The organism is Furfurilactobacillus milii (genome assembly GCF_009864005.1).
Lineage (GTDB): Bacteria > Bacillota > Bacilli > Lactobacillales > Lactobacillaceae > Furfurilactobacillus > Furfurilactobacillus rossiae_B.
In genome coordinates this window covers 57,672-115,342 of the sequence record NZ_WEZQ01000014.1, presented here as the reverse complement: position 1 = coordinate 115,342, position 57,671 = coordinate 57,672, and the positions used below count along the sequence as shown (strand labels likewise).

The window sequence follows — 57,671 nt, the reverse complement described above, 5'->3', positions numbered from 1 at the left end:
CAGCTTGGCGGTTAATCTTCATCAACAGGGAATCCTCCCGATTAGCTGAAAATATCCGATCTGCGTCCTGTAAGTAATCGTAAACGGCCTCAACTGCAACCGGATTACGTTTGAATAAGGTCAGTGAAACCACCGTGCCAAACATCTCAAACTGAGAAACGTACTTTTTTGTGGTCACATTGTTCGACACCGCAATACCTCCTGACTCACACTGACTGATCGATGATAAAGTACGGACCGACCAACAATCACTTATTTGGTCGGCCCATCTATCTCGCTATTTGTATTTCTAGTTCAACTTCAAATCTTCTAGTTCTTGTCGTAAATTCTGTAGCGGAATCTGCCCTGGTGCTGAAGCGGCACCAACTGTTGCAAACGTTAATGCAGAGCCAAAAGTTTCACCCGCAATCCGAGAAATTTTGCCCAAATCACCCATCGACATTGTAATCAGTGGCTGATTTACAGACGCTGCGGTTTTAGCAGTGGCCGTTAATAAGGTCAGGACATCAGTAGCGTTATGAGGCATTACTGCCATCTTGGCAACATCAGCGCCGAGCTCAACCATGCCTGTTAAACGTGACTGAATTTCATCAGTAGCTGGTGTTTTGTCAAAGTCATGATTGCTCATAATGATGACTACATTTTCTTCATGAGCAGCGCCAACTAATCCTTTCACGACTGTTTCATCATGAAAACGTTCAACATCTAGTGCATCGGTAAAATGCCCTTGAAGGACAGTCTCGCAAACCTTGAAATAACCATCATCGGCTAATGCCAGTTCGCCGCCTTCACCTTTGGTTCTAAAGGTCGTTAACAACGCAATGTCACCAAGAATTTGACGTAGTTGCTGCCCTGTTTGGGTTAACTGCTCTGCATCCAGTACACCATCAAAATAATCAATTCGCCATTCCACAACATCTGGTTTAACCGTGACAATCTTTTGGGCCTGTTCACCGATTTCATCCGCGGTTTCACCGGTAATCGGTACCGCAATTTTCGGTCGACCAACACCAAGAGTGATGTTTCTGAGTTTAACTGTTGCTTGATTGATCAAGATGTTTCACCTCTCTAAAATTGCTTTCGATTAAAAATCATATTTAAATAAACTTGTACTTCAAGTTTCGAACCATCACTAAGGCAATTAACAACACACCAATCAAAGTCACGGCAATATCAAGTTTGAATACCCACAACACACTAGCGGCCGTATTGTTGATCACAAAACTCGAAACAAATGGACCAACGAAATAAGTCAACGCCGCCATGAAACTGTAGTAACCCGTAACTTTTCCTTTTTCTCGTGGGAAATACTGTGACAGGATGGTCAATCCCAGTTGCCAAATGCCGCCGGCCGCAAAGAATCCAATAACAATACTCGTTATCTGTGCTAGCCACAAACTTGGCATCAGTGTCATCCACCCCAAGAAAATCAATGAAATGCCTGAATAAGTCAGGACTAGATACATTGGTTTAATTTTTGTCACAATAACGGAGGTCACAAACACCGAAATCAAGGAGGCAATCGCATACCAAGAAACCAAACCTTTTGCAGTTGCCGCGCTGACCTTCAAAACGGAGATACCAAAGTTTGGCACATACTGCGTAAACACATAAAACGTAAAGGAAATCGTAAAACCAAGAACAACCAAAGCAGTCCCATCAATGAGAACGCTAGGCTTTGATTTAGCAACTTTTTGCCTGTCCAATGCTGTGTCAACCGATGTCTGTTTCGATTCTGGTTTGCTTTCATTTTGTGGACCGAACTGACTGCGCATGATAATGATGGCATCGACGACCATGATAACGGTCATGCCAATCAAGGCTACCTTTGAATCGGGGATAGCGGCCACAATAAACGGTAAAGCAAACTGGGCAAGTGACATTGCGGCCTTAACAAGCGAATTCATACTAGCTGCACGATTTGTAAAGGCATCCGACAATGCCGGATAACTCGAAGCATCACTGAAGGAATCGGTGGCACCCATAAATAGCGCAAAGATTGAGGCCCACACAACATCTCGACTCAATACCAATCCCAAAAAGAAAATAATCGTCGTAGCAATACCGACAAGCATCGTCAGCTTTCGACCAAAACGATCTGATACATAACCTGCAAAAAGAATCGTTAACAACCGGCCAATCCCAATCATCGAAATAACGGTTGAGATTCCCTTTAAGTTGGTATTCCAAAGTTGCTGAAAGCTATTACTATACTGAGAAATAATAATCGTTGCCATTCCAATGATGGCGTAGTTGAGGTATATTCCCGTTGCCAACGGAACGTATTTCTTTGTCATTTTTTCACAGCCATTTCTTTATTTTGCTCGAACTTTAAAAGGACTATTTGCTAGTAACATCGTCATCGTTGAACAAAAGGTCACGAATATAATCAACTGGCATATCTTCACCCGTCCACAATTTAAAGGCCTCAGCACCTTGTTCAAGCATCATGCCTAAGCCGTTAAAGACATGTTTGACGCCAGCTTGTTCGGCCACTTTCATCAGTTTTGTTGTTCGTGGCGCATAAACGGTATCAAACACAATCATGTCCTGTCGGAACCAGCTAGGATCGCTCACTAAGGTTTCATCCTCTAAAGGCTTCATGCCAACACCCGTGGAATCACAATAGATTGCTGATTCAGAAATTTGCTGTTTGAAGTCATCCTGGTCAGCTAACGTGTGTAACGTCGCATGACAATTTGTCTTTTCATTAATAATGTCAACATTATGCTTAGCATTCTTTTGGTAAGCACTATCCAAATCAAAAATAGCAATTTCTTTTACGCCATCTAAAGCTGCTTGAATGGCGATGGCAGTACCAGCGCCACCAGCACCAGCCAATGTCATCTTTTCGCCGCGAATATCCAAGCCTTCATCAGCTAATGATTTCATGAACCCTGTCCCATCGGTTGTGTAACCCGTTAAAGTCCCATGATCATTTACAATCGTGTTAACGGCCCCAACCATTTCGGCAGCCGGATCCAATTTATCAAGTAATGGAATGACCTTTTGCTTATTTGGCATTGAAATATTTGATCCACGCATATCCAGTGTTCGAATAGACTCGATTGCACTTGGTAAAGTATCATTGCCAACTTCAAAGGCCAGGTATGCATAGTTCAATCCTAATTTTGCGAATGCGTTATTGTGCATCGTTGGCGACATTGAGTGTCGGATCGGATAAGCCATCAAACCAATTAAAATTGTGTGTCCATCAATACGTTCAGTCATTTTAAGTCACTCCTATTTTCTTATTCCTAATTTTGTGTAATTTTGTTAATTAATTCACTTTTTATGTTAGCGGTTACAAAGATACAAATAAATAACGCTGACTTGTTCAATCAATAGAATTCTTCTATCATTCAATCAGAGGTGATTTTATGAATTTGCGCCACTTAGTTTTCTTTCAAGAATTAGCTAAAACACAGCATATGGCACTTGCCGCCGAACATCTTGGCATTTCACAACCGTCTCTGAGTTACGCCATCAATGGGTTAGAAAAGGAACTTCGCGTCCCATTGTTCGAGCATGAAGGTCGTAACATTAAACTCACTCGATTTGGCAAATCGTACTTAACATACGTTAACGCCGGCCTTGCCAAACTAACCCAGGGAGAAGAACTCGTTCAGCAACTGATGGACGCTAACACAGGCCATATTGAACTTGGCTTCACATATACACTTGGACAAGGTCTTGTGCCATCAGTCATGAGTGCCTTTCAGAAAGCCACTAATAATACCAAAATTTCTTTTGCACTCACGCAGGGTAACTCATTTCAATTACTGAAGGCACTCCGCGATGATTCACTGGATCTTGTGCTGGCCTCCCGTGTCCAAAAACTGGGTGACGTTGATACCAGTAAAGAATTTCTTTTCACACCACTTGTGAAACAGGAGATTGTCTTAGCAGTTCCCGCAAATCATCCATTAGCACATAAGAAAAACGTTTTCGTTAGTGATATTGCTAAATACCCTCTCATCAGCTATTCAAAGACAAGTGGATTAAGACCGCTGATTGATAAAATTCTTGAACGTTCTGGTATCAGCCCACAAATCCGATACGAAGTTGAAGAAGATTACACAGTGGTCTCATTCGTAGAGCATAATTTTGGAATCGCCTTGGTACCAAATTTGCCACAGCTTAAACAAGAACACGTTAAGTTGCTACATCTCACTGATAATTATGTCGCTCACCAATTGTATTTAGTTACTAAAATTAATCAGTTTATGGCACCGTCAGTCACGCGATTCCGGGATTTTTTGATACAATACTGTGCTTTCGATATCAACGGCTACGAATAGCCAGTTAGTGAATTAATCAGTCTCTCTAATAGCTGTCATATTCAAGTATGAATCTCCCCCTTTTCTTTTGTTTCCTCGTATCATCAAACCAAGTGAATAATTCCTTGAGGGAGGTTAAATTATGAGCGAACAAAAACAACCAGCCATTACTGCTGTTGTGACTGTTTATAATCTTGGTAATTATCTGGATCCCTGTTTGGCCAGTTTAGCGCGCCAAACATTAAGCGATTTCGAAGTCATTATGGTTGATGACCATTCAACAGATGGTTCAAATAGTGTGATCGAAAAATGGGCGCAAAAGGATTCTCGCTTCATTGCCGCACATTTGCCAGAGCACAGCGGTGTGTCGGCTGCCCGCAACTACGGCATTGACCATGCGAGCGCACCCGTGATCTGCTTTGTGGATGGTGATGACCTTTGTGAACCAAACTATCTACAAACTTTCGTGGATGGTATGAGTCAACCCGGTGTTGACCTTGTAACTGTTGGCTATCGTTGGGGTGGCTATGCTCGTGGAGCCGTTTCCGGTATCACCGGATGGCACGAAATTAGTCAAGATGACATGTTATCCGAAGCGACAGAACACGGTACCCAAATTGGTGGCTACACTTGGAATAAGGCATTCCGAGTTAGTGTTATCAATCGTTTGATGCTGCGTTTTGACACCCATTTAAAACTGGCTGAGGATTTGCTGTTTACCGCGGATTACGAAGCTGGTGCACAGCGTTTTCTATTTAATCCAACACTCGTCTACAACAAAGTAAGTCGGCCTGGTAGCACCATCCACACTGCATCAATGGCTATGCGCCGCGGCGAGATGGAAGTCGACGCGCACATTGATCAGTTGCGAGAAAACCTGAATGCAGGATGACGATGACTGCCCACTGTCTTATAATTGTGGAGTAATCACATCCAAAGGAAGTTTGTCGCATGCAGTTAACCGCAAATTCAATGACGCCAGCTGGCTATCACCAAATCGAACAGGAAATCACCCGTTTGGAGCTCGACCGTCCCAACCGCATCAAACAGTTGCAGGAAGCCCGCGCTCTAGGTGACTTATCAGAGAACGCCGAGTACAGCGCCGCTAAACGTGATTTACGTCATCTAGAAAGCCGTTTGCGTTATCTGAACAAGTTGCTACAATACGCCGAGGTTGTCACACCAGAAACGCCAGATCAGGTCGAGGTTGGCAAACATGTCGATGTGCAATTCGATGACGAAAACGATACTGACGCCTACCAAATTGTTGGTAAGTTTGAAGCAGATTTGGACGCTAACAAAATTTCGTTCGACTCGCCATTAGGACACGCCATGATCGATCATAAGGTCGGCGACACCGTCACGGTTAACGCACCAAACGGGGATTATCAGGTTACAATCAGGAAAATTAAGGGTTAACGCCCATTTAGGTTGTAAAAAAGCCAACGCAATTTCTCGCGTTGGCTTTTTCATTATTTAAAATAACATTTCAACTATTAGAATCGTGCCCGACCCAAAGCATGTTGAGCAGCTAAGTTCAACAAACTCCATTGACGGTCAAAACCAGGCTGGAAGAAGAAGTCAGCGGTGGCTAAATCTTCCAACGTCAGTTTGTGGGCAACAGCTAAAGCAATCACGTTGCCTTGAGCAGTGATGTCGTACTTGGATAGAACAGCGCCACCAAGGATTTGGTGCGTCAGTGGATCAAACGTCAAACTCGTGTAAACGTCTGTGTTGCCAGCACTTTCTGGCACATAGGCTAGCCGTAAAGTGTCCTTGTAAGCACTGGTTGCAACTGGCACATCAACTTTAGCAGCCGTGGTGGTGTTCAAACCAGCAGCGGCAAAGTGATAATCAAACACGCTTAATGCAGACGCACCAACGACTCCCTTGAATGGGACAGCAGGTGTATCTTCAAAGATGTGATCAACCACGTACTGAGCTTCACGGCGAGCGGTGGTTGCTAACGCGATTGGCATTGGCTTGCCGGCTGGAATAGACAATGGCAGGATCGCATCCCCCATGGCATAGACATCAGGTAAGTTCGTTTGTAAGTATGGGTTAACATCAATAAAGCCACGGTCCGTTAAGTTAACTGTGCCTGACAGCCAAGCCGTATTTGGTTTAACCCCTGCCGCACAAATAACGAGGTCAGCTGGATAAGTCTTGTCAGCTGTCTTTACACCAGTCACAGACTTGTCTCCTTCAAACGACTTAATCGACTGAGACAAGGCCAATTCAACACCCTTGCTGGTCAGCTCTTTAGTGACCACATCAGTCAAATTTTCGTTGAGATAGTTGCCTAATGGGCGGTCAATCATGTCCATTAAAGTGACGTGCTTGCCAGCATTAGTAAAGACTTCGGCAGCTTCGATCCCAATGTATCCAGCACCGATGACGGCAACGTTCTTAATGCTGTCATCCGTAGTGGCCGCCTTGATCTTGCTAGCCCAGTCGTAACCGCGCATTGCGTAGATACCATCTAAATCGTGACCTGGAACTGGCAAGACCGTTGGCGTTACACCGGAGCTCAAAATCAGTTTGTCATAAGTGACTTGCTCAGTCTGACCAGACTTAACATCCTTCACGCTGACTTCTTTCTTGTCAGCATTGATGGCTGTAACTTCGTGATTATTGAAGACGTGGCCACCCTTGCTGGTAATGTCTTCTGGTTTAAAGTTACGGACATCTTCTTGAGCAGTTACCTTGTCCTCCAAGAATAATTCCATCCCACATGACATGAATGAGACAAAATCACCTGCTTCATAAATCGTGACATCCACGTCGCGATACTTATCCAACAGTTCAATTGCTGATTCGTGACCACCGTGTGATGCACCGACAATAACGATTTTTGTTTTACTCATAAATAGTTAACCTCCATCGTATGTTTTAGAATCATTCTAATTCTCCTAACACACATACTGTAAAACTTACGCGTTTTTGTTGCAAGACCCACTCACAAATTCAAACACGCAAAAAGCCGATAACATCAGTGCTATCGGCCAATTTAAATTTTTTACAACTTATTTTTTCTTAATTCAGGCAAACGGATTAAAGAATCATCCTCAAGCCCATGACAACTAACAATAAACCCATCATTGGCTGCAAAACCAGGTTTAGCACCCGTTTATTTAACCGGTTAATAATGATTGGGGCTAAAGCTGCACCAATTATTGCCCCAATCATGAGGCCGAAACCAATGGACCAATCCACGTGACCACTAGACATGTGAAAGAGCAGCCCAATCAGCGTCGTACCGACTAACACGTATGAAGAGGTTGCGGCGGCATGCACGGTATCCAAGCCCATTAGTAATAAGCCAGCTAAGATTGGACCACCACCACTTAACCCGGCGACACCAACCATTAGACCACTTAAGATACCGAATGCGATTGCTTGAATCCGTTTGGTACCACCGTTGGCCGTTTTATTACGGTGTGGCAAGTACTGACGCGCAATAATCTGGACACCGAGCAACACCAAGATAATCGCGATCACCCAAGTATAAATTTTGGTCGGTATAAACGGTGATAACAAAGAGCCAACAATGGTCGCAGGCAACGCCGCCAGTAACATTCGATTACCGACTTTAGCTTCTACATTCCCCGTGCGATAATGACTGTAGGCGCCGACACACAGCGATGGAAATGCCGTAAATAGTGAGGTTGCGGCCGCTACAGCAGCTGGCAAGTGAAAGACTCCCGTTAATACGCCTAAATAAATGGCCGCACCACCGCCACCCATCGAAATCACCAGCGTACCAATAATAAAACCAGTAATAATTAACTCAATCCACAACATGCCTTATCCTTCTCTCTAAACCAACATCAATCAGTCTCGCTTTTTTTATCGGTCGAAGCTTTGATATATAGCAAATTTTGAAACGCCATTTCCGTAATGTTCTCGTCGTTCACATGCGCCATCAGATCAGCCAAGGAAAAACCTTGTTGCAATCCCAAAGGTTGAGCGAACCCATAAACAGTCAATTGATAGTGATGTGTGCCTGATTTTTGTCGTGGACCGGCGTAGTGCTGCTCCAACCACGTGTGTTGAGCACGCAATTTCCACCACGGTGCCCGTAAATCCTGAATGACAGAGTGCAAACTGTTTTCACCCTGAGGCACGTTCGTGTGGCGACTAAAATCTGCCGGCACAATTAAGGACTGGCCTTCAACAGGCGCATCAGCGACCAGCCAGTGTGTCCACGGAAACCCAAACATAGGCACCGTATCGTAGTCAATCAACTTCCAGGCCACCACCTTGGTAACACTACTTATGTCAAGAATCTCAAACGGAAATGATTGCGGGGTCACCCCCTTCAATCTTTTCCGAAGCAATCGCATTGCCACCATACTGATCAGGAATTATCCTAGCTGAAAACGGAAATCTTAATTTCACTATTCAAAACTCACATTTCTTTTTATTTTACACTTTGTAAGTATAATTTACATGTTGTAAAATGTAAATATAAACAAACCACTTTCTGTGAAGGAGTCATTAACTCATGGTTCAAAAACGCGATTTATCTGTTGAAAAAATCATTCAAACGGCCACAGACCTAATTAACGCTGACGGCGCTGACGCCGCTACGTTTGGCAACATCGCCAAGGTGCTTAACTGTCGAACGCAGGCGCTTTACTTCTATTTCAAGAACCATAACGACCTGTTGCTCGGTGTCGCAACGGACTTTTTCGCAACCCTTAATCAAGAAGTCCAAACGGCCTGCTTCGATTTAAATGGTCGCGAGGCACTGATCAAAATGGCCACCACCATCCGTAACTATGGCCGTCAAAACTTGGATCTATCACTAGCGGTGATGAGAACATCTGGACTGCCCGACCACTTGTCAGCCTTCAACGAGACACGTCATTTATCCGAAATGATGCAGCAGTACATTGGCGATTTTGTCAGCGATCCCGTACAACAGCTATCCATCTCCCGTGGTGTCCGGGCCATGATTATCGGTGAAGTCGTCAGCGAAAGTGTCGGCTGGTTTACGAACCCTGCTATCGATCGCGATGACAGTTTTGTCGACAATCTGATGCGACTGTTCGATGAATCACAAAAGTAGCTATCTGTGTGGCCCCGGCAAATGCCACATCGTACCCGTTACGCTGACTTGAAACGCCGTTCCGTGGGACCGGTCTCAGCCCCAAGCCCCAGGGTCTTCAACCTCGACTTTGAACCCATAAACCAGGTTTCAAAGCTCGTCCTACAACACTAAATGGCTAAAACCACGCCATTAAGTGTTGTTATCACCGAACTCTGTTTCAAGTCAGCTCCACTGCTTTAAAAAATATCCTTTCATTCACTAAACTCTTGGGATGAAAGGATATTTTTGTAAAATTTACTGCTAGATTAGCTGGAGGGCGTCAACAGTGATACCGAGCCGTGAAGGTGGTGTTAATTCGAATGATTTTCACGAATTTACAGCACGGACGGACACAGCGACTCGCGGCTCACGAGGGTCTGTGGCGAGGTGAAAGACCGTGAACTTCGGGCTTGAACCGGTCCCACGGCGAGTGTGTCACTGTTGACAACCGCAAGCGACATTTCACCACTCACAGGCACCAATAAGGTTTTACTCTTTATCCATTATATTTCGAAACGATATTGCTTTAATGATAGTAAGCTGACATGATATACTTTTCTCACTAAAACTAACTTAATTCAGAAGGAGTCTTCATTTAATGTCACAGAACCCAAATACCGCACCTGATGCACCTGACCCCAAACCTAGTCCTGTTTATGTACAAACGGAAACCGAGGTTTTGGATCACTACCATAGCGATCTCGAAACAGGGTTAACAGCCGAAACTGCAGCCGACCGACTGGCCAAAAACGGGCCAAATGAACTGACAGCTCATGTCACGCCAAAATGGTTGATATTCTTGCGTCAGTTTAACAACGTAATCATCTACATTCTGCTATTTGCGGCTGCTTTTACCCTTTTCATTCGTCACTATTCCGACGCCGTCGTTATCGGTTTGGTAGTCATCATTAATGCCTTGATTGGCTACTTTCAGGAAGTCAACGCCAGCAACGCGCTTGATAAAATCAAGTCGATGTTGTCTACCGAAGCCACGGTTATTCGGGACAGTGCACGGACAGACGTGCCGGCCACCGAGCTAGTAACCGGGGATATTGTCTATCTGGAAGCCGGTGACAATGTCCCTGCCGACATGCGAATTCTCGATTCTGATAACCTGCGGATTCAAGAATCGGCTTTGACCGGTGAACCAGATTCTGTGCTCAAGAATTTTGACCCACTGAAAGACAGTAAAACACCGCTAGCTGAACGTGAAAACATGGCCTACGCCAGTACTGCCGTAACCAACGGGAGTGCTACTGGTATCGTCACGGCAACCGGTCACGATACTGAACTTGGTCAAATTGCCGATGATGTAACGGATGTCAAACAAACCAAAACGCCGTTGATGAAAGAACTCGACCGGTTGGGGACCTGGATTTCCTACTTCATCATCGCCGTTGCCATTGCACTGTTTATCTTTGGTTGGGTGCGCCACTTATATGCGTTACCAACCCTCGCACTAGCAATCATCACCATGATTGTGGGTTCCCTGCCTGAAGGATTGCCGGCTTCAACTTCTGTCATCCTCGCAATGGGTGTGAATACGATGGCGCGCAACAAGGCAATCGTTAAAACATTGCCATCTGTGGAAACGCTAGGCGCTGTCGACATTATCGCCACGGATAAAACCGGGACGCTAACGAAGAACGAAATGACGGCTCAGGATATCATTACTAAGGATCATCAGTATCAAGTTACGGGGACTGGCTATCAACCTAAAGGTCAGATCATAGCAAATGGTCAACCAGTTAACGTTCAAGATGACCCAATCTTGAAAGAACTGTTAATTAGTGGTTTCGAAGCCAACGACACCATGTTACAAGAAGAAGATGGCCAGTGGATCCTGAATGGTGAACCCACTGATGGTGCCTTTCTCACGCTGTACCACAAAGGCTGTGGGATGGACGAACCTGCGTTTGAGGAGTTGGATCGCATTCCGTTTGACTCCGACTATCGTTACATCGCGCGCCTCAGTGTCCGTGAAGATGGTCAACATGAAGTGTTCGTAAAGGGTGCTCCTGACAAATTGTATGAAATGGCGCAGGCAGCTGACCCGACTTTTAATGTCGATCACTGGAACGACGTCATTCACGACTTAACTACTCAAGGCAAACGTGTTGTGGCAGTGGGCCGTAAACTCGTGGGCAAAGACGTTAGCGAAGTCACACACGAAACATTGCGCGATGGTGTCGACTTTCTCGGAATCGTCGGGATTATTGACCCACCACGTGAGGAAGTTATTGATGCGTTAAAAGAAATGCGAACCGCCGGAGTCAAAGTTAAGATGATCACCGGTGACCATCCTGACACAGCAACTGCCATTGGCCGTCAACTTGGTTTGGCGGATAACATTCAAACCATCACGGGTGCAGAGTTAGACGACATGTCACCTGACGAACTACGTGCCAACATCAATCGATACGATGTGTTTGCGCGGACGACGCCAAGCAACAAACTGGCCATCATCAAAGCCTACCAAGAAAACGGGAAGATTACGGCGATGACCGGTGACGGTGTTAACGATGCGCCTGCTTTAAAACGCGCTGATATCGGGGTAGCTATGGGTATCAAGGGGACCGATGTGGCCAAGGATGCGGCCGACATGATTTTAGTCGACGATAACTTTACGACGATGACAAAGGCCATTCGTGAAGGCCGGCGACTGTACGACAACATCAAGAAGACCATCGCCTTCCTGTTGCCAACCAGTTTTGCTGAAGGTTTAATTGTCGCATTCAGTATTTTGATGCAACAAAAATTGCCATTGGTTCCAACACAATTGCTCTGGATCAACATGGTCTCGGCCGTCACAATTCAGTTTGCGTTCATTTTCGAACCGGCTGAACAAGGCATTATGCAGCGGCGACCACGGAAAACTGGTTCAACCCTGATGAACAAACATGACGTGTTCCAAATGGCCTATGTGTCCGTCTTAATAGCGGCTATGGGACTGTGGGCGTTTGACTGGCTCACCAATAATGGCGTCAGCCAAGTCATTGCCAGCACAATTACCGTTAACGTCATTGTGTTAGGTAAGGTGTTCTACCTGTTCAACATTCGCAGTCCGCATCTAGCCTTCTCAAAGAACTTCTGGACAAACAAAATGGCGTTTGTCGTCATTGCCGCACTAATGTTGCTGCAACTCGCGCAAGCGTACATTCCGTTTATGCAGGACATCTTCAAGACTGGTCCAATGAGTTGGAGTCAATGGGGATTGGCAATTGTCGCCGGGTTTGTTACGTTAGTCGTTACTGAAGCCGATAAGATTATTCGGATGCAGTGGCACAAACGTAAACAACCGCGCATGAACTAATAACACTTAATTTACAAAAGAAGCAGTACCGTCAAGTTTGTTGACAGTACTGCTTTTCGTTTGCCATGCGAGTAAACTATTAGGTGGCAGACAAGAACAAAGAAAATAAGGAATGAATCATGAAAAAGAAACGTTTCAAACTAAAGCAACGCAAGCTCGTTACCGTCTTGGCAACCATTGCAGTGTTAGTGTTCGGTTACCTTTTTTCGACTAATAACACCGAGGTCAAGGCCTTTACCCATGGCCCGCGCCAAGTCACCACAATGCGCCGTCATTACCGTCACTGGACCAGACAAGCTGAAAACTGGTTCAGTAGTAATTCAGGTAGCACACAAACAACGCCCACTACCGCCGATGTACCCCGTGACGCGACTGACAGTCAGTTACTGGCACTACAATTCGCCGCGAACAAGTATCCAGAAAACTACGTCAGTTTGGGCAAATCAACCCTAACCAGTTTACAAATTCATGATGCCTTAGAGCACAACCATGAACAAGCCTGGTACACGATTGACTCGCCGGATACGCTGGGCCGCAGTCAAGCTGGCCAAGCGTTAGTCACTTACGACAGTGTCAGTGCCACGGCCGCCATGAAGCGACCTTCCTTTGCTGAAAGCGCCAATCCGACAGGCTACGAAGGCAATAATCGCATTGCCCAGTTAAACGGTTATCGCGGTTACTTCTACAACCGTTCTCACACGTTAGCTTGGTCGTTAGTTGGTAATCTTGGCGGGCCTGACAGCAGTAGCAATGCCATCATGCAGCGCAACAACTTAACGACTGGCACTCGTGCTCAAAACGTTGGTACAAACGGACGTAGCCAAAGCACTGCCGGTGGGATGGCTTACGCCGAAACCGCAATCCGTGACTTTGTCAGAGAACGGCCAAACATCCCCGTCTATTACGTTGTCACCCCTCTGTACCAAGGCAACGAACTTGTTCCCCGCGGCACTCATGTTCAGGCGGTTAGCACGACGGATGACGGCCAAGCCTTGAACATTAACGTTTACGTATTTAACGCTCAGAATGGCGCCACCATCAACTATGCCGATGGCAGTTGGACACAAAATTAATCTTCTACTATGCATACTTCATACCGCTTCACTGACCTGAAACGCCGTTCCCTGGGACCGGTCTCAACCCGCACAAACCGCAGTTTTCGCCCTCGATTCTGAGCCACAGCCCGTCTCAGAAGTCGTCCCGTAACACTACGCGGCCAAATTCTCGCCGCCAAGTGTTACCGACACGGAACTCTGTTTCATGTCAGTTCCGCTCATATTACACATGACAAAACAGCTAGTCTGTTCCACCCATATAATTAAAAAACATAGTTCAATGCAAACCGAGACTATGTAGTAAAATTGCGACTATCCAAGCTGAAGGGCGTCAACAGTGATACCGAGCCGTGAAGGTAACGTTAATTCGGTGGTTTTCCGAATTTAGGTTACGGACGGTCGTGAAGACTCGATTTTGGAGGCTTCACGGCGAGGTGAAAGACCGTGAACTTCGGGCTTGATCCGGTCCCACGGCGAGCGTGTCACTGTTGACAACCGCAGGCGACATCAAAACCAAAAAACGACCTACACAGGGTTAATGATTTAAACCTTGTGTAGGTCGTTTTCTATAGTCGCATCAAAGATGTAGCAATCGTACGCTTAATTGATTTTCCGTTTCGGGTTCAGAATCCCCATCGGATCAAGCAACGACTTGATTTGGTGTTGAACCATGTCAACATCATCGCCGAGTTCTTCGTTGACCCACTGGTTCTTCAACATACCAACCGCGTGTTCACCAGAAATCGTCCCACCGAGTGCCAAGGCTTTGCGGAACATCAGTTGCAGTGCCTTGATAACATTCTCCGGCACCTCCGTTTGCTCCTTAGGCCAAACGATACTTGGGTGAACGTTACCATCACCAGCATGACCGGCGGTAAAGATTTGCACGTGAAGTTGATCGGCTACTTCGCTGACGTAATCCATCATTGGCGCCAATTTAGACATTGGCACGGCCATATCTTCCATAACGTGATTGTGTCCGGCAAAGACCGCTGGCAACATGTCTTGCCGCAACTTTTCGATGGCCTTCATCTCGGCATCGTCGGAAGTGACATGAATGTGTTGTGCGCCATGATCGTTCAACACTTTTTCAGTAACCTTTAACGCTTCATCACCACCGACGTCCAAACGAAGAATCAGCATCGCACCACTATTGTCAGCGTAATGCGTCCCCTCATACTTATCCAAAGCCGCAACAGTATTAGCATCCAAAGCTTCCAACATTGCCGGATAGACACCGGATGCCCGCACTTCCGTCACTGCCTCTGACAGTTTGGTCATGTTATCGAAGAAAGCCAACCCCATCACCGCGTGACCAAGCGGAATTGGGAATAACTTCACCGTGATTTCGGTGATGATGCCCAGCGTACCTTCCGAGCCAACGAATAGGTGCGTCAGGTCATAGCCAAACGCCTGTTTAAATGTCCGCCCGCCTAACTTGAGTTCACGGCCGTCAGCTAAGACAACCTTCAAACCCAAAACAGAATCACGGGTGGCACCATATTTAACAGTGCTCATCCCACCAGCGTTAGTTGACGCATTGCCACCAATTGCTGAAATGGGCCGTGAACCTGGATCAGGTGCATAAAACATGCCAACTTTATTAGCTTCATCGTTCAACGTTTGGTTGATCACTCCTGGTTGAACAACCGCCACTGAATCCTCACGACTAATGTCTAAAATCTTATTCATGCGAATCGTTGATAACATGATGGCACCAGCTTCTGCGTCAGAACCGGAAACCGTGCTCGTCGCGGTCGTTTGTGGAATGACCGGAATATGAAAGCGGCGGGCTACGCTCAAAACACCTTTCACATCATCGGTATCACCCACCTCAACGTAGGCTAATAAGTCGCCATCCGCATCACCGATGCCATTAGGGTCATTCTTGTGTTTGGCCAAACTATCTGCGTCCGTGTACACGTCAGCGTGTGGTGTTGCCTTTTTTAAAGCATCCAAAATTTCATCTTGTGAATATGCACTGAATACTGCCATCTAAGTCGCTTCCTTACAAATTGTTAGTTACTTACACCGATTACCATAAATTTCTTCATCTCAAATGGCAAACATTTATGTTTATCGGTTTGTTAGCAGCATAAACGTGTACAATCAAGCTAAAACTATTCTTACCGAGGAATATTCATGGATAAGCTCAAAACGCGGCTTGATGCATTCAGTGATGCTATCATCGCCATTATTATCACCATCATGGTACTTGATCTACACGGCGTCGTAACAGATTCGCCGTCTGCCTATTTATCATTAGCAAAAGAAATCGGCATCTACTTTATCAGTTTCTTCTACGTCGCTAACATGTGGTACTCGCACGCCACAGCGTTTGATGAAATTGATTCGATGACCTATCGCATTCTGATTATGGACTTTGTGTTTCTCGCGGTGCTGTCATTGATGCCACTGTTCACTAGCATGATGGCCACTAATACGACCCGAGTAACCGTGATGGCTTACGGCGTCTTATCCGCAGTTGTCAGCGTCCTTTTCCGTTTTCTCACCCAGTCGATCATTCATTTTGAATACACCAACAAGTCGGACATGGCTCAGGTCTACATCAAAATATTCGGCTTTAATAATCGAATTCAAATGGCCATCAGTATTGCAGCCATCATTCTCGCCTACTTCAAACCCACATGGGCCATCATTTTCTTCCTCGCCTACCCAATCTGGAACTTTCTGAGCAGTAGCAGCGATCGTCAGGAAATGTACGACGTTGAGCAACTAACGCCGGATCAGCGCAAAGACTTCCTTGATTTCTCCACGGCTGACCGTAAAGCTTTCCGAGAACAGCAAGAAAAAATCACAGCTATGTTGAAAGCAAACGCAGAGAATCCAATAGCAGTCGACAATGCTGACGTAGCTTTGCAAACACCGGTCGATGAAGCTGACGTTGATAGCCTCATCGACCAGCCTGTTTCAACGCAAGCACCCGTCCGAACACCTGCCGCAACGTCTGCACAGGCCAAGGCAACCAATGTTAAACCGTCGCCTTCACCCCGTGCACCGAAAACACCGCGTTCAAATTCCCGTCGTCGCAACTACTGGCAACAGTGGCTAGACCAAAGCGATGATCCCCAATTGCAGGACCAACTTCGGCAAGGCGGTCGCTTAACCCAAATTCAAAAGCAACAATGGGAATCTTGGTTTAAAGAACAGCGGAAAAAGGATCCACGTTTGCAGCGTCAAACGCAGCAAGCGCGAAAACAGGCTCAAAAAGACGCCCAGCGACAAGCCCGCAAACAAAAGTAATGTTGACTGAGCATTGCATTACTAAACGGTTATAAAACCGAGTACCTGCTACAACTATTTTCAGTGCAAACAACCTTTATGGGAAATGTTCCCATAAAGGTTGTTTGTGTTTGAACACCGCTGCACGCGCGTTCTATCTTATCTATTCTGTAACCACTGCACCTGAACGTTTACGCCAATCCAATCGCTTTAATCCTTCTAGGATAGCGGTTGGAATAAGCGCGGCAACAAGACTGATCAGCCATTGTACAGGCGTTAAGCTCGTCAATCCAAAGGCACCTTGCAAAGCAGGTATGAGCGCAATCAAAACGATAATGGCCGCGGCTGTCCCTAATGCGAGGTTAAGTGACCGGTTCGCCTTGATTGATGCCCATGTCATCGGTTCACGCCGTTTGATTGGGTAAATATCAATCATTGACCCCAATGCCAAGACGAGAAACAACATTGTGGAACCAACGACGGCTTTGTTACCTGTTAGGCCAAAGCGACCCAATGCGTAAATACCTAGCGTAAGCACAGTATAGATACCGGCCCGCCACGCCATCCGTTTGCCAAGTCCGTTTGCAAAAATACTCTGCTCATTTGGAATCGGTGGTCGTTTCATTGCCGATCTTTCACCAGGTTCACGGGCCAGGTAGAAACCAGGAATCCCGTCGGCCAACACGTTGATTAGCAGCAATTGTTCTGCAATCAGCGGCGCACCCCAACCCATTAACACGCTGCCGATCATTAAGAAGATTTGAGCGAAGTTAACGCCGACTAAGAATTCGACAGCCTTAAGAATGTTTTGGTAAATCGTCCGCCCAGAATCGACGGCATCAATAATCGTGGCAAAGTTATCATCAGTCAGGATGACATCGGCGGCGCCTTTCGCTACTTCGGTTCCTGTGATACCCATTGCCACACCAACATCTGCAGCCTTTAATGCGGGCGCATCGTTGACCCCATCACCGGTCATTGCCACGATTTTGCCATGACTCTGCCAAGCGTTCACAATCCGAATTTTGTCTTCAGGTGACACCCGGGCAAACACGCTTACCTGTTCAACCTTGTCAGCTAGTTCTTCATCACTCCAAGCGTTCAACTCACGGCCAGAAATGGCTAGGTCACCATCGCGGTAAATCCCAATTTGCTCAGCAATCGCTCTGGCAGTTTCCTTGTGATCACCCGTGATCATCACTGGCTTGATGCCTGCATCACGCGCCTGCTGAACGGCCGGTGCAGCCTCTGGTCGTGGTGGGTCAATCAGGCCGATAATCCCCGCAAAGGTTAGGTCTCCTTCTAACTTCTCCCAGTCACGCCCTGGATCACTGTCAAAGACACGGTATCCAACGGCCAGCACCCGCAGTGCGTCATGTGCAAACGCATCATGTACGTCATCCAAACGTCGGCGTTCTGTCTGGGAAAGTTTAACCGGTAAACGATCTACAGCCCCTTTGACAATCAGCAAAAACTTGCCATCCGTCAGCTCATGGAGCGTTGCCATAGACTTCACATCCGATGAAAACGGCCGTTCTGCCACACGTGGCGCTTCTTGTTCAAATTTATTTCTCGACAAACTGTGCTGCTGCATTAATCGAACGATGGCCAGTTCGGTCGCATCACCAGTGGTCTGTTCACCATCATCCGTGGCGACAATGGTGGCATTCGTAGCCAGACCAAAATAGCGTAATAGTCGCGTTGCGGATGCATCGAGCTCCCCGTTGTGACTAATATCAGCCGGTTGCTCACCAGGCACCCACAGCCGCGTAATCGTCATCTGGTTCTGCGTTAAGGTCCCCGTCTTATCCGAAGCGATCACATCAATGCTACCGATTGTTTCAACAGCACTGATTTGACGAATAATCGCATGCCGTTTGGCCATTTTCTGGACACCGACAGCCAAACTGATGGTTACAATCACCGGCAACGTTTCCGGAACTGCCGCTACAGCTAGGGAGACACCCATCATCAGATTGTCAGCAACGCTACCCAACCGCTGTGTCATGCTCAGCATAAAGATCAGCACTCCACCAGCAATGGCAACACCAGTTAGGGTTAGCGCTAAACGTGACAACCGTTTTTGCAACAACGTCTGCTTTGGTTTGGTCTTATTCAACAAACCAGCAATTTCACCAAGCTCCGTCGCCATCCCAATGGCCGTGACAATCATCGTCCCTGATCCGCGGGTAACCGAAGTACCAGCAAATACCCGGTTAACTTGATCGCCGATTGATTCGACATCCTTACCGTTGCCGGTCAGTGACTTTTCAACCGCTTCGCTTTCACCCGTTAAAATGGCTTCATCCACAGCTAGTGCTGTCACGCTTTCCAGCAGTCCATCAGCTGGTACCCGGTCACCGGCGTTAAGAAGCACAACATCGCCAACAACAATGTCAGCCGCCGCAATCTCCTGAACGGTGCCATCGCGACGCACCTTAGCTGTCGGCACGCTCATCTGTTTCAGTGCTGCCAACGCTTTTTCTGCGCTTTGCTCTTGATATAGCCCAATCGCAACGTTTAAGATGACGATCGCCCCGATAACGATCGGCTTAGTCCAACCGCCATCGAGGGCAATTGCCATATAGGTGGAGATCCCAACAGCAACCAGCAAGATAATGGCTGTAATTTCTGTTAACTGTTGAAGTAGCTTCCGCCAAACACTCGGTGGCTTTTGTTCCTGTAATTCATTCTTACCGTCTAGTGCTTGACGGTCCTTAACTTCTTTGGCGCTTAATCCCTGATGGATAAAGTCACGCCGTTCTTCTTTAGTGTGTGCAATCTGGTTCATCGCCTCAGTCCTTTCTCATTCTAACTTCGGTGGAATCGATCGCTACATAACCGCTGTCATGCACGACTCGTTGCAATAATTTTAACAAACGCAAATGAAGACTCGCAAAGTTAACGCCTATAAAAACCATAAAAAAATTGCGACTCGTTGATTGCCGTTTGGCGGTTTCCACCACTACAACGGTATCAAACTGAGTCACAATCATATCTCACATTAATTTATAAACTAAAACTCAATGATAATCAGGATTCTTTCACGACAACCCAGCTGATTAGCGTCAACACCAGTATGATAGCGCCGGCACCGAACACCATCCACCAACGCTGAGGATCGAAAAACAGTCCAACGATGACGAGACCAAAAAAGACCAACGTTATCCAATCACTGATAGGAAACAATGGCATCGCAAATAATTGACTGGGCTGCTTCGTTTGTCGACGATAACGTAAGTGACACACGATCAGTGCCATCCATACAACGATAAAGTTAATCGTCGACATACTGGCCACTAACGTAAAGACGGTTCCTGGTAGTAAGTAATTTAACAGTACAGTCAGCAACAGGATAAAAGCTGAAACGAGCATCGCTGGTCTAGGTACGTTAAACCGGTTAACCTTTTTGAGTCGTTTCGGTGCACCACCCATGTTAGCTAGGACAAATAACGTCCGACTCGTACTAAATAAGGCACTGTTGGCCGCTGACAAAGCCGCAGTCAATACCACAAAGTTGATCACACCAGCGGCCGCTTTAATTCCTAAGCCGTTAAATACTTGTACGAATGGACTGCTGTGAACTGGCAACTGTTGCCATGGATAAATGATCATCATCGCAAACAACGCGCCAACGTAAAACAAAATCATCCGAATTGGCAAACTGTTGATAGCCCGTGGCAATTCTGTCTGTGGATTGGCTGTTTCACCTGCAGTCAGCCCCAGCATTTCAATCCCAGTAAAGGCAAAAATGACCAGTGTAAATGAAGTCAAGAAGCCCGACCAGCCAGTGGCGAAGAAACCACCATGCTGCCACAATCGTGCTAAATTAGCCGTATGCCCATTAACGTTTACTTGCGTTGCCAGCAAAACAACCCCAACGGCAATTAACGCCACAATGGTGACCACTTTGATCATCGCAAACCAGTATTCCAATTCACCAAACGCGCCAACAGACATCAGGTTGACTAAAACGAGGAGGCCAATAATTATCAGTGGTGGTAGCCACTGGGGCAAGCCCGGCCACCAGTATTTTAAGTAAATACCAGTTGCCGTTAAATCGGCCATGGCCAGACTCAGCCAACACAACCAGTAAATCCAGCCAATGACAAAGCCTGCGCGTTTGCCCAAATACGTTTGAATAAAGTCTAAAAAAGAGGTTTTCTTCAAATCAGACAGCAACAGCTCACCCAGAGCACGCATCATCAAATAACAAAAGAAGCCACCAATGGCATAAGCTAAAATGATGGCCGGTCCAGCTTGGTGAATTGCGCTACCAGAGCCTAAGAATAGGCCAGTACCAATCGTGCCGCCCAGCGCAATCATTTGAATGTGACGGTGTGTTAGCTTACGAGCAAGTTGTTTGGGCGGTGTCTGTGCCATGAGGTTTCCTTTCTGATCCATTCATTTTGTGTAAAAAAGAGATGCAATTTACTCTACGCTAACTCGTTTTCGGACGCAACCCATCAAAAAAACACCAACAGTAATTGACACTTGGTACCCCAATTACTGTCAGTGCTTTCAGTTAAGAAGAACGATTACTTTTTAGACCGTTTTTGAAACATGTAGAATCCTGTAAACGTTACTAACAAGGCAAGAACACCAATAGTAACTAGTGCTTCTGTACGTTGACCCACGAACGGTAAATCACCTGAATCCTTTTTAGCTGATGATTTAGTTGCTGGTTCGCCGGGATCAATCTGCGCCATTGCGGGTTGATTACCTGCCAGCGCTTGACCGGAATCATGTGTGGCAGTCGCTTCTTCAGCAGAAGGTGTTGACTGTTCAGCGCTAGTTTCCTCACTCACCATCCCCGATCGTTGAACTTCTCCAAGCACATCGGTTACTGGATAGTTTTGTGATTGACCGTTAGTTAACTGGTTATCAGTGTTTGTATTACCGGTCGTTGTTTGTTGCTGATTATTCGAGTTTTCTTTTCCAGTGTCAGCATTCTGATTACCTGTTGTCGATGATTCTGAAGTTGTTGTCCCTGTTCCATCGCTGTTGACGCTTGAGCTATCGGAGTTACTTGTGTTGCCGTTGCCACCGCCAGTGTTGGAACCGCTATTGACGTCATTACCATTTGATTCAGTATCAGAACTATCCGTGTTAGAACTACTATTGCCTGATTCTGAACTACCAGAACTGGATTCATCTCCTGGATTGGATGGTTCTGTCGGATCTGATGGTTCCGGTGTCGGTTCCGGATCTGGCTTAGGATCAGGTACGGGTGATGGCTCCGGATCTGTTGGATCAGGGTCCGGTTCACCTGGTGTTGGATCTGTTGGATTAGCCTGGTAAAGATAAATTACCATACCGCCACCTTCTGGAATGTCACCATTAGCAGCTAGACCAGCGGCATCTACCCTAACAAAGCTATATCCGTCAAAGTCACGTTGGTTTGTTTGATACGGTTTACCCACTTCTTGACCTTCTGGATATGTTGCAACCGCATTGCCGAGCAAGTCGCCATCTTCCGTTTTGTATTCGACCTTCACATTTGGCAAATTGTCATCAGCGTCACCATAAACGAAAGTCACCTGCTTGTCGTTTTCTTCTAACGTACCAGTGGCGGGCGCACTGTCCTCAGTCATAAATAGGTAGGTCAGTGGCCGAAAATCACGTGGACTGGCTTCATACCGTTCACCAACCGCCTGACCGTTTGGATAATCTGCTTCGTGACTATCCAGTTTCTCGCCGTCAACCGTCTGATGAGTCACGTGAACACGTCCACATTTTGCTGGGTCATCTTCTTTCGAATAAACATACGTCACTGTGCCACCCTCAGCGGTCAGATAACTACTCACTGGCAGGCCATCGCTGGATACTTCTTTAAAACTGTATCCCTCAAACGTATATTTAATCGTTTGGTAGCGCCCACCAACAACCTGTTCATCTAAATACTCGGCCTCTTCGGAATCCTTTAACTCCTTAGGCTCAGCATCATCGGTGACATAACGAACCATCACTTTGCCGGCAGGTTCGGGGATTGGTTCGACTTCCTTGTAGATGTAGTAAACGTCACCGTCGTCGGCCGTCAATGTACCATTAGCCGCTAAGCCTTTTCCCTCATCGACTTTCACGAATTCGTACCCATCAAAGTCGCGCTTTTCAGTCGTGTACTGTTTCCCCACATGTTGACCATCCGGATAACTGGCCATTGTACTACCTAATGACTGACCATCTTCCGTTTGGTAATGAACGGTAACTTTGCCGGCAGGTTCGGGGGTTGGTTCGACTACCTTGTAGATGTAGTAAACGTCACCGCCGTCAGCGGTCAATGTACCAGTCGCTGCTAGGCCCTTTTCTTCATCCACTTTCACGAATTCGTACCCATCAAACGCTTTTTGCTTCGTTGTGTACTGTTTCCCCACATGTTGACCGTCTGGATAATCGGCATCCGCACTACCTAATGTCTTGCCATCTTCTGTTTGGTAATGAACTTTCACTTCCCCAGCAGGTTCGGGATCTGGTTTGACTTCCTTGTAAATGTAGTAAACGTCACCATCATCAGGTGTTAATGTACCAGTAGCCGCCAAACCCTTTTCTTCATCCACTTTCACGAATTCGTACCCATCAAACGCTTTTTGCTTCGTCGTGTATTGTTTGCCGACATGTTGACCGTCTGGATAATCGGCATCCGCATTGCCTAACAATTTACCATCTTCCGTTTGGTAGTGAACCTTCACTTCCCCAGCAGACTCTGGTTCTGGCTCATAGTAATAGGTCACAGCGCCACCTTTGTTATCCAAAATTCCTTCAGGCTTCAATCCATTTTCGTCGATACCAACATACTTGAAACCAGGAAACTTACCAATTTCCGATGTATATCGTTGACCGACAAACAAGCCATCTGGAAATGTCGCCATTTCTTCTTTCAATAAATTGCCTGTGCTCTTATCAACGTGGTTAACCGTAACTGGCATCGCAGTTTCTGGCGCATTCTTATCGCGATAAATATAAGTCACGATACCCTCGTCTTTCTCCAAGAAACCTGTTGGCGCCCAGCCGCCTTCATCTACTTTAACGAAGACGTACCCGTCAAATGTTCCCTGCTGGGTAAAATATTGATTACCAACAATTGGCGGCAAGGGATTGCCGCTTGAATCTTTTCCGTACGTGGCATTTTCAGTTTTCAGAATTTTGCCATCTTCCGTTTTATGAATCACTTTCACACCGGCCGAGTCCAACTGAGTCGATTCATAAACGTAAATGACGGTGCCACCAGTTCCGCTATATATTCCAGCGGCGGGCAGACTGTCTTTACCCATTTCTTTAAATCTGTAACCGGCAATGTCTTTTTGTTCTGTTTTGTACTCTTGTCCATCTGGCCCTGACATGCTTTCAGGATCAGCAATATCGTGATAACCATCCTTATCTTCACGAACATAGCGCACGTTGATACCAGACCAAGACTCATACTTAAAATTATCAAATTTATACTGATGTTTGTTTTTCGAACCCCCAGTGGAAGCGCTGACGGCCATCGCCATCTGTTGATACTGCTCGCCCTTAGGAATCGTGTATGTCCAATACTTTGCACCTTCAGCCGCATCATACTGAACCGTTAACAAACGTGTTTTCCCATCATAAGAAATTTTAAAAGGTCTAAACTTACCATCGATATTCTTTGGGCCATCAAACTTCTGTACCGTATCCGTATCAATCGTGGCCCAGCCCTTTTCACCATCCGTTGTCACAAACGCCCCGTACGGATTGACGTTCGGGTCAGCTTCCCACCCTAACTGATAATTGGGATATGCGCCATTAGGATCTGGGGCTGAATAGCTATTATGGAATGTATCTAGCTGGAAACCAATGGCATTTTGTAACCCACCAATACCCATGTTGGCGCCGCGATACCCAACTGCTTTTGTATCCCCGGGGTGGAAAGCAAACCCAATACCGTCAGCGCCTGTAGTCTTTGAATCACTACCGAGGTTAACCGACCCAGTCAATTCAAAGCTCTTATCAAGATCGATTCGATCTTTTAACGTAAAATTACCTGCCTGTTCCTTCACATCTTCCGTAAGCGTCACAATTCCCGTATCACTCTTCTCGTCATACTTGTATGTTGCTGACCCATTGAGGTGAAACCGTTCCAAGAAATCCTTCGCTGAAACATTGATTATCCCTTCATTACGTTCAGTTTGTTGTTTCGTCTTCGTTTCTGCTTTTACAGACGATGGTGGGCTCCACGCCAGTCCACCAAGTGTTCCAAACATAATCAGTGTGGCAGAAAAGCCATGCACCATTTTAGCCAACCATTTTGAATGCATACCAATTTCCATCATCATTTCGTCGCCTCCATCTATTGCTTTCACCAATGTTCTTATCGTAATCATAAGAATAATTAGTTACCCTAACAATTGATGTGACTCGTGAAAGATGCTGATATTGCAACACTTCAGGAAGTCTCCACAATTAAGTTTTGAACAATATACCCCGTGTATCATTATTGAAACTGGGATTTAATGATCCATTTTGTTCAAAAAATAACAATTTATTTTTTTGCGTTTTAGTTCGCATTTTATCATCGAATTTTAATCTTCCGTGATTGTGCTAAACTATTCTTTATACGAAATCGGAAAGAAGTTTATTATGCCCCTAGATAAAGACGGTGTTCCCCAGATTTACCAGCTTCGCCGGCTCGCCGTGGCTCTCACAATGGTCGGTGGTTTTATCGACGCTTATACATTTGAACAGCGCGGTGGATCACTGGCAGCTATGCAGACTGGTAACATCATTTTTCTGAGTGTCGACGTTGCCAAACGAAATCTGCCTAGCCTCATGACCAAGGTGGCAGCCATCCTCTTTTTCTCACTGGGCGTGCTGGCTGTCAGTTTATTTAAGCATCACCACAGCACACACTACTGGCGCCTCCCCACCCTCTTACTGGAAATGGTAGTTTGTATCATCGTTGGGTTCGAACCACGGAGCGTGTCTGATATTTTTGCGGTACCACCGTTAGCAATGGTCATGGCCATGCAAACGACGGCCTTTAATGCCATTGAAGGTCACGGCTACAACAGCGTTTATTCCACCGGTAACCTTAAAATGGCAATGATTGCGATTGGTGAGTTTCATTTCCATCACAACCGCAGCCAACTGATTAGCGCAATGCTGTACCTAGAGTTGGTTTTTGCGTTTGCGGCGGGCGCCATCATCTCGGCACTCTTGCAACTTTCCTTCAATGTTCACGCGATTTGGTTTGCTGCAGTTGGCATCCTATTGGTCATCATCGGTTACTCCATTGCGATTCATCAAAAGAACATTCAGTTCAGCGATTAATTGCTCTTCATAAAAAGTTTTATAAATTCGTTCTAGCGAGACCTTCCGAGACTGTGATATAAACGAAGTAACGTTTAATTGCACCTTAAGGAGGTCTTTTTTTGCAACAACGAACGCTCAATAGTCGTTTGATCCTTGCCATTTTCGCCACTGGTCTAATGTCATTTGCCGGTGTGGTGGTCGAGACGGCCATGAATATTACTTTTCCCGTATTGATGCGGCAATTTCACATCAGTACGGGAACGGTTCAGTGGTTAACCACTGGCTACCTGCTCATTGTTGCGACGTTTGTCCCGATTTCGTCTTTCCTCAAACGACGATTCAAAACGCGGACACTCTTTTTAACTGCCAACCTGCTGTTTATTGCTGGCCTGGTTGTGGATACGTTTGCCCCGACATTTGGCGCGCTTCTTCTAGGACGACTAATTCAGGGTGTTGCAACTGGGATTGCACTGCCGTTGATGTTTAACATCATTTTGGAGCAGGCACCAATGGACAAAATCGGTCTGCTTATGGGTATCGGCACCTTAGTCACCGCGGTTGCACCTGCATTAGGACCAACATATGGTGGCCTGATTGTCAGCAACCTCAACTGGCGGGACATTTTCATGTTCCTCGTCCCGTTGTTGCTACTCTCGCTGATTACCGGGTTACTGACCATTCGGCAAGTCAATAAAACAGAAAAGGTCCGTTTTGACGTTCTCAGTTGGGGACTAGTCGCGCTGACCTTCATCAGCTTTATCCTTGGTCTCAGCAATATGGCCCACGTGACGACCCAACCATGGCCTGTTATTTTAGGCATCGTCATTGGTTGTTTGGCCCTCGCAGCGTTCATTTGGCGTTCCAAACGGATTGACCAGCCACTGATTAAGTTGACAGTTTTTAGTCAACCTGTTTTCAATTGGCACCTTTTAGCATTCTTTCTCGTTCAAATCAGCGCACTGGGATTATCCTTTCTCCTGCCAAACTTCTTGCAACTCGTAAACGGTAAAAGTGCCTTAATTGCCGGGTTGGTTGTCCTGCCTGGGGCTGCGCTAGGAGCGTTATTTGCGCCCCTAGGTGGCACGATTCTCGACCATTTCGGTCCAACACGGCCAATTTTGGCCGGTGCTTTCTGTCAGTTAGTCGCGTTGGGCGGCATGATGTTTGGCACAAGCTCTCTGACTCCTGGCATCATTTTAAGTTGGTATCTGCTTTATATGTTTGGTACCGGCCTAGCATTCGGCAACATCATGACAACCGGCCTAAAATCTCTGTCAGACCAACAACAAAGTGATGGTAACGCTATTTACAACACCGTTCAGCAATTCGCCGGCGCCGTCGGAACGGCCATTGTGTCTGCGGTAGTCGCGCTGACACAGGCTGGTAGCACCCACTCCTTTACATTCCGCACTCAGTTAGGTACGCATCGTGGTTTTATTGTGCTGGCGGTACTCTTGCTGATTAACTTCTTTGTATTGGTTCACGGTCTGCGGTTAAATCACAAAAAACTTTAGAAATTCGTTTGCATTACAGTTACTCGAAGGCTCTATACTGACGTCACTTAGTCGAAATAACTGAGTTTGGGAGGTATTAACGATGCAAAATGTTTTAATTTTAGGGGCTAATGGCACGATTGGCCGCCAAGTCACTAAACGTTTATTAAACGAGACGGATGCCCACTTAACCTTGTTCTTGAGGAATGCATCACGCCTGACAATTACTGATCCTGCCCGTGAAACGGTTATCGAAGGCGATGCAACTGACGCCGTTGCGGTAAATCGGGCCATGGTTAATCAAGACATTGTCTTTGAAACCCTTGGTGGTGACACGGAACATGAGCAGCAGGCACAAGTCATCACTGCTGCTATGGAAAAAGCGCACGTCTCGAGATTACTATGGATTACTTGCATCGGTATCGAGAACGAACTAACCGGTGCTTTTAAAGAATGGGAGAATCAGGCCGTTGGTGATTTAATGTCCGTATCCGTTCGTGCGGCAGACGTGATCAAAAATTCAACTTTGAATTATACGTTGATTCGTTGTGCCTGGATGACCAATGACGCAACCATTGACTATGACACCTCAGCCAGTGGCACTACAGTTACAAACACCATTGTTTCGCGCGCCAGCGTCAGCGATTATGTCATTAAGCTAATCACCGATTCCACCCGTGATAACCGTGCCAGCATTGCTGTCTTCCAGCCAAACACTGAAGCAGATTCACCGGCTGGCTACTGATGTTTAATCTTTTTTGGGGGAACACTCCCGGAACAACATGGAAAATTCATAGAACGCTCACGATGGTCGATCCAATTTCCGTAAACGAATAATTACAACCAACTCGACTACTTGTATAAAGAGGCAGAGAATTAAAAAAGGCAACCACTTTGGTTGCCTTTTTTGTCTATCTAGAAATAGCCGACATTGCCCTTACGTGGTCTTATAAGTCAGTTAATTCATGAATGTCCGCAGTAGCCTTCCTTTTCTCTTCGAATTCATTGCGCGTTTGCGGATCAATCATACGAGAATTCGGAAGAAAATGGATATCTTCGGTTCCCTCTTTAATCGCAGTTTTGTAATACCACTTTTTATACTGTAAAAACTCCAATTGTGTCTGCATTTTTTCGATCTTACGTGACAGTTTTTCTTCTTCATCATCTAGATAATCATAACGTTCTTGAAGTGTTTGATCGCCCTGCATACACAGCGAAATAAATTGCGCGATATCCTTCACAGGAACACCACTTTTTTTCAAACAGTCAATTACTTCGATAAAGTTCAAATCCTCAGGCTTAAACTTTCGACGACCAGCCTTATCTCGCTGAACGAAGGGTAAAAGTCCATTTCTATCGTAAAAACGAATTGCAGAAGTGTTAATCCCCATAATGTTAGCAATGTCTCCAATAGAATACATAATTTCTCCCTTTGTTTAAATTGTCTCTTGACTTAAACATTAGTTTAAGTCGTATGGTTATCTCTGTCAAAATAAATAACAAACAAAGGAGATTTAGTTATGGCAACAAAAACATGGTTTATCACAGGAACTTCTACAGGATTTGGTCGTTCATTGGCAACCTTTCTGGCCAAACAGGCAAACGTTAATTTAGTGGCAAGTGCCCGTCATACCGAACAATTGGGGTATCTCGATGAATTTGATCACGGTCAAATTCTTAAGCAAACGCTAGACGTTACTAACCAAAAGCAGATTAAAGCAGCAGTATCCGCTACTATGAACAGGTTTGGCATGATTGATGTACTAGTTAATAATGCAGGCTTAGGATACTTTGGTACCTTTGAAGAAAGTAACCGTGAACAAGTAAAATACATGTTTGACGTCAATGTTTGGGGATTAGTAGATATGACCCGCTCAGTATTGCCAATCATGCGCGACCAAAAGTTCGGTGCAATTGTCAACTTTTCCTCAATCGGTGGTCTATTTTCATTTCCAACGTTGTCATTTTACCATGGTACTAAGTACGCTGTTGAGGGGATGACGGAGTCCTTATCGAAAGAAGTTGCAGACCTCAACATAAAGACCATGCTAATTGAACCTAGTGGCTTTAGAACTGATTGGGCAGGCCGCTCTTCAAACAAAGTTGTGCCCCAAATCGACGATTATAAACAGTTTGCTGATTTTATTGAAGGTAATGCTGAGGGCGCTCATCACGAGGCTGGCGATCCAGATAAAGCTGCCGAAATTATTTTCGATCAAGTAACCAATAATTTCGACAAGTTACCTTTACGGTTGCCACTTGGTAAATATTCCAGTGAAACAGTTATCGAAAAATATCGACAAACACTAGCTGATTTCCGGCAATTACATGATTTGTCCGCCTCAGCTGATGTTCCGGAAAAGCAATAGCTCATGCGAGCAGTGTTTGCCTCTAAAGACGGTTTTTTCAATCGTAGTGTAGCTTCACCAGTAATTAGATCAAATGATGTCAAAGTGACCGTTGATGCAACTTCAATAAATCCTCATGACATCAAAGCAATGGCACAATTGAGTGATAACCATGAAGTGGTTTACGGTTACGATGTTGTCGGTCATATCTCAGCTATTGGTAATGCTGTCAAACATTTCAATATTGGTCAGCGGGTGATATATTCCGGTACTGATAAAAGACAGGGATCCTTTGCCGAGGAACAAGTAGTTGACGAGAAACTTATCGCAAAAGTCGACGACCGCTTTTCTGATATTCAATTGGCCGGTGTCCCTCTAGTTGGACTAACTGCATATGAGTTGCTATTTGAACAAATGAATTTTATTGCCAGTAAAAATGCAAATACTGGCAAAAAATTATTGGTTATCAATGGTGCGGGTGGTGTCGGCTCGATTTTGACACAATTAGCCCATTGGTCGGGCCTAATTGTATTTGCGACCGCCAGTCCGAATCACTTTCAGGAACTCTTAAGAAACAAGGTGGACACTGTAGTGGATTATCATAAAACCCTTGGGACGCAGTTGAATACATTTGTTGATGGTACGGCAATCCTAAGCAATTTGGATGATTATTTTGATGATGCAGTCCAGCTAACGTTGCCACATGGAGTTATTGGCACAACCGTCTCTTCAAAAGAAGGCTTACAGTTTTCAAAACTGTTTGAAAAATCGCTTACCCTAAGCAGTGAAATGGTCTTCACTAAAGCAAATACTCATTTTAGAGATGAAACGCAAGGTCAGATATTAAAGTTTTTGATTAATCTAATGAAGCTTGGTGAAATCAACCCAGTAATTTCCAAAGTCATTTCCGGTGGCATCACGGCAAAAAACTTGAGCTATGCCGCAAATATTCTGAGTACTGAACACACTGTTGGGAAAATCGTTATTTTAAATGGTTCATCCAACTAACCGAAAGTGAACATATCTCGGATATCGCCCTTTATCTGAAAGTCGTTGAATTTCTATTAGCGTGATTTACGCTATTTTAAGATTTCGTTAACCACTAAAAAACACCTAGCAAAAAAAAGTCAGTGATGAAATGCACATTGACGTTTACCCCGAAAGTTGAAACAACTTTCGGGGTATTTTTATGACTAAAATTAGTATTGATACGAAAATCACTGCAGTAGAAGAATACTTAACGGGAACTCGATCTAAGACCAGTGTCGGTAAAAAGTATCATATTGCCCACATGTTATTCCGTACTCTGGTTGCGATTTATAATCAACACGGACGACAAGGACTTCTTCAACCACCAGAAGTAACTGGTAAATTTCGCGTCGCTCTTGTACAGTGGAAACAACAAAATTACGCCTCTATCACTGAAACTTGTGCGCATTTTAGATTCGCTTCTATTGAGGCTGTGGTGCGCTGGGAGCGACTATACAATCTGTATGGCACTCAGGCTTTGATGGAAATGCGACCGGGAGTGAAACCACATCGCAAAGGAATCCGATCAGAAACGCATCAAGCGCCTCGAACAAGAGAATTTATCCTTGCGGATACGCTTAGACGCCTTAAAAAAACTACAAGCCTTGAGAGAGCATCCAACCAAGAACTCGCACAAGTCATCACCGAACTCAGGGCGAAATATCGATTAGTTGACTTAATTAAGGCGCTGCCAATTTCAATGTCTGTCTTCCAATATTGGCAAGCGAGGTTTAGGCGCCCGGATAAGTCTGCCGACCTAAAACGAATGATTACGACGATCTTCAATGAGCATCATGGTAATTATGGGGTTCCACGCATATCCGTGATTGTAAGAAAGCAGTGTGTAGCACAAGGATTGCCTAGTCCTAACCACAAACGCATTCAACGCTTGATGCGTGAGTTAGGACTCAACAGTAGTCGTTACCGCCAGCGCACCCGAAAGTATGATTCGTCTAAAGGTCCTCGTGGTAAAGTCGCTAAAAACCATTTACATCGTCGAAATATGACCGACCGCCTTCACCAAAAGTTGGTCGCCGATGTCACGGAACTTAAAGCCAACAATGGCGATAAAGTTTATTTAGAAGTCATTAAAGACCTGTGCAGCAAGCGAATTTTAACCTGGTCGATCAGTGCCCATCCGGATTTGAAGTTCTCTCTAGCGCCCTTAAAAGCGTTGATGAAGCAATTACCACAAACTGGCTATCAAATCACCCTACACACTGATCAAGGTTGGCAATACCAACATCGATCATGGAGAAAACTACTTAAACAAATGCATCTTCGTCAAAGCATGTCACGGAGAGCGACTTGTTTAGATAACGCAGCCTGTGAGACTGTCTTTGACAAACTGAAGGTTGAAATTGGTAGTTTAAAACAATACGAAAACACCTTAGAGCTAACAGAAGCGATTAATACCTGGATCAATTACTACAATCAAACACGAATCCAAATAAAATTAGGCGGTCAATCACCGCTCGATTTCGAACGACAATTAACTGCCTAATAAATAAAACTATTTAGTTCCAACTTTTAGGGTAAACGTCACATCATTACGACTTTTTTTGGCGGGTGTTTTTAAACTAGTTAACAAGATTTCAAACTAGCCTTGTGTTGCATTGTGAAAATGTGATGGTGCAGTATCGGGCATGTTATTCAACTTGTCCATGTCCTCATCTTGAATCGTAAAGTCGAGTTCTTTATTCGCCTCAATGTGGGCGGCACTCGTTGCCTTAGGCAGTGGCAGCAACCCGTTTTGGATGCAGAACCGTAAAGCTAGTTGGGCGACGCTAACGCCGTACTTTTTAGCCATTGCGGCGACATCCTCATTGTTCAGCAAACCACCAGTTGCTAATGGTGAGTATGCTTCAACCAGAATATTATTTTCCTTAGCAAAGTCGACAATCTTTGGCTCTGTGAAACCAACGTAGTACTGAATTTGGTCGACCATCGGCGCAATTTCAGCATCCTGCATCACGTTTTGCAAGTCGTGTACATTGAAGTTTGAAACACCAATGGCCTTTACCCGGCCGCTCTTGTAGATTTCCTGCATAGCGCGCCAAACATCAACGTTTTCTTTATCGTGGTTAGTGCCAATTTGTGACCATGGCCACGGTGCGTGAACCAAGTACAAATCTAAATAATCGATATCTAAAGCTTTAAATGTTGCATCAAAATCCGCTAATGTACCGTCGTATGTCTTCGTCTCGCCGGGCAATTTTGATGTGACAAAAATGTCCTTGCGATCGATGCCTGAATCGCGAATGGCTTGACCAACACTCGCTTCGTTTGCGTATGCCTTCGCTGTATCAACGTGCCGATAGCCAACCTTAAGGGCGTTTGCGACAGAATTGTAGGCAACGTCACCAGCAGGAATCTGCCATGTGCCAAAGCCGACTTTAGGAATCTCAATGCCGTTACTTAACTTATAAGTATCTGTAACTGTTGCCATTTTCATACCTCCATTTAATAAAAGGCAGTTAACAACCACCGTGACTATATACTAGCGCTTTCCACCCACTCGAATGCAAGCCTAACCCATCTAAACAGACAAATTTTCTGTTCATTCGTTGCATTTTTTCATATACTGACAGTGTTAATGTTCACGGTAATGACGCACTCTAAACGAGGTAATCACATGCTAACTGTAGCAAACTTAACAAAACGATTCTGCCCAAAACAAGGTGTTGAGGACGAATCATTTACCATTCAAGAAGGCGAAATCATGGGCCTGATCGGTCAAAACGGCGCTGGCAAAACCACCACGTTTCGGGTGATTTTAAACCTTCTACAACCTGATAGAGGCACCGTTTTATGGCAAGGTCATCCCCTGACAAAAGCCGACTACAATACGGTTGGCTTCTTGCCCGAGGAACGTGGCCTCTACACCCGTATGTCCATCCAGGACCAAGTAGTCTACTTTGCCGCCCTTCGTGGGCAAAAACCCGCTGTTACACGAAAAGCTCTCCCACAGTGGATGGCGCGCTTTAATGTTAAGGGCAAACTGACAGATAAAATCAGGGACCTATCCAAGGGGAATCAACAAAAGGTTCAGTTAATTGCCACATTAATCCATCAACCGAAACTCATTATCCTTGATGAACCATTTAGCGGTCTCGATCCTGTTAATGCCCAACTACTCGAAGACAGCATCATCGAAATGAAGCAAAATGGCGCCAGCATCATCTTCTCCTCTCATGACATGGCAAACGTGGAACGCATCAGTGATCATCTACTGATGCTAAGAAACGGTGAAACCGTCCTTAGTGGCACACCAGATGAGATTCGGTCACAGTTCGGCAACACCCGTGTCCGTTTGCGCTCACCGTTGGACCGAGCAACATTAGTCGCCTTTCCTGGTGTCAATGACGTTCAGCAACGTGGTAATGCCTACGAACTAACGCTAGACAATGAAGCCGTGGGTCACGACTTATTCAAAGCCGCTACCAGTAAAGGTTACATTCCGGAATTTTCGCAAGAGCCGCCGTCGTTAGATGAAATCTTCAGAATCGAGGTGGCCAATCATGAATAAGTTTATGGTCGTCACCCGCCAAGTTATTCGCAAGAACATCAAGTCGCCCGCCTATCTATTTTCACTATTCTTTCCAGTATTAATCATTGCAGCCATCGCGTTGTTTGCGTTTATCACTAATAAAACCAATCAGACGCCAACCATTGCCATCACCAGCAATAACGTGGCTTTGCGTAATGCATTGGTGGAATCACCCACACATGGCGATTACCGTGTCAACAAGGCCATTTCCACTGAACGAGTTGCTGAGAAACGATTGAGTCACGAAAAGATCGACGGCTACCTTAATGTCACCACGACTGGTCAAACGGTTAGCGCTGTTTATCGACAACGGACCAATGGCAATTCGCTAGACAGTGACACGCTTAAAAATAACCTGAATACATTAAAACTGCGGCAGGCCGCCCAGCAGCTCGGACTGACTGCCAAACAATTACAACAACTGTTTGCCCCCGCTTCGTATAAAACCCAAAATGTCGCTTATCAAAATGGAGTCGTTCGCCGTCAAAAATCCAACCAACAAGGGGCTAACCTAGTCGTCGCCTTTGTCGTTACCTTTTTGATCTACATGTTTATCGCAATGTACACTAGTATGATTGCTCAGGAAACTGCCACTGAAAAAGGCTCTCACATTATGGAAATATTGGTCAGCAGTGTCAGTCCGGTGACGCAATTTTTCGGTAAGGTGACTGGTATGCTGGCGCTGATCGTCCTGCAAGTCATCATTACCGGAATTGCCGGTTTGATTGGGATGCAATACTTCAACCACAACATCAGCTTCTTAGGTAACTTTTCCTTTAGCCAAATTCAACCGGGGATGGTGAGTGTGCTAGTGGCCTACTTTGTTCTCGGTGTCATGTTGTACACCGTCATTGCCGCAATGTTAGGCTCCATGGTCACACGCCAAGAGGAAGTCAGCCAAGCGCTGTCACCGTTAACGACGGTGGGGATGCTGGCTTACGTTGCTTCCTTCATCGCGGTGAATAGTAATAGCCTACTCATTCGAATCGGTTCTTATGTCCCATTTCTCTCTCAAAGTCTGATGCCCGTTCGTTACGCAGTCGGTAACGCCGCACTTTCAGAAGTTTGGGTGAGTGTGGCAATTTGGGCCACTTAGTATAGCTGGACGACTTCGAAGACGTGATTTTCGGCTTCGAATCGAGGTGGAAGACTGCGGTTTTTGCAGGCTAAGACCGGTCCCATGAAACGGCCGTCCCCACTCCGCGGAACGTCGAGCATAACCCTTATTGAGGGTTTTCACCATCGGAATAATAAACTGGTGCGGATGTCGAAATCGTTTGTTGTTGAAGCCACGTTTTGATTTGAACGCCCAGGTCATCGCCCATCGGCACCGCTGCGTCAATTTGAGATTGTGAAATATGATCCACGTGAATACCAGAGGTAATCGTGCAACTACCCGGTAAAACCGTTTGTATTACCTTAGCGACTTGTTCTCCAACAACATTATCCTTGTGGAACCGACCGTCATGACTGGGAAACTTAACTGTTTGCAGCTCCGTAGTGGCCGTCAATGTTGTGACATCACCAATATGTGGATGATCTCCGCCGGTTACTACAATCAGCACATCCTTGCCAATTAAACGTACGTCGGCTTGAATAGTATAGTCTTGCCGAGTCGTTTGAAACATCTGCCGATCACTTTGCATCATTTGGCCATCCCCTCCCAACGCTGATCAACATTATTTGCAATGTGTAATGCATCCAGTAACTTCATGGTCTGGTGATCAACCAAATCCTGAATGGTTTGGGGATGATTATAGAAGGCCGGGATTGGTGGAATCATCTGAACACCTAGACGTGCCAGCTTCGTCATGTTTTCAAGGTGAATCGCACTCAACGGCGTTTCACGTGGAACGATGATAAGTTTGCGTTGCTCTTTCATTGTGACATCAGCCGCCCGCGCAATCAGATTATCCCCATATCCAACAGCAATACCCGCAATCGTCTTCATGCTGGCCGGCACGATGACCATACCATCATGCAAAAATGAACCGCTTGCGATGGCTGCACCTTGGTCATTAATGTTATACGTATAGTCTGCTAAATGTTGCACCTCGCTGAGCGATAAATCTGTTTCCAATTCCAGGTTTTTCTTAGCCCAAGTGCTCATGACGAGGTGTGTTTCAACATCCGCATACTGCTTTAACGCCTTGAGCAAGGCGATTGCGTAAATCGTTCCAGATGCGCCAGTAATCCCAATCACAATGCGTTTCATTTTTGCCTCCTTCTGTCGTTTGCAACCTCTGTTGATCGTTAGTAATTACTTCAAGTACTTCTGCCAATCTTTGACTTCTTTAAATTGAGCTCGAACAAACTGATCTTTCATATCGTACGGCACTGTTCCGTCCAAAATCATCTTGGAGGACATCCCCGTGATACGAATAGACTTCGGATCAAACTGTGGCCGTTCGGATGGATCAAGTGGATGATTACGCATTCCCGGTAACACAACAATATCCTGGTCGGCCTGAAAACGCGTGTTCAAAGTCCAAATCACATCGTTCATATCAAAGATATCAACATCTTCATCAACTAAAATAACCGTCTTCAATTCTTTAAACGCAGAAAATGCGAGTAAGGCTGCCTGTCGTTGAATCCCTTCATCAGCTTCATTATCTTTGTGAATCTGCATGATTGTCATCAACTTACCGCCACCTGCAGGGGGATTATAAACGTTCAAGACTTTCCCCGGAATCGCACGATTAGTCAGCGATAAAATGCTGGCCTCTGTTGGCACACCTGCCAAGTTCACATGTTCTTCGCTTGGGCCAATAACCGTTTGCATAATTGGGTGGTCCTTACGATGAGTCACCGCTTTAACCTGGATGACCTGCACCGCAGGATTGGCATCCCCGTCATAACCAGGAAATTCAGGCATCGCTTTACCAGTATGGGTATTAATATCCTCCTGCATCCGTTCGTTTGGCATGATGTAGCCTTCGATCGTGAATTCAGAACGCGCAATCGCCTTTTCATCAACACTGACGCCATCAACTAACTGAACTGGTTCCTGGCGAATCGCTCCCGCCACGCCCAGTTCGTTATAGCCAAGTGGCGTGGTCGGTGGCTCAAACGTTGCCCCTAATGTAATTGCCGGGTCCAATCCGATGTTAATGGTGACCGGCATCGGCTTGTTAGCTTTTTCATATTCATCTGCAAACGCCCCAATGTGCCGGCCACCAGGCATAATGAAAATACCAATAGTGTCTTCATCCTCTAATACCATCCGGTGAATCGTAACGTCACTCATGGTCTTATCCATGTTTGAACCGTAAACGAGTCCCATCGTGATGTATGGTCCGGCATCGTACTCGGTGTTTGTCGGGGCGGCAATTAGCTTACGAATATCAAAACCGTCCTCGTCTGACCGATGAATCACCTCATGGGCCGGCGCCTGATTTTCATTCACCATAACTGGTGCCACAGGGTTCTCGACTGAATCGTTCAAAAATTGACCCAATGTTTGATAATCGTGATGAAACATCAATCCAGTCCGTTTGCGACTGGCAAGCAGTCCAATTAGAACTCGCGTATCTGCGAATCCCTTGACGTTGTTGAACATCATTGCTGGACCTTCTTGAGTCGGTCGCATCACGGTGCCACCTGCGCCAATATACCGATAGACACCAGACAACTCTGCGTTAGGATCAACTGGTTCATCTGTTTCATGATACTGACCTGGCTCTTTTTTTAGTTCGTCTAATACTTTTCTCAAATCATATGGTTCGTTTGCCATTACGATCGCTCCCTTCGCACGTTTCAACCTTGCTTTACAATGATTAGCTTACGTTGGAAACACGTTGTGAACAAATCGCGTTTGTTGTATTGTTATTCCTAAATGGAATAGAAAAGAGGATGACATGACAATCGATGATCTAAGGGCCTTTATCGCCACTTACGAAACCCAAAGTGTGTCTAACGCTGCTGTCAGTTTGCAAATGACCCAGTCGGCTCTCTCCAAACGTTTGAAAGGTATCCAACAGGAAGTCGATGCAGAATTGATTAGCACGACCAATCGGCGGAGCCTTCAAATCACGGAAAGTGGCGAAACTTTTTACCGCTACGCTCAGCAGCTGCTCAGTCAGTACAATGAAATGCGTGAGGCAGTCACTACAGTTGAAGACTTGCGACGCGGCAGCATTCGCATCGGTAGTGTCCCGATCATGTCTCAATATGGGCTCATGCAAGCCTTGACCAATTTTATGCAAGATTATCCGAACGTCAGTGTCCAACTTCAGGAAACGGAGGGACAGCGCATTGTTTCAGCACTACAATCACAATTACTGGATGCCATCATTATTCGTGATTTAAATACGACCTACCTTCAGCATCATCACTTAAGTCAGGTCAATCTACTCGACGACGAGTTAGTGGTCGTGCTGCCGGCGAACCATCCCCTCGCAAAAAAAGCGACGATTGCGCCTGCCGACTTAGCCGACAATGCGTTCACGTCACTTCCCCAGGGTTCCGGTGTTTATGAAACCCTTATTAAATTATGTCAGGCAGCTGGTTTCACCCCGTCGATTCATTTTGAAAGTACTCATATTGAAACTATTTTAAGCGTTGTCGCCAACTCCCAACAATGCACGCTACTGTTCAAAGAATCCGTGCGCCCCTTTATGACGGACCAGCTAGTGATGCGGCCACTAACGACGCCTATTACAAGTCACCTACAATTTGTTTACGATGCTGATCGCCATAGTGCCGCTGTTCAGCAACTATTGCACTATATCCAAAGTGCTATCAAGTCGCAGCCGCAACATTAGAGCTCGTATCCTTGCTTCATCAATACATCAGCCTTCTTAACGCACGTTTGAATCAGGAATTTTAACGGTTCTGATGGTACTAATGCTTTTCGATAGGCGACGCTGAAATCTAAACTCATCATTTCCGGTGAAAACTCAAACACGTTAATGGGCAGATCTGTTGATAATTTCTTGGCACTATTCACATTAACGATAACGGCCCCTAATTGTTTTAATGCCAAACTGAAGGCAATCCGCGAGTCACTGACCTCCATTCGATTGTTAATATGGATGCCGTTGTCGCGAAAAGCATGGTCTACTAGTTCTTGAAACCGTGATTCACCACCAATACGAATGAAATTTTCACCATTTAGTCGGCTAATCGTCTCTGCAGTGGCCTGTCGCCAGAACCTGTCCTTGCGATAAAGCCGTGACGTAGCCGGCACCAGTAGTGCCAATTTCATGATGCCTAATGGTTTCGTCACCACTCGTGGCTGATAAACCGTCTTGCCGATAAACATGTCCAACTGCCCATCTGGCAACATATTCTCTGCGCGCGAAGTGGTAACTTCCTGAATAGATAAGTGCATCTGTGGAAACCGTTTGTAAAACTCGGGAAGTAGCTCGGCAAACCAACTGGCCGCTAAAGGTTGATTGATACCCAAAGAGAGTGAACCATACTCAAACCTTCCTAAGCTTTCCATTTCAGTATCCATCGCTCGATGTAACTGTTGTTCCTGTTGCAAATACGACAGCAATCGCTCACCAGCATACGTTAAATGAATCGGCAATGTTCGATCAACTAACTGAACGCCATACTCTTTTTCAGCCTCACCAATCTGTCGGCTGACGTACGGCTGGCTCATGTATAGTCCTTGAGCAATCGCCGTCATTGTGTCATACCGGTTAACTGCCGCTAAAAAATCAACCAATCGTTTCTTCATCGTTGCTCACTTTCATGACTGTGTTTCGTTTATTTTATCATGATAAGTACTAAATCATTACCGTTTTGTAATAGCCCACGTCTGATTTTAGCATTTCACTTTCAATGTTATCGGTTACATAATGTGGTTATTGTTAATAACTGCACAAGGATTTGAAAGGATGACATTGATGACTAACGCAACTTCATGGGATGCCACATATGACGCGATTGTTCTCGGATTTGGCGGTGCAGGCGCCACTGCCGCACGTTTTGCAGCCGATGCTGGTGCCAGAGTTTTGCTAACCGACGCCGCTCCAAACGGACATGAAGGTGGTAACACCCGTTATTCTGCCCAACTTCTTGGTACTGGCGATGATTTTGACGGAGCTAAAAAATACTACAAAGCATTGACGGCACCGATGAAACTTGATGAAGATATGATTGATACTTACGTCGACGGTATGGTCCATATGCGTGACTATGTCCGCAAATACCTCGGCGTTGAACCAATCAGTGCTAAGAAAGATTTGGCAAAGATTGCACCATTGCCTTTGGATAAAGCAGTGTTTGAATACCCGGAATATGAAGGTGTCCATTCATACGATTTCACAACAGTTCATAAAGGCATGTTTGACGCCGCGCTTTGGCAAATTTTACGCCAAAAAGTTATGGACCGCGCTGATAAAATCGATGTTTGGCTTGAGTCACCAGCATTGCATTTGTTGCAAGATCCAGAAACCAAAATTGTCACAGGAGCACAAATCAAACGTCAAGGGCACACATACAATATTCAAGCCAAGAATGGTGTCGTACTAGCTGTTGGCGGTTTTGAAAACAGTCAAAAAGATATTCAAGACTACTTAGGTGCCAGTCATCTTGGCGTGCTAGGTACTTTGTACAACCGTGGTGACGGCTTACGTATGGCTGAGGAAGTCGGTGCCGATATGTGGCATATGAATAATTACGAAGCACTTGGTTTTCTCAGCGGTATGGCATTCAAACCTAAACAAGGCGAACGGGCTCGATTGTTGCTTACACCCGGTGACAGCATGTTTTCCGGTAGTATTATTACTGTTGCAGATGATGGTAGCCGTTACTTTAAAGAAGATGAACCGAACCGTCACGGCCACATTTATGACCACGGCACATGGCGAATTCCACGGACCAACGTCCACCCGCACCTGGTCTTTGACCAAGCTCAGTATGATCAATTTAAAGATGCAGAGAAGCTGCCATACCCTGAATTTTTAGACGACCTCGTAAGCGCAGATTCCGTAGCGGACTTAGCAGATAAGATCAATGCTGACCCTGAAATCTTATCCGCGACCATCAATGACTTTAATACGTTTGCCAAACAGGGCAGAGATTATTCATTCAACCGTGATCCTAAAACCATGCGAACATTTAATGACGGCCCCTACTACGCTATTGAACTAACTCATGACGTGTTAAATACACAAGGCGGTCCACGTCGTAATGTCAATGCTGAGATTTTGGACGCCAATCAGCAACCAATTCCTCATTTGTACGGTGCTGGTGAACTGGGTGGCATTTCAGCTAACCAGTATCAAGGCGGCGGAAACCTTGCTGAATGTTTGATTTTCGGTAAAATTGCCGGTGAAAATGCGGCTAAACCTAAATCTGATAGCAGCGATACAACAACTGCATCCGCAACTGATGCTTCTACTAGTGCTAGCCAAACCGAAAGTAAACCCACATTAACTGGCAGTAACGACCTAGTCGCTGACGAAACGCCTCAAGATATCAAAGTCGGCGCCCACCAATATCTTGGTAGCAGTGCAACCGGTATCGGTGGCAAGGTCGTCGTTCGCATCACTTATAATAGTGATCGCTTACAGAATGTTGAAGTCGTTCAACAAAGCGAAACCGGTGAAGTTGGCGGCGAGGCTGTGAAGGTTTTGCCTAAACGCATGGTCGCTAACAACACCTATGATGTTGATGCTGTTTCGGGTGCATCAGTATCTAGCCGCGCTATTAAAGACGCCGTAAAGGATGCGCTTTCAAAAGTAACTCATTAATTTTTCGATTTTTAGTCTAAAAGACCGCCGCAATACTCGGATAAAAAGAGTGTTGCGACGGTTTCGATTTATTACTGGCTAGTATATTAACAATGTAATGCCGTTTCGCAGACCAGAGACGCCGTTCCGTGAGGACCAAGTCTCAACCCGCAAAAAACGCGGTTTTCAACCTCGATTCTGAGCCAAAAACCGTCTCAGAATTCGTCCCACAACACTAAATGGCCCCAAACCAAGCCATAAGTGTTGTCGACAGGGAACTCTGTCTCTGGTCCGCTTCACTCGTATAACAGGTAAATTATACAAAATTGGCTACTGAACATGCATAAATGTTCAGTAGCCAATTAAGTTCTTTATAGTCGGAGGGCGTCAACATTGGAACCAAGTCGTGAAAGTAACGTTAATTCGGCGATTTTCCGAATTTAGGTTACGGACGGTCGTAAAGATTCGAGGGGGTCACGAAGCTTTACGACGAGGTGCGAGACTCCGGTTTCTCAGGAGGCTCAAACCGGTCCCGCGGCGGTGTTCCAATGTTGACAACCGCAGGCGGCATTTAAGCTGTTAGACCTCTACGCCACCGTTTGTTTGAGCGCGAACAGTGTGCTGATGAATTCTTGCTGAATCTTGTTCGGCAAAAACGCCTTCCGCACGACTAGCGACATGTTAAACCGCTCAGGTAATGGGTCGTCCAATGTCAACGCAACCACATCGTCGCTAGGTTGAACCGCATCGTCAACCAGTAAACTAACACCTAAATTAGCTCTAACCAACCCTTTAATTAACGACAATGTTGGCGTGCTATAAATGACATTCGGTTTGAAACCAGCATATTCACTGTAGGCCTTCAACGCTTGTGGGTGAACAAACTTCCCAGTCATCGTAATAAAATTATCCCGTGCCAGTTGTTCAAACGAAATATGTCCAGCGTCTGCCAACGGATGTTCCTTGCTGACAACTGCTTTAAATGGGTGCGATGCCAACAATGTAATATCGAGATTTTCCTCGTGAAGTGGGCGAACCGATCCAAGCAATGCAACGTCAATGTTGCCGGACTCTAACTCCTTCAACAACTGATCAGAACCAACTTCCAACGTTTGAGTGTAATTTAGCAGCCCCTTTGAAAACAGCTGGCCTGCAATTAACGGAAACCACATCGTGCCGATAATTGGTGGCATACCAAACTGAATGGTCGATTGATTGGCACGAGATACCTCACTGTGCGCTAGGTCTAAGTCCTTTAAGATGCGTTGAGCACGCTGATACAGTAAAATCCCTGCGCGCGTAATAGTCAGTTTATTATGGGCACGATCACGTTGAACCAACGGCGCGCCAAACTCATTTTCCAGTCGCTGAATCGCCACCGTAATGGTCGGCTGACTCACGTTAAAACGGCTAGCAACCACCGTAAAGTTTCTCAATTCTACTAATGATGAAAAATAGGCCAAGTCGCGCGTGTTCACGTCGTTTGCGCCCCTTCCGTTGAATGTTAATCACAATATCTAAAGACTACCATACTTCTCAAATGTCGGTTAGCCATTTCGCATGGCTGGTAGGAAAATGCGATTTTGTACACAGTTTCGTGAAAAATTTAGGTATCAACTCGGCAAAACTGATCCAAAATAGTAGTTTGCACTGTTACATAGCCAAAACGCGTTCACACCCCACGAGCCTTGTGCATAACTCAAAACAAGCGCTGCAAAGGAAAGTTCACCTTTACAACGCTTGTTTTATGTTATTGCTCGGCTCTAAACCGGGGTGTTCACGCTCTAATCTTTTACCTCATGAATCGCGTCAATCACACTACCATCGCGGTATTCCACGAGGGCAACTGTGCGGTCGGTAAATTCAAGTGGTTTGGGCGTGCCGACTTTGGCAGCGGCCATCTTTTGTAATTCATCGATTGTGTACACTGGCACACCAGCTAAATGACCTAATGATTCTTGTAGGTCCTTACGCTTAGGGTTGATGGCGATACCGTATTCGGTAACCAGAACATCAATGGAGTCACCAGGCGTAACAACTGTCGTAACATCTGGCACAACCGTTGCAATTCGGCCACGAACTAACGGTGCAGAGATAATCGTCAGTTTAGCAGTAGCGGCATCTTGGTGTCCACCAACGGCACCACGGATGACACCATCTGAACCAGTCATAACGTTAACGTTGAACTTCGTGTCAATTTCCAAAGCACTCAGGATAACAACATCCAGTTGATCAACCATTGCACCCTTGTTATCAGGATCGGCATACCACGAAGCGTCGATTTCCTGTTGTTTAGGGTTGGTGTGCATGGAATCAGCAGCACCCTTATCAAAGTCCTGCACATCCATCACGCGGTCAATCAAACCTTCTTTTAACAGGTCTGTCGTTGGCTTGGTGATGCCACCTAAAGCAAACGAGGCCTTGATCTTGTTGTCAATCATAGCCTGACGCAGGTAACGGGTAACTGCCAAGGCAGCACCACCAGAACCAGTCTGGAATGAGAAGCCATCTTTAAAGTATGGGGAGTTAACGATCACATCATTAACTGTTGACGCAATCTTCAATTCCTTAGGATCTTTGGTGAAACGAGTTGCTCCAGAACCAATTTTGTCTGGGTCACCTACTTGGTCCACTTGAACCACGTAGTCAACTTGTGTCTGTTTGATTGAAGCAGGCGTGTTCGGGTATGGCATCAAGTTATCCGTTAACAGCACCACTTTGTTAGCATACTGTGCGTCCATCAAAGCGTAGCCTAATGAACCAAAGACAGCTTTACCGTCCATCCCGTTGGCATTACCTAGCTTGTCGGCGTTTGGCACACCAAGGAAGGCAACATCAATTTTAATGTCACCATGTTCAATGGCACGGGCACGATCACCGTGTGAACGGAAGATAACTGGGTTCTTCAAGTTACCGTGTGATACGAAGTCACCTAGTGAACCACGCATCCCCGAACTCGTGATGTTGGTTACCGTACCAGCCTTGATGGCTTCAATAACCATGTCGTTCATAACACCAGTCAGTGAAGATGGTGCCAATGTTAGATTCTTAATACCAGCATCGATGATAACCCGCATCACCTTGTTAAACACAAAGTCACCGTTACGGAAGTGGTGATGGAATGAAATGGTCATGCCATCTTTAACCGTTGCTTTAACAACGTCTTCGATGGAGTCAACTAACTTGTCGTCACCCGTTTGAACGTGAACAGAAGGCGCAACCCGTTGAATATCTGGGTTACCGATATTAGTTGTTTCATATGGCTTGTAGTCTAAGGCTGCCATAACATCATCTGGCAACTCGCGATTTACATTATTTTTCAATGGTATTGCCCTCCTCATCTACTAAGTGTGAAGCTTTTGCCAAACGCATAACCCGTTGTGCCCGAAGAACAACGGGACGGTCAACCATCTGACCATTCATTGAGATAACACCGGAACCCTTGATCCGAGCTTCTTCAATGGCGTTAATAACATTCTTAGCATTTGCAATTTCCTTGGCCGTTGGTTGGTAGACCTCGTTAACCATAGCAATTTGGCGTGGGTTAACCAGTGACTTACCATCGAAACCAAGTTGGTGAATGTACCGCGTTTCACGGTAGAAGCCTTCAGTATCATCCATGTTAGTGAAGACAGTATCGAACGCAGCGATGCCAGCCGCACGAGCAGCATGCAGAACCATGTTGCGGGCGAACTCTAATTCGGCACCATCTGGGTAACGGTGTGTCTTCATGTCAGTTGTGTAGTCTTCAGCAGACAATGCAATCCCGATCATGCGGTCAGAAGCGGCAGCAATTGCTGGGGCGTTTAAGACCCCCTTGGCGCTTTCGATAGCAGCCATCAAGTGGGTTGAACCTTCTTCACGACCAAATTCCTTTTCAGCAGCTAAAACATCTGCTTCCAACGTTTTGATCATGTCTGCAGTTTCAGTCTTTGGCAAACGGATAACGTCGATGCCGGCCTTAACCATTGCTTTAATATCATTGTGATAATAAGGTGTGTCGTCACCATTAATCCGGACAACCAGTTCAGCGTTGCCGTAATCTTGTGACTTCAATGCTTCGTAAACTAATGCACGAGCAGCATCCTTTTCAGCCATTGAAACGGCATCTTCAAGGTCAAACATAATGGAGTCAGCACCGTAGATACCGGCATCCTTAACCATTGCGGGGTTATTACCGGGAACAAACATCATTGTCCGGCGTAAGCGTTCTTCAGTTTCAGCCATATTAAAATGCCTCCCATGCTGGTTGATCTTGAGTTTGTAATGCGCGTTGGGCAACGGCGATCGTCCGTGCCTTGATAACACAATCCAAAGCACCTTTGTCGACAGCCTTGACCTTGCCGTTATCAATATCGAATTCAGCTAATGTGTCCGTAATCACCTTACGAATTTGATCGCCAAACTGTTTTTCAACGTCCGATTCCAAATCAATGGTGATACCGTCTGTGCCCTTCGACAACATAATTTGAATGTCGGAAGATTCCAGCGTGCCCGCAAGTGCGGTCTGCTTAATTTCCATTAATGTTCATTCCTTTCTTGATGCGAAACTGTAGTGACTCTAAATGTTGGTTAATAAAGTTAATCGTGCTAGGTGGTAACAGCGCAGCTAATGAATCAAGTTGATCATCTGCAATCGCCTTACGAACTGCAGTTGCAGTGACAATTGTCCCATCCGTCGTCGTTTTTCGATCGACGATTTTAACAGCTACCTGCGGCGGAAGTTCACGTTGCAAAACTTGGTTATAGATTCCAGTCGTTCGCGACAACGGTTCCGTTCCTAAATAACGGGTCTTAATGTTCAACGCTGGCGCAATTCGATCACGGAAAATGCGCGCATCGAGGGTCGTTTGGTAGTCCACTTGTTGATCGGGCGCCGGTAAAAAGTAAGCCGGGAATGTGGCGTAACTAACCATATAGTCGCCACCATTCACAACAATGACGTTCTTTAAATCGGCTGTCCCCTGTTTGACCAATTCAAACCGTTCGGCCTTTGTGAACAGAGAAGCATCCGTGTTAACGACAAAAACATAAACAACGTCATTTTCACCGGCTGCCTGTTCGACCAAGTAACGATGCCCCCGAGTAAACGGATTGGCATTCATTACGATACCGGCCACCCGCTTGTTCGTTTGATCAGCTACGCGCGGAATTGCATCGAGATAATCATCAATGCTACTGTCTCCAGTTTCCAACAAAGCGGCAACATCTGAATGCGCCAACTCATGGAACCCAACGTGTTGAAAACTGTCGGAGTACTTAAGTTTAGTGAAGACAAACAGATGGAAGATCTGCTGTTGGAACAAGCGGCTGATGAGCGCAGAGACAATTGTGTTAAACCGTGACCCTTGATCGACGCCTTTATTGCAAACGCCGATGTATTTTAAAATATTTCCGGCAGCAGACCCAGTTGCCACTAACTTGTCCCCTTCGTAAATGCCAAGGGTGAAGTCAATTGCATCTGTTTCCTGCGACTGAAAATCCGTAATGCCTAACGAAGTCAGAAAATCCTCCCACGTTTTGCGAACCTGTGGGTCATTCAAGTGCAAATCAACAATTTCATTATTCATTCGCCATGTACCACCCTTTTCGTGCAGTTCGTCACATGCCATGAAAAAGTAACGAACCAGATATCGTGTTCTACAGGTGCTATTTTACTCGGCTCGTGTTAATATTGCAAATTGAAAGCCGATTTTTAAAATACTTAAAAACGTCAATTTAATCTTTTGCACATTTTAAAGTACACTTGCATTTTTTAAAATTCTGTGATGAGATAGACAATAGAAGTCTAAAGAACGGAGTAACCGCACATGGATGATGTCAAACACCGTGAACAATTAGCCGGGATTGCGCAGGATTATTACCTATCCAAACTGCCTATTACAGATATCTCGGAAAAATACCACCTCAGTCGTTACCTCATTAGTAAATCGCTGGATGAAGCGCTGGCCTCAGGGTTGGTTAAAATCAGTATCGATACACCCGTTTCTCGCAACGTTGAAATGGAGCTTGCCTTCAAGCAGAAATTCAACATTCGTAACATGATGATTCTAAAAGATAGTGACTCGCCGGACAAAGACTCAGCGAACGTCATTGATTTTGCTGCGGCTGAAATTCAGGAACTGATCCGTCACTGTCATGTTGTCGGGATGACGTGGGGTGACACCGTGTGGAACATCATTGACCGGTTTCAAACGGAAGTCCGCGAAAACCTTATCTTCACACAGTTTGTTGGTGAAAACTTAAAACTGAACACGGCCGCCAGTACGGTGCCGCTTGTCCAGAAAGCAGCTGCCAAGTTTGACGCTCAGTACGTCACCCTGCCAGCGCCGCTTTATGTCAACAACGATGAGATTCGTGAAGCTTTACGCAGTGAACCTGCCTTAGTGCCAGCGTTATCGTCCGCGGCCCGAATGGATATGGTGTTTGCCGGCATTGGCACACTTGCCTCAATCAACACCATCCCCGTTTGGAAGCAGCATTTCAGCAACCTATTTGAAAACGTGGATGATCAACAGATTGCCGGTGTGCTGTTTGGGCGGCCATATGACGTGGACGGTAATTTACTGAATAATCATGATAAAACCATGGGCGTGTCAATGGACGAACTACTAACGGTTCCCCGCCGTGTCGGTATTGTGAAGAGCAAATTTAAGAGTCGTGCGTTGCTGGGTGCTCTGCGCGGTGGCTTTTTGACGGACGTCATCACCAACGAGGCCGTGGCTAATCGTGTCCTGCTGGAAATGGATTAACGGTAAATTTGCTATTTTGATGTATAATATTTCGTATATCAAACCATTAGGATGTGACGTATTATGAATAAATCACAAACGGCCGTTTTTAACGACATTGACAAAGCTTATCAAAACGATGAAATTCAAGCCATTCCAGAATTACGCGATATGTTGTTGAGCTATGCTAAACAGCTTTATAACAATGGCAACGATGATGTAATCGTGACTAAAGTCAGATCAGATATTTCAAAATACGCGATTCTCCACCAATACCAAGTCCCAAAGGCGTTACACGATTTGTACCATGATCTAGACCATAAGACACACTATGGTAATACCAATGTCGTTCCGTTTATCATCAACTGAATGTGCAATTTGCTAGATATATGGAAGTCAAAACGATGCACACAAATTTTGATCAACAGAATTAGATGCTAAACTCTCAAAGGTTATTCAGGCAGCCATTGATTCAGGTGAAATGGAAGAAGTTCATCTTTCATCACTGTCCGACCTAGACGGTATTTGGAACGATGAAGCAGGTGTTGATGAATTACCCGCATAATCGAATTTTTTTAAATTACCCATTATCCTAGTTTATTCAAAATCAACAAAGGTCTTTCAAAGCTCATTAATTGGAGTTTTGAAAGACCTTTTTTGCCAATAATCTATTTAAATGCACTAAATGCGTCATCAATTGCTTTATATTCTTCATCAGACAAAACAACTGTCAACGCCTTCGCATTACTGTCGACTTGTTCAGGTTTGCGAGCACCCGGAATCACAACACCAACAGCCGGATTGGCGATGTACCATGCCAAAATCGTTTGAGCGACAGTCGCGTCATGTTTGTCAGCAATCCCGCGGACAACATCCAACCCTTTCATAATCAGTTGATATTGTTCAACTGAGAATTGTTTGAACTTATCCGCATCGTCTGGACCGTACTTACCAGTCAGCAAACCAGATGCCAGTGGGAAGTATGGAACAAACGAAATCTTGTTATCCTCCAGATATGGGAACAATTCCTTTTCTGCCTCACGGTGAACCAGACTGTAATTGTCCTCTACAATGTCGACTAACCCATCTTTGTTAGCTTCTTTGATCTGGTCCAAACTGAAATTGGAAACACCGATTGCCTTGATCTTGCCAGCATGTTTGACATCGTTTAACGCCGCCACTGCTTCATTCTTTTGTGTCGTTTCATCTGGAAAATGAATATAGAAAATATCAATATAGTCAGTCTTCAAACGTTTCAACGCAATATCAACGGACTTCTTCAGGAATGCTGGGGTATTGTTATTCTTTAAATCATTGTCGCTGTCTTGAGCAGCCTTTGTTGCCAGGACAACTTTACTGCGATCGTAGTTCTGTAAAACGTCGCCAATAATTTCTTCTGACCGGCCAAGACCATACATAAATGCTGTATCTAGTAATGTAATGCCACTGTCTAAAGCGGCCTTAACGACAGCCGCACCATCCTCATCCTTTAGACCAGGAAACAGGTTATGACCACCGACTTTGTTTGTACCTAAACCTAACTTAGTTGTCGAAACGTTACTTTTGCCGATTGTGACTGTTTTTGCCATGTGTGAACGTCCTCCCTAAATTGAAATGCTGTGATGTGTACGTGATTATCATAGGGAAAATTGGGAGGAAGGTAAAACATTTGGTTTGGGAAAAAGGAAATCCGCTTAATCACGCGCAAGTATCTGATCAGCTGACCAAGAAATTAGCTGATTGGCTTTATTAATGGCTGCTTCCTGCTGGCCTGTTTGAATACTGCTAAAAAGTTCCTGCAATTGGTGATCGATTGTTTCTGAATTGCCAATTTCAAATAGCCATCTGCCTAGAGTCAGATAAATGGATTGAAAATTAGCAATTAATAATGGATAAACTGCATTGTCTGAGGCAATCGCTAGCGTATGGAAAAATTGGTACAAAAGCTGCGCAGATTCCGCTGGCGAGCAGTTATTTTTCATCTGAAAAATCGTCTGTTGGGCTTCTAATAATGTGGTTTTATTTTGTTGACGGGTTGCCAACCGCACAATGTCGCTTTCCAGCTGATGACGAACTTCAAAAATCGAATTTAACAATGATGGCCGATAGTTGCCACCACGAAAATTTATGATTTCATTGAGCGTTTCTAAACTGCCGTTGCGGCGATAATCTGCAACAAAGTTACCGGTTCGTGGCCTCATTTCGACAAAGTGAAGCGCTTGAAGTCGACGTAATCCGGTATTAATTACACCCCGACTGACATTCATTTGCCTACATAATTCCCGTTCGGTTGGTAGTTGGTCACCAATATGCAATTGGCCCGATAAAATCGCCGTTTTGATTTGCTCAATAAATAAATCAACAGAAGTTGGTGCTTCAATAGCGTTAAATTCCGTAATCATCACCCTCTTTATACATATTCAATGGTCGTGGTCATACCAGTGATCACTGGTAATAAAATGCGCATTAATAGCCGTTTAGTCCTTGTAATCGTTTACATTATACGCCTGGGCAACCAATAATGAACATGTGTTAGTTAATAAGTTCACTAATTGGAGGCGTCTTATTGATGAAAAAATATGATGTGATTGTAATCGGAGCCGGAAACGGTGGCCTAGTGGCCGCAGCAACGGCTGCAAAACGAGGATTGTCAACGCTCTTACTTGAACGCCATAACTTGCCTGGCGGAGCAGCAACAAGTTTTACTCGAGGACGTTTTGAGTTTGAACCCTCGCTTCATGAGCTGGCCAACTATGGCACGCCAGAAATGCCAGGTAGTGTTCGCCAACTGTTTGACTGGCTGGGGTTACACGTTAAGTTCCATGAGGCTCCTGGCGCATATCGCGTTATCAAATCAGGACCAGATGGTTTTGATGCTGTGATGCCCACTGGTCAAGAAGCTTTCATTAACAAACTAGAAGAACTCGTCCCCGGAAGCCGAGAAAGTGTCACGAAATTCTTTGATTTAGGCATGGAGTCTTTAATGGCCTTCGCTGAATTTCAGGCAGAGCCCAATAACATTGATTGGCATGCGATTGGAGAAAAGTATCCTCACTTCATTCACTATGCTAAACGACCTTACAAGGAAGTCTTAGACGAGCTTAATGTCCCTCAAAAGGCCCAGGACATTATGATGGCCTATTGGTGCTACATTGGCGTGCCAGGTGACGACTTCGAATTTGCCTATATGGGCATGATGTTGGTTGCCTACGTTGTCATGGGCGCCTACGTGCCAACAACCAGATCTCATGAAATTTCGACGGCAATTCTGCAAACATTGCTTGATAATCACGGTGACGCTTGGTTTAACACCGAAGTAAATCGAATTGTTGTTGAAAACGGCAAAGCCGTTGGTGTGCAAATTGGTAACGAAACCATTTATGGCCGCGAAATTATTGCAGACGTCATTCCCACTACAGTTTATGGAAAAATGATGCGTGCCAGCGACGTACCCGAACGCGGTTTGAAGTTAGCAAACGCACGTACTTTAGGGACAAGCGGATTTTTAGTCTACTTAGGATTAAACAAATCACCTGAAGAATTAGGCATCAAAGACTACAGTGTTTTCATTTCCAAAACAGCGGATTCAAGTGAACAATTTTCTGCGACTAAAGAACGAAACAAACAAAATGATTTCACGATTATGAATTGTCTCAACCTAGCTGATCCTGGATGCTCGCCGGCAGGAACTTCGGTTCTATACGCAACAAAGTTGTATTTCGGTTCAAGCTGGGATGATGTACAACCTGAGAATTATGCGAAAGTCAAAGACGAAATTGCACAACAGGTTATTGACCAATATGAATCAGCAACTGGGGTAAAAATTCGCGATGCTGTAGAAGAAATTGAAATTGCAACGCCAGAAACGTTTGCCCGTTATCTTAGAAGTCCCGAAGGTGAAATATATGGCTATTACGGTCATCCGTGGGATCAAATGTTAGCTCGTACAATGGCGATCAACGAAGACGACCAGCAAATGCCACATTTACACTTCTGTGGTGGTAGTGGCTTTTTGATGGATGGCTATAGTTCCGCCTATCAATCTGGTTTTGTTACAGCGAATATGGTCGCTGGACAGTTAGCAAAACAGGAGGTAACAAAATGAGTGACTTAACTTTGCAACAGGATTTACAAGGATTGAAATCATTGAAGAACGAACGTAATGCTGCCATTGATGCGGCATCCACACGTCCGTTACCCAAAACTTTTCCTGTGAACGAGCTTGCTAGCAAACTGCATCCTGAAAGTCAGTTTTTGAAAATTAAACAAGTGATTGAACATAGTGCTGATGAACGCAGCTTTGTGCTGGAACCCGATATGGAAAAAGGCACACAACACCTAGCCTATTTCAGAGCCGGCCAATACATTAGCATTAGACTAAAAATCGGCAATAGTTACGTTACTAGACCTTACGCTATTCGTTCCGCACCAACAGACGCATTGAAGGATCAGTATATCATCACCATCAAACGGGTCAAAAATGGGTTTGTGACGTCATTTATTTTCGATAACTGGACTGTTGGCACTCCCGTTGAAGCATCTGCACCAGCAGGTAATTTATACTTTGAGCCATTGCGTGACCAAAAGAATATTGTTGGCTTAGCCGGTGGTAGCGGGATCACACCATTCTATTCGCTCGCTTCCGCAATTGCGGATGGTACAGAGCACGTTAAACTGACAATCCTGTATGGAAGTCGGCAACACGACCATATTCTTCTGGCACCAGAGTTTAGCAAGATTCTGTCAAAAACTAACGACGTAAAATTGATTAATGTCCTGAGTGATGACGATATCGACGGATTTGAACATGGCTTCATCACAGCTGAATTAATTCAGAAGTATGCTCCGCAAACGCCATATTCAATTTTCATTTGCGGACCCGAAGCAATGTATGAATTTATGGATAAAGAAGTTAAAAAACTCAATTTGCCAGCAGGACGCATTCGTCACGAATTAAGTGGTAACTATGGCAGTCCATATCATGAAACAGACTATCCAGCTGATTCACGTGATAAGGTCTATCGATTGACGGTCAAGACACGTGACCATGAACAAATCATTTCCGCTCAAAGCAATGAATCGATACTAGTGGCAATGGAGCGCGCAGGTATTACTGCTCCTTCACTATGTCGGAGCGGTGAATGTGGTGTTTGCCGATCCAGATTAATTTCAGGAAAAGTTTTCAGTCCCGAAATTATTGATGGTCGCCGCGTGGCCGATAGTGAGTATGGTTACATTCATACTTGTGCTTCATTCCCAATCAGTGATGTTTCGATTGAAGTTCCGGTCCATGATCTTGCTGACCAATTTGGTTAATCCGTGAGAAAAGAGGAATTGATATGGATGAGCTCGATCAAGTTAGCATTTACAACTCGACGATTACAAGGGTAATGGAATGCCTGAGCCATGTTGTAGATCCAGAATTAGGCGTCGATGTCATTAATTTAGGATTGATTTATGACGTCCAAATAAATGACCGCAATTGCGATATAGAGATGACACTAACCAACATGGGATGTCCTTGTGCCAATGAACTGGTGGCAAACGTAAAACGAGTTGTCGGTACACTTTATGAGCTCGACAATGTCACGGTCAACCTTGTGTCAACGCCCGTTTGGACAAGAGAAAGAATGACACGAATAGCAAGAATATCTTTGGGTGTTTAATGCGCAACAATAGGTAAAGTTGAACATTTGGTTTGGAGAAAATAAAAAGAACCGAAATCACGAAGTTCATGATTTCGGTTCTTTTTCTATTGTTGTTAAGTTCAAGAGCAAGTTTGACTGTTACATTGCTGTGCGACAATTTAGAAGGCACCTAGGATGGCATTTTTTCATAAACCGCCTTATATTCTTCGACAAATACCTTCTCGCTGGCAATAGTGCGTCTTCTGGGAACATTTACCCGAATTAATGTAAGCCCAGTGTTGCTAAGTAATCAGTATGCACATTCAAGAGACGATAAACACGAGTTGTTTTAGTCTCTGGAAAGACTTGATAAAACTGTAAATAGTCCCCGCTCACTAGGTATCTGTAATTATATTGAGTTGAGGTTCATTGGACGAAAAGAACCGAAATCGTCAAAAGCACGATTTCGGTTCTTCTTGATTGGTATTAAGTTCAAAAGATTTTGGATAACTTCTTTACTATTACATAGCCATAACGCGCTCGCAGCCCTGACCCCTGTGCATAACCCGAAGCTGAATTATTCGGAAAACCGCCGAATTCTTCACATCCATGTTATTGCTCGGGGTCAAACCCGGCCTGCTCACGCTCACTTTTCTATTACCACATACCCAGTACTTTGGTCCAAAGCAGACCACCGCCTAGCCATACGACGATGTAGAAGACACCGAGGATGGCGTTTAGACGCCACCAGTCGGACTGCTTCACGAAGCCAGAACCAAACAGTACCGTGGCTGGGCCACTTGCATAGTGCGTAGTGGAACTAAACAGTGGACCTGCAAAGGCCAACATAATTGCCGCTAACATATGAGGCACTCCAGCAGCCAATGCAACAGCTAGAAGTGCAGCGTACATTGCCGTAACGTGGGCAGTACCAGAAGCAAACAAGTAATGTGTGTAGAAGTAGAAGATAAACAGAATGACCAGCACCATCATCCAGCTAACACCATGCAATGCCGTGCCGATTGATGAAGACAACCATTTGATTAAACCTAATTGAGTCAGTTCGTTTGCCATGAAAATCAGGATTGAGAACCAAATCAATGTGTTCCAAGCACCAGTTTCCTTCAGGATGTCCTGAACAGATAACACACCCGTCAGTAACAATAGTGAAACTGCGATAAAGGCAACCAAGGTTGCATCCAAACCGATGAAACTTGAAGCGATCCAAAGTAGCAAGGCAATCAAGAAGACGCTCATCATGATCTTTTCAGGCGTGCTCATTGGTCCCATGTCAGCTAATTCTTTGTCAGCCCAGTCCTTGGCGTTTGGTGTTTCCTTAACCTCTGGTGGATATAACTTGTAAATAATGTATGGCACACAAATCAAACTAATAATCCCAGGCACCAGAGCGGCGATGAACCAGCTGATCCACGTGATGTGAACGCCAGCTTTACCAGCCATTGCAACAGCAACCAAGTTTGGTGCCATCGCAGTCAGGAACATTGCAGAAGTAATGATGTCCCCTTGGAATTCGGTATAAACAAGGAACGAACCAATCTTACGTTCAGTCCCATCTTTAGGATGTGAGCCAAACGTTGTTGCTAGTGATTCGATAATTGGGAAGATAATCCCACCGGCACGGGCCGTGTTACTTGGTGTGGCAGGGGCAGTAACCAAGTCAACACCGACTAGTGAGTAGGCCAAGCCTAACGTCCGTTTACCAAACAAACGCACGAAGATCAGCGCTACCCGCCGACCAAAACCAGTCTTGATGAACCCACGTGACAAGAAGTAAGCCATCGCGATCAACCAAACCGTGTTGTTACCAAAGGCAGTTGTGGCATCTTTCATTGGCACGATGCCAAGCAGGACTGTCAGTGTGACCCCGATTAAAGCAACCCCACCAATTGCGATTGGCTGAGTGATACAGGCAATGATCGTCCCAACGAAGATGGCGAGCATATGCCAAGCTGCTAAACTAACAGCGTCTGGGCGAATTGGTGCAAGGAACCAAATGATCAGTCCAACTAACACTGGCCACAGAAAATTTTTGTACTTAACGTTTTCAAGCTTCATGTTTTTTCCCTCTCGTGCCCTCACCGACGCTTAATCGACGAAGGCCGTTTCTTCACATTCTAAGGTGCGTGCATCTTGCGATGTCAGCGCCAACCTAACCAACATGGATATATATATTTACGGTATATCCCTAAACGCGCAGACAACCCCTGAAATCTAATCCTCAGGAGTTGTACAACACATTGTTAATCAAGAAATGTTTGTTAATACTGATAGTACTTGTTCAAACGAATAACCCGACTGTCGTTTACTTGCGGTCGATGTTCGTCATCTTCAATGGATCAACCCATTCGTCGAACTGTTCAGCAGTAACTTTGCCAGACTTCAAGGCAGCAACACGTAATGTGGTTCCGTCTTGGTCAGCTTGCTGAGCAATTTTGGCACTGTCATGGTACCCAATGTGTGGTGACAAAGCCGTAACCGTCATCAATGAATTGTCGACCAATTCTTCCATGCGTTCTTCGTTAACTGTCAAACCATGGATCATCTTGTCAGCAAAGCCGGTCATCGTACCACGTAACAATTCAGCTGATTCAAGGAAAGCATCGATCAGTACTGGTTTGTACACGTTCATTTCGAAGTTACCCTGTGAAGAAGCCATGGTCACAACGACATCGTTACCCATTACTCGAACGGCGGCCATCGTGATTGCTTCAGCCTGCGTTGGGTTAACCTTACCAGGCATGATTGATGAACCAGGTTCGTTAGCAGGGATGTTCAATTCGGCGTAGGCAGCACGTGGACCACTAGCTAAGAAACGCACATCGTTGGCAATCTTCATCAGATCAGCAGCCAAGGTCTTCATCGCACCGTGAACAACGTCAAGGTTGGAGTGTGCGGCCAAACCATAGAACTTGTTCGTCTTAGCTG

The 57,671-nt window shown here is 45.3% G+C and carries 48 protein-coding genes (2 of these 48 cut by a window edge); 22 read left to right on the top strand and 26 right to left on the bottom strand.

Translation table 11 applies throughout. The features are described 5' to 3' along the window. The 4 genes from GB993_RS08225 to GB993_RS08210 form a co-directional block, all read right to left on the bottom strand. On the bottom strand, window positions 1-190 hold the 5' portion of the coding sequence (locus tag GB993_RS08225; RefSeq protein WP_161003879.1) for an FAD:protein FMN transferase. The gene continues 746 nt to the left of window position 1, outside the view; 190 of the gene's 936 nt are visible here — the first part of the coding sequence; the start codon lies at window positions 188-190; its stop codon lies beyond the left edge, outside the window. 99 nt (window positions 191-289) lie between these two features. Next, window positions 290-1,051 (bottom strand): type I 3-dehydroquinate dehydratase, encoded by a 762-nt coding sequence (gene aroD / locus GB993_RS08220; protein ID WP_165450118.1) that lies wholly within the window; start codon window positions 1,049-1,051, stop codon window positions 290-292. A gap of 46 nt (window positions 1,052-1,097) precedes the next feature. After that, window positions 1,098-2,297: an MFS transporter gene (locus tag GB993_RS08215; RefSeq protein ID WP_161003877.1), complete on the bottom strand. Its 1,200-nt coding sequence runs from the start codon at window positions 2,295-2,297 to the stop codon at window positions 1,098-1,100. A gap of 43 nt (window positions 2,298-2,340) precedes the next feature. Then, window positions 2,341-3,231, bottom strand: coding sequence for a shikimate dehydrogenase (locus tag GB993_RS08210; protein ID WP_161003876.1), 891 nt, complete (start codon window positions 3,229-3,231; stop codon window positions 2,341-2,343). Between the two features lie 149 nt (window positions 3,232-3,380). Between GB993_RS08210 and GB993_RS08205 the strand changes: the two genes are divergently transcribed. From GB993_RS08205 to greA, 3 genes are all read left to right on the top strand, one after another. Continuing rightward, a complete protein-coding gene (locus GB993_RS08205) occupies window positions 3,381-4,301 on the top strand; it encodes a LysR family transcriptional regulator (RefSeq protein WP_161003875.1) in 921 nt (306 codons plus the stop codon). Between the two features lie 121 nt (window positions 4,302-4,422). Continuing rightward, on the top strand, window positions 4,423-5,172 hold the full coding sequence (locus GB993_RS08200; RefSeq protein ID WP_161003874.1) for a glycosyltransferase family 2 protein: 750 nt from the start codon (window positions 4,423-4,425) through the stop codon (window positions 5,170-5,172). Between the two features lie 59 nt (window positions 5,173-5,231). Then, window positions 5,232-5,699: a transcription elongation factor GreA gene (gene greA / locus GB993_RS08195; protein WP_161003873.1), complete on the top strand. Its 468-nt coding sequence runs from the start codon at window positions 5,232-5,234 to the stop codon at window positions 5,697-5,699. Between the two features lie 77 nt (window positions 5,700-5,776). Here the strand turns inward: greA and GB993_RS08190 are convergent, their stop codons facing one another. The 3 genes from GB993_RS08190 to GB993_RS08180 form a co-directional block, all read right to left on the bottom strand. Then, window positions 5,777-7,147, bottom strand: coding sequence for an FAD-dependent oxidoreductase (locus GB993_RS08190; RefSeq protein ID WP_161003872.1), 1,371 nt, complete (start codon window positions 7,145-7,147; stop codon window positions 5,777-5,779). Between the two features lie 187 nt (window positions 7,148-7,334). Continuing rightward, entirely contained in the window at window positions 7,335-8,084 is a 750-nt protein-coding gene (locus GB993_RS08185; protein WP_161003871.1) for a sulfite exporter TauE/SafE family protein, read from the bottom strand. 26 nt (window positions 8,085-8,110) lie between these two features. Then, window positions 8,111-8,539 (bottom strand): YbhB/YbcL family Raf kinase inhibitor-like protein, encoded by a 429-nt coding sequence (locus GB993_RS08180; protein WP_488655939.1) that lies wholly within the window; start codon window positions 8,537-8,539, stop codon window positions 8,111-8,113. Window positions 8,540-8,787: 248 nt separating this feature from the next. On the opposite strand from GB993_RS08180, the gene GB993_RS08175 reads away from it, so the two are divergent. The 3 genes from GB993_RS08175 (at window position 8,788) to GB993_RS08165 (ending at window position 13,761) form a co-directional block, all read left to right on the top strand. After that, the gene (locus GB993_RS08175; protein ID WP_161003869.1) at window positions 8,788-9,354 is read left to right on the top strand and encodes a TetR/AcrR family transcriptional regulator; all 567 of its coding nucleotides are present in this window, start codon (window positions 8,788-8,790) and stop codon (window positions 9,352-9,354) included. Window positions 9,355-9,973: 619 nt separating this feature from the next. Beyond that, a complete protein-coding gene (locus tag GB993_RS08170) occupies window positions 9,974-12,688 on the top strand; it encodes an HAD-IC family P-type ATPase (protein WP_161003868.1) in 2,715 nt (904 codons plus the stop codon). 119 nt (window positions 12,689-12,807) lie between these two features. Then, entirely contained in the window at window positions 12,808-13,761 is a 954-nt protein-coding gene (locus GB993_RS08165) for a DNA/RNA non-specific endonuclease (protein ID WP_161003867.1), read from the top strand. 582 nt (window positions 13,762-14,343) lie between these two features. Here GB993_RS08165 and GB993_RS08160 read toward each other — a convergent pair. Beyond that, window positions 14,344-15,738 carry an FAD-binding oxidoreductase gene (locus GB993_RS08160; RefSeq protein ID WP_161003866.1) on the bottom strand — a complete coding sequence of 465 codons (1,395 nt, stop codon included), beginning with the start codon at window positions 15,736-15,738 and terminating at the stop codon, window positions 14,344-14,346. Window positions 15,739-15,885: 147 nt separating this feature from the next. Between GB993_RS08160 and GB993_RS08155 the strand changes: the two genes are divergently transcribed. After that, window positions 15,886-17,007, top strand: coding sequence for a TMEM175 family protein (locus tag GB993_RS08155; protein ID WP_161003865.1), 1,122 nt, complete (start codon window positions 15,886-15,888; stop codon window positions 17,005-17,007). A 142-nt stretch (window positions 17,008-17,149) separates the two neighbouring features. Here GB993_RS08155 and GB993_RS08150 read toward each other — a convergent pair whose 3' ends face one another. The 3 genes from GB993_RS08150 to GB993_RS08140 form a co-directional block, all read right to left on the bottom strand. Next, window positions 17,150-19,777, bottom strand: a complete 2,628-nt coding sequence (locus GB993_RS08150; RefSeq protein ID WP_161003864.1) for a cation-translocating P-type ATPase — start codon at window positions 19,775-19,777, stop codon at window positions 17,150-17,152. 242 nt (window positions 19,778-20,019) lie between these two features. After that, window positions 20,020-21,369, bottom strand: a complete 1,350-nt coding sequence (locus GB993_RS08145) for an amino acid permease (RefSeq protein ID WP_161003863.1) — start codon at window positions 21,367-21,369, stop codon at window positions 20,020-20,022. Between the two features lie 155 nt (window positions 21,370-21,524). Continuing rightward, window positions 21,525-25,283: a MucBP domain-containing protein gene (locus tag GB993_RS08140; RefSeq protein ID WP_161003862.1), complete on the bottom strand. Its 3,759-nt coding sequence runs from the start codon at window positions 25,281-25,283 to the stop codon at window positions 21,525-21,527. Between the two features lie 304 nt (window positions 25,284-25,587). Between GB993_RS08140 and GB993_RS08135 the strand changes: the two genes are divergently transcribed. The 3 genes from GB993_RS08135 to GB993_RS08125 all read left to right on the top strand — a co-directional run bounded on the left by GB993_RS08135 (window position 25,588) and on the right by GB993_RS08125 (window position 28,497). Further along, entirely contained in the window at window positions 25,588-26,277 is a 690-nt protein-coding gene (locus GB993_RS08135; RefSeq protein WP_161003861.1) for a YoaK family protein, read from the top strand. 101 nt (window positions 26,278-26,378) lie between these two features. Then, window positions 26,379-27,773 (top strand): DHA2 family efflux MFS transporter permease subunit, encoded by a 1,395-nt coding sequence (locus tag GB993_RS08130; RefSeq protein WP_161003860.1) that lies wholly within the window; start codon window positions 26,379-26,381, stop codon window positions 27,771-27,773. Window positions 27,774-27,855: 82 nt separating this feature from the next. After that, entirely contained in the window at window positions 27,856-28,497 is a 642-nt protein-coding gene (locus tag GB993_RS08125) for an NAD(P)H-binding protein (RefSeq protein WP_161003859.1), read from the top strand. 202 nt (window positions 28,498-28,699) lie between these two features. Here the strand turns inward: GB993_RS08125 and GB993_RS08120 are convergent, their stop codons facing one another. Continuing rightward, the gene (locus GB993_RS08120; protein ID WP_161003858.1) at window positions 28,700-29,173 is read right to left on the bottom strand and encodes a MerR family transcriptional regulator; all 474 of its coding nucleotides are present in this window, start codon (window positions 29,171-29,173) and stop codon (window positions 28,700-28,702) included. A gap of 99 nt (window positions 29,174-29,272) precedes the next feature. Here GB993_RS08120 and GB993_RS08115 point away from each other — a divergent pair, with 99 nt between their 5' ends. The 3 genes from GB993_RS08115 to GB993_RS08105 all read left to right on the top strand — a co-directional run bounded on the left by GB993_RS08115 (window position 29,273) and on the right by GB993_RS08105 (window position 32,633). Next, complete coding sequence (locus tag GB993_RS08115) at window positions 29,273-30,121, top strand: oxidoreductase (RefSeq protein ID WP_161003857.1); 849 nt, start codon at window positions 29,273-29,275, stop codon at window positions 30,119-30,121. A gap of 3 nt (window positions 30,122-30,124) precedes the next feature. Then, window positions 30,125-31,108, top strand: a complete 984-nt coding sequence (locus GB993_RS08110) for an alcohol dehydrogenase catalytic domain-containing protein (protein WP_161003856.1) — start codon at window positions 30,125-30,127, stop codon at window positions 31,106-31,108. A gap of 181 nt (window positions 31,109-31,289) precedes the next feature. Continuing rightward, a complete protein-coding gene (locus GB993_RS08105) occupies window positions 31,290-32,633 on the top strand; it encodes an IS3 family transposase (protein WP_161003855.1) in 1,344 nt (447 codons plus the stop codon). Between the two features lie 96 nt (window positions 32,634-32,729). Here GB993_RS08105 and GB993_RS08100 read toward each other — a convergent pair whose 3' ends face one another. Continuing rightward, on the bottom strand, window positions 32,730-33,578 hold the full coding sequence (locus tag GB993_RS08100; RefSeq protein WP_161003854.1) for an aldo/keto reductase: 849 nt from the start codon (window positions 33,576-33,578) through the stop codon (window positions 32,730-32,732). Window positions 33,579-33,764: 186 nt separating this feature from the next. On the opposite strand from GB993_RS08100, the gene GB993_RS08095 reads away from it, so the two are divergent. Together GB993_RS08095 and GB993_RS08090 are read left to right on the top strand one after the other, a co-directional pair. Continuing rightward, a complete protein-coding gene (locus GB993_RS08095) occupies window positions 33,765-34,658 on the top strand; it encodes an ABC transporter ATP-binding protein (RefSeq protein WP_161003853.1) in 894 nt (297 codons plus the stop codon). After that, window positions 34,651-35,775 (top strand): ABC transporter permease, encoded by a 1,125-nt coding sequence (locus tag GB993_RS08090; protein ID WP_238331630.1) that lies wholly within the window; start codon window positions 34,651-34,653, stop codon window positions 35,773-35,775. Before GB993_RS08095 ends, GB993_RS08090 begins: the two co-directional genes overlap by 8 nt. A 127-nt stretch (window positions 35,776-35,902) precedes the next feature. Here GB993_RS08090 and lpdD read toward each other — a convergent pair whose 3' ends face one another. Genes lpdD through GB993_RS08075 form a run of 3 tightly spaced genes read right to left on the bottom strand, consistent with a single transcriptional unit; the run spans window position 35,903 to window position 38,415 of the window. Then, window positions 35,903-36,328 carry a prenylated flavin chaperone LpdD gene (gene lpdD, locus GB993_RS08085; RefSeq protein ID WP_161003852.1) on the bottom strand — a complete coding sequence of 142 codons (426 nt, stop codon included), beginning with the start codon at window positions 36,326-36,328 and terminating at the stop codon, window positions 35,903-35,905. Beyond that, window positions 36,325-36,930 carry a UbiX family flavin prenyltransferase gene (locus GB993_RS08080; protein WP_487957254.1) on the bottom strand — a complete coding sequence of 202 codons (606 nt, stop codon included), beginning with the start codon at window positions 36,928-36,930 and terminating at the stop codon, window positions 36,325-36,327. The genes lpdD and GB993_RS08080 overlap by 4 nt, the downstream gene beginning before the upstream one ends. Before the next feature lie 9 nt (window positions 36,931-36,939). Continuing rightward, the gene (locus GB993_RS08075; protein WP_161003850.1) at window positions 36,940-38,415 is read right to left on the bottom strand and encodes a UbiD family decarboxylase; all 1,476 of its coding nucleotides are present in this window, start codon (window positions 38,413-38,415) and stop codon (window positions 36,940-36,942) included. Window positions 38,416-38,539: 124 nt separating this feature from the next. Between GB993_RS08075 and GB993_RS08070 the strand changes: the two genes are divergently transcribed. Continuing rightward, window positions 38,540-39,445 (top strand): LysR family transcriptional regulator, encoded by a 906-nt coding sequence (locus tag GB993_RS08070; protein ID WP_161003849.1) that lies wholly within the window; start codon window positions 38,540-38,542, stop codon window positions 39,443-39,445. Here the strand turns inward: GB993_RS08070 and GB993_RS08065 are convergent. Further along, on the bottom strand, window positions 39,442-40,368 hold the full coding sequence (locus tag GB993_RS08065) for a LysR family transcriptional regulator (protein ID WP_161003848.1): 927 nt from the start codon (window positions 40,366-40,368) through the stop codon (window positions 39,442-39,444). The two genes, GB993_RS08070 and GB993_RS08065, sit on opposite strands and share 4 nt — an antisense overlap. Before the next feature lie 169 nt (window positions 40,369-40,537). Between GB993_RS08065 and GB993_RS08060 the strand changes: the two genes are divergently transcribed. Beyond that, a complete protein-coding gene (locus GB993_RS08060; protein WP_238331629.1) occupies window positions 40,538-42,388 on the top strand; it encodes an FAD-binding protein in 1,851 nt (616 codons plus the stop codon). Between the two features lie 566 nt (window positions 42,389-42,954). Here GB993_RS08060 and GB993_RS08055 read toward each other — a convergent pair. The 5 genes from GB993_RS08055 to citC all read right to left on the bottom strand — a co-directional run bounded on the left by GB993_RS08055 (window position 42,955) and on the right by citC (window position 47,937). Beyond that, window positions 42,955-43,845: a LysR substrate-binding domain-containing protein gene (locus GB993_RS08055; RefSeq protein WP_161003846.1), complete on the bottom strand. Its 891-nt coding sequence runs from the start codon at window positions 43,843-43,845 to the stop codon at window positions 42,955-42,957. A gap of 306 nt (window positions 43,846-44,151) precedes the next feature. After that, complete coding sequence (citF, locus tag GB993_RS08050) at window positions 44,152-45,690, bottom strand: citrate lyase subunit alpha (protein WP_161003845.1); 1,539 nt, start codon at window positions 45,688-45,690, stop codon at window positions 44,152-44,154. Further along, window positions 45,680-46,594 carry a citrate (pro-3S)-lyase subunit beta gene (citE, locus tag GB993_RS08045; RefSeq protein ID WP_017260633.1) on the bottom strand — a complete coding sequence of 305 codons (915 nt, stop codon included), beginning with the start codon at window positions 46,592-46,594 and terminating at the stop codon, window positions 45,680-45,682. The genes citF and citE overlap by 11 nt, the downstream gene beginning before the upstream one ends. A 1-nt stretch (window position 46,595) precedes the next feature. Next, entirely contained in the window at window positions 46,596-46,889 is a 294-nt protein-coding gene (citD, locus tag GB993_RS08040; RefSeq protein ID WP_161003844.1) for a citrate lyase acyl carrier protein, read from the bottom strand. Next, on the bottom strand, window positions 46,879-47,937 hold the full coding sequence (gene citC / locus GB993_RS08035; protein ID WP_161003843.1) for a [citrate (pro-3S)-lyase] ligase: 1,059 nt from the start codon (window positions 47,935-47,937) through the stop codon (window positions 46,879-46,881). Before citC ends, citD begins: the two co-directional genes overlap by 11 nt. A 240-nt stretch (window positions 47,938-48,177) precedes the next feature. Here citC and GB993_RS08030 point away from each other — a divergent pair, with 240 nt between their 5' ends. Both GB993_RS08030 and GB993_RS08025 read left to right on the top strand, forming a co-directional pair. Further along, window positions 48,178-49,119, top strand: coding sequence for a sugar-binding transcriptional regulator (locus GB993_RS08030; RefSeq protein ID WP_161003842.1), 942 nt, complete (start codon window positions 48,178-48,180; stop codon window positions 49,117-49,119). 63 nt (window positions 49,120-49,182) lie between these two features. Next, window positions 49,183-49,467 (top strand): bacteriocin immunity protein, encoded by a 285-nt coding sequence (locus GB993_RS08025; RefSeq protein WP_161003841.1) that lies wholly within the window; start codon window positions 49,183-49,185, stop codon window positions 49,465-49,467. 299 nt (window positions 49,468-49,766) lie between these two features. On the opposite strand, the gene GB993_RS08020 is transcribed toward GB993_RS08025, so the two are convergent. Continuing rightward, entirely contained in the window at window positions 49,767-50,687 is a 921-nt protein-coding gene (locus tag GB993_RS08020) for an aldo/keto reductase (protein WP_161003840.1), read from the bottom strand. Window positions 50,688-50,792: 105 nt separating this feature from the next. Continuing rightward, entirely contained in the window at window positions 50,793-51,500 is a 708-nt protein-coding gene (locus GB993_RS08015) for a FadR/GntR family transcriptional regulator (RefSeq protein WP_161003839.1), read from the bottom strand. Between the two features lie 167 nt (window positions 51,501-51,667). Between GB993_RS08015 and GB993_RS08010 the strand changes: the two genes are divergently transcribed. The 3 genes from GB993_RS08010 to GB993_RS08000 are packed head-to-tail and all read left to right on the top strand — an operon-like array spanning window position 51,668 to window position 54,764. Beyond that, window positions 51,668-53,203, top strand: a complete 1,536-nt coding sequence (locus GB993_RS08010) for a phytoene desaturase family protein (protein WP_161003838.1) — start codon at window positions 51,668-51,670, stop codon at window positions 53,201-53,203. Next, complete coding sequence (locus tag GB993_RS08005) at window positions 53,200-54,414, top strand: iron-sulfur cluster-binding domain-containing protein (protein ID WP_161003837.1); 1,215 nt, start codon at window positions 53,200-53,202, stop codon at window positions 54,412-54,414. Before GB993_RS08010 ends, GB993_RS08005 begins: the two co-directional genes overlap by 4 nt. Before the next feature lie 23 nt (window positions 54,415-54,437). After that, window positions 54,438-54,764 carry a metal-sulfur cluster assembly factor gene (locus GB993_RS08000; RefSeq protein ID WP_161003836.1) on the top strand — a complete coding sequence of 109 codons (327 nt, stop codon included), beginning with the start codon at window positions 54,438-54,440 and terminating at the stop codon, window positions 54,762-54,764. 618 nt (window positions 54,765-55,382) lie between these two features. On the opposite strand, the gene GB993_RS07995 is transcribed toward GB993_RS08000, so the two are convergent. Next, entirely contained in the window at window positions 55,383-56,801 is a 1,419-nt protein-coding gene (locus tag GB993_RS07995) for an anion permease (RefSeq protein ID WP_152323483.1), read from the bottom strand. A 247-nt stretch (window positions 56,802-57,048) separates the two neighbouring features. Continuing rightward, on the bottom strand, window positions 57,049-57,671 hold the end of the coding sequence (locus tag GB993_RS07990) for a class II fumarate hydratase (protein ID WP_161003835.1). The gene runs 763 nt beyond the window's last position; the window shows 623 of its 1,386 coding nt (coding positions 764-1,386); its start codon lies beyond the right edge, outside the window; its stop codon occupies window positions 57,049-57,051.

Excerpts from the sequence above, each read along its gene's own strand:
- GB993_RS08065 (WP_161003848.1), bottom strand. The coding sequence starts at position 40,368 with ATGAAGAAACGATTGGTTGATTTTTTAGCGGCAGTTAACCGGTATGAC.
- GB993_RS08020 (WP_161003840.1), bottom strand. The coding sequence starts at position 50,687 with ATGGCAAAAACAGTCACAATCGGCAAAAGTAACGTTTCGACAACTAAG.
- GB993_RS08140 (WP_161003862.1), bottom strand. The coding sequence starts at position 25,283 with ATGATGATGGAAATTGGTATGCATTCAAAATGGTTGGCTAAAATGGTG.
- GB993_RS07995 (WP_152323483.1), bottom strand. The coding sequence starts at position 56,801 with ATGAAGCTTGAAAACGTTAAGTACAAAAATTTTCTGTGGCCAGTGTTA.
- GB993_RS08095 (WP_161003853.1), top strand. The coding sequence starts at position 33,765 with ATGCTAACTGTAGCAAACTTAACAAAACGATTCTGCCCAAAACAAGGT.
- GB993_RS08010 (WP_161003838.1), top strand. The coding sequence starts at position 51,668 with ATGAAAAAATATGATGTGATTGTAATCGGAGCCGGAAACGGTGGCCTA.
- GB993_RS08165 (WP_161003867.1), top strand. The coding sequence starts at position 12,808 with ATGAAAAAGAAACGTTTCAAACTAAAGCAACGCAAGCTCGTTACCGTC.
- GB993_RS08150 (WP_161003864.1), bottom strand. The coding sequence starts at position 19,777 with ATGAACCAGATTGCACACACTAAAGAAGAACGGCGTGACTTTATCCAT.
- GB993_RS08090 (WP_238331630.1), top strand. The coding sequence starts at position 34,651 with ATGAATAAGTTTATGGTCGTCACCCGCCAAGTTATTCGCAAGAACATC.
- GB993_RS08185 (WP_161003871.1), bottom strand. The coding sequence starts at position 8,084 with ATGTTGTGGATTGAGTTAATTATTACTGGTTTTATTATTGGTACGCTG.
- GB993_RS08215 (WP_161003877.1), bottom strand. The coding sequence starts at position 2,297 with ATGACAAAGAAATACGTTCCGTTGGCAACGGGAATATACCTCAACTAC.
- GB993_RS08115 (WP_161003857.1), top strand. The coding sequence starts at position 29,273 with ATGGCAACAAAAACATGGTTTATCACAGGAACTTCTACAGGATTTGGT.
- GB993_RS08170 (WP_161003868.1), top strand. The coding sequence starts at position 9,974 with ATGTCACAGAACCCAAATACCGCACCTGATGCACCTGACCCCAAACCT.
- GB993_RS08025 (WP_161003841.1), top strand. The coding sequence starts at position 49,183 with ATGAATAAATCACAAACGGCCGTTTTTAACGACATTGACAAAGCTTAT.
- GB993_RS08110 (WP_161003856.1), top strand. The coding sequence starts at position 30,125 with ATGCGAGCAGTGTTTGCCTCTAAAGACGGTTTTTTCAATCGTAGTGTA.
- GB993_RS08160 (WP_161003866.1), bottom strand. The coding sequence starts at position 15,738 with ATGGCAGTATTCAGTGCATATTCACAAGATGAAATTTTGGATGCTTTA.
- GB993_RS08135 (WP_161003861.1), top strand. The coding sequence starts at position 25,588 with ATGCCCCTAGATAAAGACGGTGTTCCCCAGATTTACCAGCTTCGCCGG.
- greA (WP_161003873.1), top strand. The coding sequence starts at position 5,232 with ATGCAGTTAACCGCAAATTCAATGACGCCAGCTGGCTATCACCAAATC.
- GB993_RS08210 (WP_161003876.1), bottom strand. The coding sequence starts at position 3,231 with ATGACTGAACGTATTGATGGACACACAATTTTAATTGGTTTGATGGCT.
- GB993_RS08175 (WP_161003869.1), top strand. The coding sequence starts at position 8,788 with ATGGTTCAAAAACGCGATTTATCTGTTGAAAAAATCATTCAAACGGCC.
- citC (WP_161003843.1), bottom strand. The coding sequence starts at position 47,937 with ATGAATAATGAAATTGTTGATTTGCACTTGAATGACCCACAGGTTCGC.
- citE (WP_017260633.1), bottom strand. The coding sequence starts at position 46,594 with ATGGCTGAAACTGAAGAACGCTTACGCCGGACAATGATGTTTGTTCCC.
- GB993_RS08075 (WP_161003850.1), bottom strand. The coding sequence starts at position 38,415 with ATGGCAAACGAACCATATGATTTGAGAAAAGTATTAGACGAACTAAAA.
- GB993_RS08070 (WP_161003849.1), top strand. The coding sequence starts at position 38,540 with ATGACAATCGATGATCTAAGGGCCTTTATCGCCACTTACGAAACCCAA.
- GB993_RS08100 (WP_161003854.1), bottom strand. The coding sequence starts at position 33,578 with ATGGCAACAGTTACAGATACTTATAAGTTAAGTAACGGCATTGAGATT.
- GB993_RS08000 (WP_161003836.1), top strand. The coding sequence starts at position 54,438 with ATGGATGAGCTCGATCAAGTTAGCATTTACAACTCGACGATTACAAGG.
- GB993_RS08120 (WP_161003858.1), bottom strand. The coding sequence starts at position 29,173 with ATGTATTCTATTGGAGACATTGCTAACATTATGGGGATTAACACTTCT.
- GB993_RS08155 (WP_161003865.1), top strand. The coding sequence starts at position 15,886 with ATGGATAAGCTCAAAACGCGGCTTGATGCATTCAGTGATGCTATCATC.
- GB993_RS08030 (WP_161003842.1), top strand. The coding sequence starts at position 48,178 with ATGGATGATGTCAAACACCGTGAACAATTAGCCGGGATTGCGCAGGAT.
- GB993_RS08200 (WP_161003874.1), top strand. The coding sequence starts at position 4,423 with ATGAGCGAACAAAAACAACCAGCCATTACTGCTGTTGTGACTGTTTAT.
- GB993_RS08125 (WP_161003859.1), top strand. The coding sequence starts at position 27,856 with ATGCAAAATGTTTTAATTTTAGGGGCTAATGGCACGATTGGCCGCCAA.
- citD (WP_161003844.1), bottom strand. The coding sequence starts at position 46,889 with ATGGAAATTAAGCAGACCGCACTTGCGGGCACGCTGGAATCTTCCGAC.
- GB993_RS08015 (WP_161003839.1), bottom strand. The coding sequence starts at position 51,500 with ATGATTACGGAATTTAACGCTATTGAAGCACCAACTTCTGTTGATTTA.
- GB993_RS08005 (WP_161003837.1), top strand. The coding sequence starts at position 53,200 with ATGAGTGACTTAACTTTGCAACAGGATTTACAAGGATTGAAATCATTG.
- GB993_RS08105 (WP_161003855.1), top strand. The coding sequence starts at position 31,290 with ATGACTAAAATTAGTATTGATACGAAAATCACTGCAGTAGAAGAATAC.
- GB993_RS08145 (WP_161003863.1), bottom strand. The coding sequence starts at position 21,369 with ATGGCACAGACACCGCCCAAACAACTTGCTCGTAAGCTAACACACCGT.
- lpdD (WP_161003852.1), bottom strand. The coding sequence starts at position 36,328 with ATGATGCAAAGTGATCGGCAGATGTTTCAAACGACTCGGCAAGACTAT.
- GB993_RS08190 (WP_161003872.1), bottom strand. The coding sequence starts at position 7,147 with ATGAGTAAAACAAAAATCGTTATTGTCGGTGCATCACACGGTGGTCAC.
- GB993_RS08205 (WP_161003875.1), top strand. The coding sequence starts at position 3,381 with ATGAATTTGCGCCACTTAGTTTTCTTTCAAGAATTAGCTAAAACACAG.
- GB993_RS08060 (WP_238331629.1), top strand. The coding sequence starts at position 40,538 with ATGACTAACGCAACTTCATGGGATGCCACATATGACGCGATTGTTCTC.